50 protein-coding genes and 1 pseudogene (2 of these 51 only partly in view) are annotated in these 57215 nt (G+C 69.5%); 24 read left to right on the top strand and 27 right to left on the bottom strand.

Annotation, left to right across the window (positions count from 1 at the left end):
• The 4 genes from Prum_RS02720 to Prum_RS02705 all read right to left on the bottom strand — a co-directional run.
• Positions 1 to 1809 carry the 5' portion of a putative bifunctional diguanylate cyclase/phosphodiesterase gene (locus tag Prum_RS02720; protein ID WP_173073663.1) on the bottom strand. 102 nt of this gene lie to the left of the window's left edge, so only the first 1809 of its 1911 coding nucleotides appear in the window; it begins with the start codon at positions 1807 to 1809; the stop codon falls past the left edge of the window.
• Between the two features lie 251 nt (positions 1810 to 2060).
• Positions 2061 to 3938 carry a glycoside hydrolase family 15 protein gene (locus Prum_RS02715; RefSeq protein ID WP_173083325.1) on the bottom strand — a complete coding sequence of 626 codons (1878 nt, stop codon included), beginning with the start codon at positions 3936 to 3938 and terminating at the stop codon, positions 2061 to 2063.
• Between the two features lie 322 nt (positions 3939 to 4260).
• Positions 4261 to 5658: a right-handed parallel beta-helix repeat-containing protein gene (locus Prum_RS02710; protein ID WP_173073661.1), complete on the bottom strand. Its 1398-nt coding sequence runs from the start codon at positions 5656 to 5658 to the stop codon at positions 4261 to 4263.
• A gap of 48 nt (positions 5659 to 5706) precedes the next feature.
• Complete coding sequence (locus Prum_RS02705; protein ID WP_173073659.1) at positions 5707 to 6111, bottom strand: hypothetical protein; 405 nt, start codon at positions 6109 to 6111, stop codon at positions 5707 to 5709.
• A gap of 181 nt (positions 6112 to 6292) precedes the next feature.
• On the opposite strand from Prum_RS02705, the gene Prum_RS02700 reads away from it, so the two are divergent.
• The 3 genes from Prum_RS02700 (at position 6293) to Prum_RS02690 (ending at position 10516) form a co-directional block, all read left to right on the top strand.
• The gene (locus tag Prum_RS02700; RefSeq protein ID WP_173073657.1) at positions 6293 to 8374 is read left to right on the top strand and encodes a family 43 glycosylhydrolase; all 2082 of its coding nucleotides are present in this window, start codon (positions 6293 to 6295) and stop codon (positions 8372 to 8374) included.
• Between the two features lie 70 nt (positions 8375 to 8444).
• Positions 8445 to 9050: a hypothetical protein gene (locus tag Prum_RS02695; RefSeq protein ID WP_173073656.1), complete on the top strand. Its 606-nt coding sequence runs from the start codon at positions 8445 to 8447 to the stop codon at positions 9048 to 9050.
• 35 nt (positions 9051 to 9085) lie between these two features.
• Positions 9086 to 10516: a hypothetical protein gene (locus Prum_RS02690; RefSeq protein ID WP_173073654.1), complete on the top strand. Its 1431-nt coding sequence runs from the start codon at positions 9086 to 9088 to the stop codon at positions 10514 to 10516.
• 44 nt (positions 10517 to 10560) lie between these two features.
• Here the strand turns inward: Prum_RS02690 and Prum_RS54365 are convergent, their stop codons facing one another.
• Entirely contained in the window at positions 10561 to 11418 is an 858-nt protein-coding gene (locus Prum_RS54365; RefSeq protein WP_173073652.1) for an O-acetyl-ADP-ribose deacetylase, read from the bottom strand.
• A 334-nt stretch (positions 11419 to 11752) separates the two neighbouring features.
• Here Prum_RS54365 and Prum_RS02680 point away from each other — a divergent pair, with 334 nt between their 5' ends.
• Positions 11753 to 13162, top strand: coding sequence for an MFS transporter (locus Prum_RS02680; protein ID WP_173073650.1), 1410 nt, complete (start codon positions 11753 to 11755; stop codon positions 13160 to 13162).
• A 36-nt stretch (positions 13163 to 13198) separates the two neighbouring features.
• Positions 13199 to 15193 carry an ABC transporter ATP-binding protein gene (locus tag Prum_RS02675; RefSeq protein ID WP_218576966.1) on the top strand — a complete coding sequence of 665 codons (1995 nt, stop codon included), beginning with the start codon at positions 13199 to 13201 and terminating at the stop codon, positions 15191 to 15193.
• Positions 15194 to 15224: 31 nt separating this feature from the next.
• On the opposite strand, the gene Prum_RS02670 is transcribed toward Prum_RS02675, so the two are convergent.
• Positions 15225 to 16163 carry a sulfotransferase domain-containing protein gene (locus Prum_RS02670; RefSeq protein WP_246277602.1) on the bottom strand — a complete coding sequence of 313 codons (939 nt, stop codon included), beginning with the start codon at positions 16161 to 16163 and terminating at the stop codon, positions 15225 to 15227.
• 3 nt (positions 16164 to 16166) lie between these two features.
• On the opposite strand from Prum_RS02670, the gene Prum_RS02665 reads away from it, so the two are divergent.
• Both Prum_RS02665 and Prum_RS02660 read left to right on the top strand, forming a co-directional pair.
• A complete protein-coding gene (locus tag Prum_RS02665; RefSeq protein ID WP_281368831.1) occupies positions 16167 to 17423 on the top strand; it encodes a type III polyketide synthase in 1257 nt (418 codons plus the stop codon).
• A gap of 9 nt (positions 17424 to 17432) precedes the next feature.
• Complete coding sequence (locus tag Prum_RS02660) at positions 17433 to 19043, top strand: cytochrome b5-like heme/steroid binding domain-containing protein (RefSeq protein ID WP_173073647.1); 1611 nt, start codon at positions 17433 to 17435, stop codon at positions 19041 to 19043.
• Positions 19044 to 19132: 89 nt separating this feature from the next.
• On the opposite strand, the gene Prum_RS02655 is transcribed toward Prum_RS02660, so the two are convergent.
• The 5 genes from Prum_RS02655 to Prum_RS02635 form a co-directional block, all read right to left on the bottom strand.
• Positions 19133 to 20278, bottom strand: coding sequence for an FAD-dependent oxidoreductase (locus Prum_RS02655; protein ID WP_173073645.1), 1146 nt, complete (start codon positions 20276 to 20278; stop codon positions 19133 to 19135).
• Between the two features lie 96 nt (positions 20279 to 20374).
• Entirely contained in the window at positions 20375 to 20959 is a 585-nt protein-coding gene (locus Prum_RS02650; protein ID WP_173073643.1) for an RICIN domain-containing protein, read from the bottom strand.
• 120 nt (positions 20960 to 21079) lie between these two features.
• Positions 21080 to 21460: a VOC family protein gene (locus tag Prum_RS02645; RefSeq protein ID WP_173073641.1), complete on the bottom strand. Its 381-nt coding sequence runs from the start codon at positions 21458 to 21460 to the stop codon at positions 21080 to 21082.
• Between the two features lie 31 nt (positions 21461 to 21491).
• Positions 21492 to 22481 (bottom strand): ABC-2 membrane transporter-related protein, encoded by a 990-nt coding sequence (locus Prum_RS02640; protein WP_173073639.1) that lies wholly within the window; start codon positions 22479 to 22481, stop codon positions 21492 to 21494.
• Positions 22478 to 23314 carry an ABC transporter ATP-binding protein gene (locus Prum_RS02635; RefSeq protein WP_173073637.1) on the bottom strand — a complete coding sequence of 279 codons (837 nt, stop codon included), beginning with the start codon at positions 23312 to 23314 and terminating at the stop codon, positions 22478 to 22480. The genes Prum_RS02640 and Prum_RS02635 overlap by 4 nt, the downstream gene beginning before the upstream one ends.
• 116 nt (positions 23315 to 23430) lie before the next feature.
• Here Prum_RS02635 and Prum_RS02630 point away from each other — a divergent pair, with 116 nt between their 5' ends.
• From Prum_RS02630 to Prum_RS02615, 4 genes are all read left to right on the top strand, one after another.
• Positions 23431 to 24084: a response regulator transcription factor gene (locus tag Prum_RS02630; protein WP_173073635.1), complete on the top strand. Its 654-nt coding sequence runs from the start codon at positions 23431 to 23433 to the stop codon at positions 24082 to 24084.
• Position 24085: 1 nt separating this feature from the next.
• A complete protein-coding gene (locus Prum_RS02625; protein WP_173073633.1) occupies positions 24086 to 25183 on the top strand; it encodes a sensor histidine kinase in 1098 nt (365 codons plus the stop codon).
• A 10-nt stretch (positions 25184 to 25193) separates the two neighbouring features.
• Entirely contained in the window at positions 25194 to 25994 is an 801-nt protein-coding gene (locus tag Prum_RS02620; RefSeq protein ID WP_246277601.1) for a M15 family metallopeptidase, read from the top strand.
• Between the two features lie 74 nt (positions 25995 to 26068).
• A complete protein-coding gene (locus tag Prum_RS02615) occupies positions 26069 to 27190 on the top strand; it encodes a transposase (RefSeq protein ID WP_503826939.1) in 1122 nt (373 codons plus the stop codon).
• A 341-nt stretch (positions 27191 to 27531) separates the two neighbouring features.
• Here the strand turns inward: Prum_RS02615 and Prum_RS02610 are convergent, their stop codons facing one another.
• The 5 genes from Prum_RS02610 to Prum_RS02590 all read right to left on the bottom strand — a co-directional run bounded on the left by Prum_RS02610 (position 27532) and on the right by Prum_RS02590 (position 31735).
• On the bottom strand, positions 27532 to 28170 hold the full coding sequence (locus tag Prum_RS02610) for a hypothetical protein (RefSeq protein ID WP_173073629.1): 639 nt from the start codon (positions 28168 to 28170) through the stop codon (positions 27532 to 27534).
• Positions 28171 to 28178: 8 nt separating this feature from the next.
• Positions 28179 to 29960, bottom strand: a complete 1782-nt coding sequence (locus Prum_RS02605) for a glycoside hydrolase domain-containing protein (protein WP_246277600.1) — start codon at positions 29958 to 29960, stop codon at positions 28179 to 28181.
• Positions 29861 to 30250 carry a peptidoglycan recognition protein family protein gene (locus tag Prum_RS02600; RefSeq protein WP_173073628.1) on the bottom strand — a complete coding sequence of 130 codons (390 nt, stop codon included), beginning with the start codon at positions 30248 to 30250 and terminating at the stop codon, positions 29861 to 29863. The genes Prum_RS02605 and Prum_RS02600 overlap by 100 nt, the downstream gene beginning before the upstream one ends.
• Positions 30251 to 30683: 433 nt before the next feature.
• Positions 30684 to 30947 (bottom strand): hypothetical protein, encoded by a 264-nt coding sequence (locus Prum_RS02595; RefSeq protein ID WP_173073627.1) that lies wholly within the window; start codon positions 30945 to 30947, stop codon positions 30684 to 30686.
• 59 nt (positions 30948 to 31006) lie between these two features.
• Positions 31007 to 31735 carry an eCIS core domain-containing protein gene (locus Prum_RS02590; RefSeq protein ID WP_173073626.1) on the bottom strand — a complete coding sequence of 243 codons (729 nt, stop codon included), beginning with the start codon at positions 31733 to 31735 and terminating at the stop codon, positions 31007 to 31009.
• A gap of 188 nt (positions 31736 to 31923) precedes the next feature.
• Here Prum_RS02590 and Prum_RS02585 point away from each other — a divergent pair, with 188 nt between their 5' ends.
• From Prum_RS02585 to Prum_RS02575, 3 genes are read left to right on the top strand one after another with little or no spacing between them, the layout of a single operon-like run.
• Positions 31924 to 33714: a PLL family lectin gene (locus Prum_RS02585; protein WP_173073625.1), complete on the top strand. Its 1791-nt coding sequence runs from the start codon at positions 31924 to 31926 to the stop codon at positions 33712 to 33714.
• A 41-nt stretch (positions 33715 to 33755) separates the two neighbouring features.
• Complete coding sequence (locus Prum_RS02580; RefSeq protein WP_173073623.1) at positions 33756 to 34208, top strand: Rossmann-fold NAD(P)-binding domain-containing protein; 453 nt, start codon at positions 33756 to 33758, stop codon at positions 34206 to 34208.
• 19 nt (positions 34209 to 34227) lie between these two features.
• Positions 34228 to 35280: a Gfo/Idh/MocA family protein gene (locus Prum_RS02575; RefSeq protein WP_246277599.1), complete on the top strand. Its 1053-nt coding sequence runs from the start codon at positions 34228 to 34230 to the stop codon at positions 35278 to 35280.
• A 24-nt stretch (positions 35281 to 35304) separates the two neighbouring features.
• Here the strand turns inward: Prum_RS02575 and Prum_RS02570 are convergent, their stop codons facing one another.
• Together Prum_RS02570 and Prum_RS02565 are read right to left on the bottom strand one after the other, a co-directional pair.
• The gene (locus Prum_RS02570; RefSeq protein WP_173073619.1) at positions 35305 to 36618 is read right to left on the bottom strand and encodes a GNAT family N-acetyltransferase; all 1314 of its coding nucleotides are present in this window, start codon (positions 36616 to 36618) and stop codon (positions 35305 to 35307) included.
• The gene (locus tag Prum_RS02565; RefSeq protein WP_218576965.1) at positions 36615 to 37832 is read right to left on the bottom strand and encodes an MFS transporter; all 1218 of its coding nucleotides are present in this window, start codon (positions 37830 to 37832) and stop codon (positions 36615 to 36617) included. Before Prum_RS02565 ends, Prum_RS02570 begins: the two co-directional genes overlap by 4 nt.
• A 269-nt stretch (positions 37833 to 38101) precedes the next feature.
• Here Prum_RS02565 and Prum_RS02560 point away from each other — a divergent pair, with 269 nt between their 5' ends.
• From Prum_RS02560 to Prum_RS02550, 3 genes are read left to right on the top strand one after another with little or no spacing between them, the layout of a single operon-like run.
• On the top strand, positions 38102 to 38701 hold the full coding sequence (locus Prum_RS02560; protein ID WP_218576964.1) for a TetR/AcrR family transcriptional regulator: 600 nt from the start codon (positions 38102 to 38104) through the stop codon (positions 38699 to 38701).
• Between the two features lie 36 nt (positions 38702 to 38737).
• A complete protein-coding gene (locus tag Prum_RS02555) occupies positions 38738 to 39175 on the top strand; it encodes a MarR family winged helix-turn-helix transcriptional regulator (protein WP_173073617.1) in 438 nt (145 codons plus the stop codon).
• Entirely contained in the window at positions 39162 to 39674 is a 513-nt protein-coding gene (locus tag Prum_RS02550; protein WP_173073615.1) for an aspartate carbamoyltransferase, read from the top strand. The genes Prum_RS02555 and Prum_RS02550 overlap by 14 nt, the downstream gene beginning before the upstream one ends.
• On the opposite strand, the gene Prum_RS02545 is transcribed toward Prum_RS02550, so the two are convergent.
• Positions 39643 to 40509, bottom strand: a complete 867-nt coding sequence (locus Prum_RS02545; RefSeq protein WP_173073614.1) for an alpha/beta fold hydrolase — start codon at positions 40507 to 40509, stop codon at positions 39643 to 39645. The two genes, Prum_RS02550 and Prum_RS02545, sit on opposite strands and share 32 nt — an antisense overlap.
• A 107-nt stretch (positions 40510 to 40616) precedes the next feature.
• Here Prum_RS02545 and Prum_RS02540 point away from each other — a divergent pair, with 107 nt between their 5' ends.
• On the top strand, positions 40617 to 41567 hold the full coding sequence (locus Prum_RS02540) for an ankyrin repeat domain-containing protein (RefSeq protein WP_173073612.1): 951 nt from the start codon (positions 40617 to 40619) through the stop codon (positions 41565 to 41567).
• Positions 41568 to 41578: 11 nt separating this feature from the next.
• Here the strand turns inward: Prum_RS02540 and Prum_RS02535 are convergent, their stop codons facing one another.
• Positions 41579 to 42208 (bottom strand): MBL fold metallo-hydrolase, encoded by a 630-nt coding sequence (locus tag Prum_RS02535; RefSeq protein ID WP_173073610.1) that lies wholly within the window; start codon positions 42206 to 42208, stop codon positions 41579 to 41581.
• Entirely contained in the window at positions 42208 to 43290 is a 1083-nt protein-coding gene (locus Prum_RS02530) for an S-(hydroxymethyl)mycothiol dehydrogenase (protein ID WP_173073608.1), read from the bottom strand. Before Prum_RS02530 ends, Prum_RS02535 begins: the two co-directional genes overlap by 1 nt.
• 122 nt (positions 43291 to 43412) lie before the next feature.
• Here Prum_RS02530 and Prum_RS02525 point away from each other — a divergent pair, with 122 nt between their 5' ends.
• Positions 43413 to 44147, top strand: coding sequence for a winged helix-turn-helix transcriptional regulator (locus Prum_RS02525; RefSeq protein ID WP_173073606.1), 735 nt, complete (start codon positions 43413 to 43415; stop codon positions 44145 to 44147).
• Between the two features lie 65 nt (positions 44148 to 44212).
• The gene (locus tag Prum_RS02520; protein WP_173073604.1) at positions 44213 to 46078 is read left to right on the top strand and encodes an arabinofuranosyltransferase; all 1866 of its coding nucleotides are present in this window, start codon (positions 44213 to 44215) and stop codon (positions 46076 to 46078) included.
• 12 nt (positions 46079 to 46090) lie between these two features.
• On the opposite strand, the gene Prum_RS02515 is transcribed toward Prum_RS02520, so the two are convergent.
• Positions 46091 to 47029, bottom strand: coding sequence for a helix-turn-helix domain-containing protein (locus Prum_RS02515; RefSeq protein ID WP_173073602.1), 939 nt, complete (start codon positions 47027 to 47029; stop codon positions 46091 to 46093).
• Between the two features lie 94 nt (positions 47030 to 47123).
• Here Prum_RS02515 and Prum_RS02510 point away from each other — a divergent pair, with 94 nt between their 5' ends.
• Positions 47124 to 48158 carry a saccharopine dehydrogenase family protein gene (locus tag Prum_RS02510; RefSeq protein ID WP_173073600.1) on the top strand — a complete coding sequence of 345 codons (1035 nt, stop codon included), beginning with the start codon at positions 47124 to 47126 and terminating at the stop codon, positions 48156 to 48158.
• Between the two features lie 166 nt (positions 48159 to 48324).
• Here the strand turns inward: Prum_RS02510 and Prum_RS02505 are convergent, their stop codons facing one another.
• The 3 genes from Prum_RS02505 to Prum_RS02495 are packed head-to-tail and all read right to left on the bottom strand — an operon-like array spanning position 48325 to position 50115.
• Entirely contained in the window at positions 48325 to 49254 is a 930-nt protein-coding gene (locus Prum_RS02505) for an AraC family transcriptional regulator (RefSeq protein WP_173073598.1), read from the bottom strand.
• 40 nt (positions 49255 to 49294) lie between these two features.
• The gene (locus Prum_RS02500) at positions 49295 to 49711 is read right to left on the bottom strand and encodes a hypothetical protein (protein ID WP_173073596.1); all 417 of its coding nucleotides are present in this window, start codon (positions 49709 to 49711) and stop codon (positions 49295 to 49297) included.
• Complete coding sequence (locus tag Prum_RS02495; RefSeq protein ID WP_173073594.1) at positions 49708 to 50115, bottom strand: hypothetical protein; 408 nt, start codon at positions 50113 to 50115, stop codon at positions 49708 to 49710. The genes Prum_RS02500 and Prum_RS02495 overlap by 4 nt, the downstream gene beginning before the upstream one ends.
• Positions 50116 to 50313: 198 nt before the next feature.
• Between Prum_RS02495 and Prum_RS02490 the strand changes: the two genes are divergently transcribed.
• Together Prum_RS02490 and Prum_RS50735 are read left to right on the top strand one after the other, a co-directional pair.
• Positions 50314 to 50529, top strand: coding sequence for a 2TM domain-containing protein (locus Prum_RS02490; protein WP_173073592.1), 216 nt, complete (start codon positions 50314 to 50316; stop codon positions 50527 to 50529).
• 3 nt (positions 50530 to 50532) lie between these two features.
• Positions 50533 to 50934 (top strand): annotated as a pseudogene (locus Prum_RS50735) (class I SAM-dependent methyltransferase); the annotation flags it as partial.
• A 177-nt stretch (positions 50935 to 51111) separates the two neighbouring features.
• On the opposite strand, the gene Prum_RS02480 reads toward Prum_RS50735, so the two are convergent.
• Positions 51112 to 54264, bottom strand: a complete 3153-nt coding sequence (locus Prum_RS02480; RefSeq protein ID WP_173073590.1) for a BTAD domain-containing putative transcriptional regulator — start codon at positions 54262 to 54264, stop codon at positions 51112 to 51114.
• A 104-nt stretch (positions 54265 to 54368) separates the two neighbouring features.
• Between Prum_RS02480 and Prum_RS02475 the strand changes: the two genes are divergently transcribed.
• A complete protein-coding gene (locus Prum_RS02475) occupies positions 54369 to 55370 on the top strand; it encodes a winged helix-turn-helix domain-containing protein (protein ID WP_246277598.1) in 1002 nt (333 codons plus the stop codon).
• On the opposite strand, the gene Prum_RS02470 is transcribed toward Prum_RS02475, so the two are convergent.
• Positions 55364 to 57215: the 3' portion of an AfsR/SARP family transcriptional regulator gene (locus Prum_RS02470; RefSeq protein ID WP_173073589.1), read on the bottom strand. Its footprint extends 941 nt past the window's final position; 1852 of the gene's 2793 nt are visible here — the last part of the coding sequence; its start codon lies beyond the right edge, outside the window; its stop codon occupies positions 55364 to 55366. The genes Prum_RS02475 and Prum_RS02470 overlap by 7 nt on opposite strands.

Genomic DNA, 57215 nt, shown 5'->3' with positions numbered 1-57215 from the left:
GAGGTCGATCAGGCACCGCCATGCTTCGGACGTCTCGACACCCTGCGCGACAACCGTCAAACCCAGTTGGTGCGCGACCCGTACCCAGCCGCCGACCACCGCTCTGGCGAGCGGGAACTCCACGACGGTTCCGGTGAACCTTTGGTCGATCTTCACCCGCTGCACCGGAGCCTCCGCCATGACCGACACCGCGCCGTACTCGGCGCCGAACTTGTCCACGCAAAGGCCCACACCGGCGTCGCGTAGGCGAAGCATCGCCGGGATGGCCCGCGCCGACTCGCGTACCAGGATCGCCTCGGCCACCTCCAGTTCGAGCGCGGACGGCGGCAGGCCGCAGTCGGCCGCGACGGTACGGACCACGTCCGGCAGCGTGTCGTTGTACAGCGTGCGCGCCGAGATGTTGACCGACACGTTGACCTGCATCCCGTCCGCACGCCATTCGGCGCACTGCCGGGCGGCCTGGCGCAGCACCCACGTCGTCAACGCCGTCGCCAGTGAGGTGTGCGCGATGGCCGGGATGAACATGCCGGCCTCCAGGAGCCCCCGTTGTGGGTGGTGCCACCGGGGGAGGGCCTCGACCGATCTCACGACAGCGTCCGCACCGCGCACCGGTTGGTAGAACAGCTCCAGTTCATGGCCGGCCAGCGCCCGGCTCAGCTGCGGCAGTGTGGTGACCTTCGGATCCGGTGGTGTGGTCTCCGGCGTCTGCGCGTACTCGGCCACTCCGCCGCCGGAGTGCTTGGCGTAGTACATCGCCTTGTCGGCCCGGCGCAACAGGTCGCTCAGTTCCTCGCCGTCGTCCGGCGCCCACGCGATGCCGACGCTGGCACCGACCTCCAGTTCGCATCCCGCGATCATCAGCGGTTGGCGGATGCGGTTGCGGATCTCGATCGCCACGTCGCGCGCCACGCCGCGGTCGGTCAACGGCCCCAGGAGTACCGCGAACTCGTCCCCACCGAACCTGACCGCGACGCTCGCCGGCCCACCTGCCTGCTGTATGAGCTTCGCGGCGGCCACCAGCAACTCGTCACCGGCAGGATGCCCGAGGGCGTCGTTGACCGGTTTGAAGTTGTCCAGGTCGATGAGCAGGAGCGCGGTCGGCCGCTCCGGCGTGGAGCGAGCCAGCGTGGACGGCGCGACGCGGCGCAACAGCAGGCGGTTGCCGAGACCGGTCAGGGCGTCGTGCACGGCGGCGTGGTCCTGCCGTAGCTGATGCCGGCGGACCTGGAGGATGCCGGCCAGCGCGAGCAGGAGCACGATCGCGCCACCGGCGTAGACCAGGTTCATCGACCGGGTGACCGGCCCGTGGACCTCGTCCCCGGGCAACACCACCTGGGCGACGGCGTCCATGGTGCCGTCGCCGTTGGCGTCGTACGGGTGGTAGACGACCACGGTGTCGGCCTGTCCGGTGTCGGTCACCACGAAGGGCTCGCCCATCCGGGCCCGCGCCACGACGTGCGGTGGCGGTGCGGCGACCGCGCTCGGCTCGACGTCGCTGTACACGACTCGCAACGTCGCGAGCGACCAGATCGACAGGTTGACCACCTCGCCGCGCCGTTTGAGCATGATCACATCGGCGTTCAGGGCAGCGGCGTTGAGCGGGTTCGTGCCGTGCGTGATGTCGGTCAGCGTCAAGCTCTGGTCGATGACCAGCGAGCTGAGGATCGCCACCCCGTTCACCGCGTTCTGCAGCGCCCGGGACCGGATCTGCGCACGCACGGCAAGCGTGGCGACCGCCACCGTCAAGATCACCAGCGCGACCACCGCCACCAGCACGCGCCACGACGTCAGGGCCCGCTGTTCTGGCAAGCCGGCAGATCCCACAAGCAAACAGTACGACTTATCAGGATCCGATAAGAACTAACCTTTCAAGAAGTTTGTGCCCTTTAGGCGGCCTAGAGACCTTCCACGCCCGTTCTGTCTTTGATCCTGTCAAGCGGGGCCGGCTGGCCGCTTGCTGGCCAGCAAGCGGTGATCATGAAGTTAGCGTCGGGGAGAGCGCTTGCCCTGACGCCAACCTCATGATCACCGAACTACCCTGCCTGTCTCATAGACAGGTGTTATGCCAGGTCGGCTGGGCGGCGGTGGTCGGGGGTGTCGAGGTAGGCGTCGAGCGTCGTGGCGGCATTGATCAGCGCCAGGTGGGTGAACGCCTGCGGAAAGTTGCCGAGCTGCTCGCCGTGCAGGCCCAACTCCTCGGCGTAGAGCCCGAGATGGTTGCCATAGGTCAGCATCTTCTCGAACACGAACCGCGCCTCGGCGAGCCGTCCGGCCCGCGCCAGCGTCTCGACGTACCAGAAGGTGCACATGGAAAAGGTGCCCTCGTGACCGCGTAGGCCGTCGGGCGATGCGGTCGGGTCGTAGCGGTACACGAGGCTGTCGGAGACCAGTGCTTCCCCAAGTGCGTCCAAAGTGGACAGCCAGGCCGGCTCGGTGTCGGAGACGAAACCCACCAGCGGCATGACGAGAAGAGCGGCATCGAGCACCTCGCTGCCGTACGCCTGCACGAAGGACCGCTTTCCCGGATGCCAGCCCTTGGCCATGACCTGCTTGTGGATCAGGTCGCGGGCGGCGGCCCAGCCGGCCGATTGAGCCGGCCAGCCCAGCATCCCGGCGAGGCGGACCATCCGGTCGAGCGCGACCCACGACATGACCCGCCCGTAGACGAAGTCCTTCCGGCCGCCGCGGGTCTCCCAGATGCCCTCGTCGGGCTGATCCCAGTGGGCCGTCACCCAGTCCGCGAGCTGGCACAGCCGCGCCCAGCCACTCGTACCCAGCCGGCCCCCGCCGGACTGGTACGTCGTCCAGATCGCGTCGAGGAACTCGCCGTAGATGTCCAGCTGGAGTTGGTGCGCGGCGCCGTTGCCGATGCGTACGGGACGCGATCCCCGATAGCCGCCGAGATGGTCGAGGATGTGCTCGTCCAGGTCGGCCGAGCCGTCGACCCGGTACATCAGTTGCAGCGACCCGCCGTCGGCCCCGTCCATCCCATTGGGACGGGCGGCCATCCAGCGGAACAGCCGGCGGGCCTCGTCGACGTAGCCGAGCCGCAGGAGGGCGTGCACGGAGAACGACGCGTCCCGGATCCACGTGTACCGGTAGTCCCAGTTGCGTTCCCCGCCGATCTGCTCGGGCAGCGCCGCCGTGGGCGCGGCGACGACCGCCCCGGTCGGGTCGTACGTGAGCAGTTTGAGGGTGATCGCCGAGCGCATGACGGTCTCGCGCCACCGCCCCCGGTAGGTGCTCGCGCTCACCCAGCGATGCCACCAGTCTAATGTAGACCGATATCGTCCGTCGACCTCGCTGACGGCCACCCGGCGCGGGATGCCATCGCTGGTGCCGCCGCTCAGGGCGAACCACGCCCGCTCGCCGACGGCGAGGTCCAGGACCGCGGTGACGTCCTCGCCGTCCGGGGTCAGCTTGTGGTCGCTGTCGAGGCGTAATGTCCGCCCAGGCGCGCGGAACACCGCGGCGTCACCTTCGTGCTCCAACGTGTGCGTGGCTCTGCCGTAGTCGAACCGGGGGGCGCAGCGAACTTCGAGCCGCAACTCGCCGCGAACGACGCGAACGACCCGGACCAACAGGTCGGGTGTATCGCCGGCCCGGCCGGTGACCGGCATGAAGTCGACGACCTCGGCGACTCCGTCGTCGCCGAGAAACCGCGTCACCAGGACCGCCGAGTCGGGCAGGTACAGCTGCCGTGCTGTCCACCCGTGCCCGGCCGGGGCGATCCGGAACAGCCCACCGCGATCGGGGTCCAGGAGGCTGGCGAACACACTTGGCGCGTCGAAGCGTCCCGGGCAGTACCAGCTGACCGTCCCGCCGGTGTCGACCAGCGCCGCGGACCGCAGGTTACCGATGAGGCCATGCTCAGCTATCGGCGCGTACGAGCGGGCGCCGATCGTCTGACCCGGCTTAATGATCCGCAGCGCGCCCATCATCCCGCGTCACCGCCCTCTCCACTGACCATACGTCCGTATCCGCGCGAAGAGGCGAAAAGTAAGAGTTTGACTTCGACCAATCACCTGATCCAGGCTCGTCACTTTGTGGGGCACCCTGTCGTCGACTGTCCACTGCGTACCTTGGCCGTCTTTCTGTGTTGGACTCGACGAGTGCGGTGCCGACTGGCGGCGACGTACCGTGCGAGCCCTGGCCGGGCTCGTCGCCCTGCTGGTCACCGCGGCCGGCGTCCTGCTGATACCCCTGGTCGGGTCGGCCTCTGCCACCACACGAGGAGTGCGTCCGACGCCGCCGGGTGGGTCAGCTCATGCCGCACGACCAGCTTCTGGCGGTGACGGTCGTGTCCAGGCGACCGGTGGTGTCCCGGCCGTTGGATTGGAAGCCGGCGAAGGTCAGCTGGTTGTCGTTGGCCCAGGCGAAGTGCGCGCCACCCGGGTCGCCGACGTGGTACGTGTTGGCGCTGAAGGAGTTGGTGGCGAAGATCTGGTCGCGGCCCTGCGGAAAGTCTGACGCCGCGCCCTGCACGCCTGTCCCGCCCAGGAAGGTGACCTCGTTGTCGTGCACCCCCGAGCCGGTGCCGGCGTAGGGGTTGCCGTTGTCGTCGACCCGCGGCTGCCAGATGACCGTGATGGCGTTGCCGAAGGCGGCGTCGACCTCGACGTAGTTGTGGTGCACGTCGGCGTTGGTGGACGTGGAGATCAGGATGTTCGCGCCGTAGAGCCAGCCGGGGCTGATCCTGCCGTTGTGGCCGACCCGGTTGTCGCGGATGGTCGCGCCCTGGCTGATCTCGAAGAAGATACCCATCTCGTCGTTGCTGAACACCACGTTGTCCTCGATCAAGGCGTTGGTGTTGTCGATGTCGAGCCAGATGCCGGGCCCCGCGTTGTGGTGCACGCAGTTGCTGCGGACGACGGCGTTCTGAGTTCGTTGGATCTTCATCGCGCCGGCCTCCCAGCCCGGGTCGACGTGTGCGTAGTTGTTGCCCGCGATCTCGTTGCCCTCCAACACCACGCCCGCGCCGGTGGCGCCGAACCCTTGTTGCCCGTTGTCGTGAAGGTGGTTGCCCCGCGCGATGCCGCCGGCACCCAGCATCAAGCCGGTGCAGTGGTTGAGGCGGATCTCGTTGTTCTCCACCCGCCACCGAGCGCGCGGGAACTGGTCACCGATCGCGCCCATCTGCGCCGGGATCGCGTACTTCTCGATCACCAGGCCCTGTATCACGACGTCGTCGGCGGACGGTCCGAACGCGTGCCGGGCCGTGGCGATTTCCACCCGCTGACCGGCCGGGTCGTCACCAATGTAGACGGTGTCGGTGTCGTAGTTGAAGAAATACCGGCCCGGACCGACCTCGGACAGACTGGCCACGTGCCGCAGCGGCCGGTCGTTGACGAAGACGTCCTCCGGCCGGTCGCACCGCGTCCACCCGGACGAGCACTGGCCGTGCACCTGGCCCTGCTGGTCCTGACCGCTTACCGCCCAGGTGCTGCCGGAGTGGGTGAAGCCCGTCAGCAGCCGCGCGCCGCTCAGTGTGGTCAGCCGGGCGCAGTCCGACCCGAGCTCGCCGTAGAACCGGTTGCCCTGCTTGGGCTCCACTGTGGTCAGCCGGTGCACTCCGGCGGCCAGCAGGAACGACGTGCCCGCAGGCCGGGCGTCCACCTCCTGCTGGATGCTCTGGCCCGGCGCGATCCGCACATCCACCTGCGGGGTCTGGCATCCACCCGGCGGCGTCGGACTCGGTGGTCGGCCTTACAGCTCCCTGAGGTGGTACTCCAGTTCCGGGTTGACGACCTCGTAGAGCACGTCGAATCCCTCCGTCTTGCGTGGTCGCCGGTTCAGTTGGCTGTACTCCGGCTCGTAGTCGAGGATCCCGGGCATGCCCAGCTCCTCCGATGGCCGCGCCCAGTATCCGATCACCCGCGCGCCTTGGCCTGCTGCGGCGAGGATGACGGCGCGTCGAGTGCTGCGGGACGGGGCGTTGACGACCGCGTCTTGGCCGTCCGCGAGGATCCGCTTGACCTGCTCAGCGAGGTGCTGGTCGCGGTGCCGTTTGACGGTTGGATCGGGGACAACCCGCACCGATCCAGCCGGGAGTTCGCCTTCGAGGAATGCGCGCGCGAACGACAGCGCCATGACGATGACAACGGTCTGCACTCTTTCTCTGTACACGCCAACGTCAACTGATGCCGGTCGGAACGGCGAGCGCGAACCCCGAGGTGGCACCACCTCTCCGGTATCGGCCGCGCCGGGGTATCCTACCGCTTGCAGGACGACGATCGATGTCGATGTAATCGGCGTCGATGTGGCTGTCATCGGCGTCAAGGAGGACCATCTCGTGCAGCGGCGTTCGCAAAGAGGGATCCGGCGACGGGTCGCGCTCGTGGCGACCGGCATCGTGCTGGCCGCGGGGTTGGTCGCCACACCGGCCCCGGTCCAGGCGGACGGCGTGAATCTCATCGTGAACGGCGGGTTCGAGGACGGCCTCGCCAACTGGTTCTCCAACACGGCCGGCAGCGCCACGTTGTCGCCCACGCCGGACGCCTACGCAGGCGTCGGCGCCGCGCTCGTCACGGGTCGGACGAACACCAGCTCCGGTCCCATGCAGGATGTGTCCGGCAAGGTGCGGGCTGGAAAGATCTATTCGGTCACGGCGCGGGTGAAGTACGAGGACCCGAACAGCCCGGCGACGAAGGCGTTCGTCGTCACGATGCACTACGGAGGCTCGTCCTACACGAATCTCGGCTCGGTGACGGTGCCCCGTGGACAGTGGGGACTCATCAAGGGCACGTTCGCGGTTCCCGCGGCGCAGAACGTCACGACCGCGAGGATCTTCGTCGAGACACAGTGGACGGCGACGCCGACCCCTCCGGAGGCGCACCTCATGGACTTCAAGGTCGACGACGTGACGCTCGAGGAGTACACGAGGTCGAGGACCTTCGAGGTGCTCGGCAAGGTCCCCGGCGAGGGGAACCCGCTCATCTCGCACAAGTTCGGCGCCGACGCCAATGCCTTCGTCCACGGCGGTCGCGTGTATCTGTACATGACGAACGACACGCAGGTGTACTACCCGGGTCCGGACGGGATCTCCCCGACGAACACCTACGGCGGCATCAACACGATCACGGTCATCTCCTCGGGCGACCTCGTCAACTGGGTCGACCACGGTGAGATCCGCGTTGCCGGGCCGGACGGGATCGCCCGCTACGCGAGCCAGTCCTGGGCTCCGGCGGTCGCGCGCAAAGTCATCGACGGCAAGGAGCGGTTCTTCCTCTACTTCGCCAACAGCGGCGGCGCCACCGGCGTCCTGGTCGGCGACTCACCGCTCGGCCCGTGGCACGACGAGCGCGGCAGCCTCCTCATCACGAGTGCGACACCGGGTGCGTCGAACGGCCGGAACTGGCTCTTCGACCCGGGTGTGTTGATTGACAACGACGGGCAGGGCTACCTCTACTTCGGTGGCGGTGGGGACGACCGGTCGGGCAGCTACGAGAACACGAACCACCCGAAGTCCACGCGGGTGATCAGGCTTGGCGACGACATGATCAGCACGGTCGGCTCGGCGGAGGTCATCGACGCGCCGCTCATGTTCGAGGCCAGCCACGTGTTCAAGCGGCAGGGCAAGTACTACTACTCGTACTCGACGAACTTCGGTTTCTCGGGCCCGGTGGACCCGAACGGTCCACCGACCGGAGCGATCGCGTACCTCATGGCCGACAACCCGATGGGCCCGTGGACGCCCGACAAGTACGCCGGCGTGATCTTCCGCAACCCGGGCAACTTCTTCGGAGTCGGCGGCAACAACCACCAGTCGGTGTTCAAGTTCGAGGGCGGGTACTACCTCACGTATCACGCCCAGACGCTCAACGCCCGCGCCACGGGCGGCACGGGGCAAGGCTTCCGCAGCCCGCACATCGCCAAGCTGGCGTTCAACGAGGACGGGACGATCCAAGAGGTGATCGGTACCTACGACGGAGTCGACAACGTCCGAAACCTCAACCCGTACCGTGTGATCGAGGCCGAGACCATCGCGTGGCAGCAGGGCATCGCGACGAAGAAGATCGACGGCGCCTCGGCGGAGTTCGGCGCGCAAGCGCCGAACCTCGTGGTACACGACGTCGACAACGGCGACTGGACGTCGCTCGCGTCGGTCGACTTCCGAAAGGGCGCCGCCGGCGTCACCGCCAAGGTGCTCCCGCTCGTGGCAGGCGGAAGGATTCAGCTTCGCCTCGACGACCGCACCGCGCCGGTGGTCGCGACCATCCCCGTCGACGCGCCACTGGGGGAGTGGACGGAGGTGACCGCTCCGCTCGACTGCGTCACCGGCGTGCACGACGTGTACTTCACGTACGCGGGGCCCGATGGCGTGGACCTCTTCGAGATCGACTCCTGGACCTTGACGAAGCGGACCCGTACGTAGCCAGCGACGGCGAGGCCGAGCAGACAGTGTTGCGTGCGTTCGCCGAGGAACTCGCCGACCCGACGAACTGGTGGTCGTCTGGCTGGCCTTGGCGTTCACCCAGTCGAGGTTCGGGCGGCTGAGCGAAGCGACCCGCCACCAGGTGCTGGCCATCCTCGACGCCGGAGGTGACCTGGATCGGTGGCAGGCGGCCGGTCCCGGCGCTGTCCGTCGGCGCGCCGCGGTCCTGGAGAAGGTCCGTGCCCAGGTCGAGGGAGCGCAGCCTGCCCCGCGCAAGGTGCGCCTTCGCCGCCGACCCAGGTCCTCGCTCAGCGTCGGGCAGGTCCTGGCCTATCGCACCCGTAACGGCCGAATGCATTTGATGCGCGTCGCAGCGCTCATAGACATGCGCGACTGCGGCATGCAGCCGGCAATCCAGTTCATGGAGTACGCCGAGGCAGCGCTCCCCGACCCCCAACTCCTCGGGTCGATCCCGGATCGCCGGCGCCACCCCAAGTGGAAGAAGGTCGAGCTCTGGATCATCGACGACACTCCGCAACAGCGTGACCACGTCGGTATCCAGGCGGTCGGTTTCCGGTCGGAGGCGGATGCTCTGGAGGTCCGCGATCCGAAGAGCGCCTCGACCTGGGCGGAGCTCGCAGCCTACCTCGAAACCCGCGATCAACCTCCGACGTAGGCTGTCCAATTTGGACAGTATGTCCTATCGGTATTGTGTTCGAGATAGGTTTCCTGGATACTGTTCCCACGTTATTCACCCGGTCCCGGATGAGCGCTAAAGGCCGTCCAGCGCGCGAGGAGGACGTGTCGGTGGCAGGCTCCTCCCTCAAGCCCATGGTTACTTACACAGGGCTTGTCGACGACTTCGCCAAAAACCACGATGACGGGTGCATCCAGACTCTTCGTGAGCTGAACGAATACCTTGTCTCAGCCGTGCTCGTCGGGCACCCCTTGCTGATAAACGACGGTCACGTAATCATGCATCCGGCCATTAGGGAAGCGATTCTCAAGCCCGAGTCGAGTCCACTACGGAATCTTGTCGCGACCGGTTACGTCAAGATTCTCACCAGAAACGCCGGAGACCTGGAGACGCTCGCCGCCCAGATGGCGGACGAGGGGATAACCTCGGCGCAACGCTTTAGCGTCCAGCGCGACTACGCGAAGAGCTACCTTCCCGCGCTGCACGTCTGGATGTCGCAGCTTCGCCTGGGAGAGCCTCAATCTTTCCTGCACCCCTGGCCCGAGCTCAACACCACTTCCATATTCCATAAGATAACCGCTGCCGCATATCGATCAATTCGGGACGTCCTCGTGGCGGCCGAGTTGCGAGACGAACTGAAAGCCCTCCGGCGGTTCCGGGACCTCTACGAACTGGGCAGGCAGCATCGGCGAACGGACTGGGAGAATGTTGCCAACCGCATGCGGGGCAGCGGCAGGCTGTCGGAGACGCTCTACCGGGAGCTGATGTACGCCGGCAACGAGGTATATCAGTACTCATGGGGGTGCGCCTTGGCGCGCAAGGACAACCTCGTACGAGTCGAGACGCGAGCGCCGAAGTTCACCGACCTTGACATGTCGATCGGCGAAACGACCGGCTCGTATCAAGATTCGGTGGAAGTCTACAGCCCCAACTTCACGGTGGCTCATCGCAAGATAGGCGACAATTGGAGCAGACTCGCCGAGGTCGCCAGGCCGGGGACCGAAACCTACTACGCCAAGGTCGAGTTTCAGCGATGCATGGAGAGCTACTACCATGCCAACGGCACCGAGGTCGACAGGTCGGCGTTGGACGCCGCCGCGAGAAAATACTCGAAGGCCCTGTCGGATCACTTCAGAAGAGATGAACGCGCGCGACTCATCTACGGCTACGTTACCGCAGCGGCCGGAGCGGCCGTGGGAATCCCCGCCGCCCCATTAGGCCCCTGGCTAGGCACCGGAATTGGTCTTGCCGTGGGGGTTGCCACAGTGGTCGCAGACCAGGTTGGCGCACCGCGGGCGATGATGAAGATAATGAACAGGGACAACAAGAAATGGATCACGAGCAACGCGCTTGGGCGCAGGCCGACGATGGTGTCGAATTTCCAAATTGACCAGATGTCAGCCGATGAATACCGCCGCGGCGTTCGCGAATTCAAGCAGTCGTAGCGCGCCCCAGCGACCCGAATCCTTCGCGTCATGGAGGCCCCACCCTATTCGTTTCGGGCGGCGTAGCGGTCGAGCAGGATCGGTAGTCCGGTGTGCACCCACCACGGAACGTGCACGGCGCCGGCGGACATGCCGTGGCCTGGATCGAACGCGGGGACGTACACCGCTGCGGTGTTGTCGTGCCACGGTGCGGATTCGTGGCCGGTGAGGGGCTCGCCAACGACCTGCTCGATGGTGTCCGTGATGAGCCTCCGCAGGGTGGACCAGTCGGCTGGCAGCGGCGTGTCGGCGAACCGCGCGCGTAGCTCCCGCCAGAGGTAGGGATCGCCGCGCAGCCCGAACTGGGTCGGCGCGCGCTCGAACAACGAGCCGATCGTGTCTGCGCCGACGGGCGGCGGGCATCGAACCCACAGCGCCGCGCGCGTCTGCTTGTGCACGGCTTCGTCGACTGCGACGAGCCGTACCTCGTCGATGCGCGTCTCGGCGGCCGCGATGGTCTCGATCGCCGCCGCGATGGCGTCGGCGCGGGGCCAGCCGAAGACGCCCGCGCTGATCAGCGGGAACGCGACGCTGCGCGCGCCCAGTTCGTCGGCGACCTCCAACGCGCGCCGGTAACACGACACCAGCAGGGAGCGGTCGCGCTGCCCGGCGTTGTAGTTCGGGCCGACGGTGTGGATGACCCACCGGGCGGGCAGGTCGCCTGCCGTCGTCCAGCCGGCGTCGCCGGTGGCGAGGCCGTCGGGAAACCGGGTAACGCAGTCACGCAGGATCGCCGGGCCGCCGCGGCGATGGATCGCGCCGTCCACACCGCCGCCTCCGCGCATGGCGTTGCTCGCCGCGTTGACGATCGCGTCGACGGCCTGCGTCGTGATGTCACCGAGAACGGCGGCGATGGCTGGCACAGCATCAGTCTGCCCGTACGCGGGCCGGGCCGAGATGCGGGGCCAGGAACTCAGCTGCCGAGTTCTATGACGTCGAGGGTGGTGTCGGTAATGCGGTGGGCGGCGGCCGCGATCCCGATCCGGAGTCGGCTCATCCGACACATCCATCGAAGACTATCGCTGGATATGTTAGGAGAATTCGCGACGACCGTCAATGCGATGCACAACATTGCACATGTCCACCTCCGTCGTGCTGGAACAACGCACGGTCTGCGTTGCGGCGACGACGGTATTTCCGGCCATGGTGGACGTCTTGTACCTGCGCGCGCAGGTTCAGTCGGAGGTGTGATTCCCGATGCCCGCCGCCCCCGCGCCGATCCTGCTGCTCGCCGCGCTGGCCGTCGCGGTGTGCCAGACCGTCGTGGTCGCCGCCCTGCCCCTGTTCGGCCAGGACCTGGGCGTCAGCGCCACCACGGCGACGTGGTTGCTGACCGCGTTCATGCTCGCCTCCGCTGTCACCACCCCGATCGCGGGTCGTCTCGGTGACCTGTACGGGCACCGCCGCGTCCTGATCGCGGGCCTGGCCGCGCTCGCCGCCGGCAGCCTGCTGGCCGCGGCCAGCGACCACGCCGGCTGGTTCGCCGGCCTGCTGGCCGGCCGCGCCCTGCAAGGCGTCTCCGGCGGGGTACTCCCGGCCGCGTTCGGCCTCGCGCGCCGGCTCGCGCCAGCGGACCGGCTCGACGGGCTCGTCGCCGCGCTGAGCGCCATGTTCGGTGTCGGCGGGGCCCTCGGCATGGTCGTCGCCGGCCCGATCGTCGCCGTCACCGGCACCCCGGCGCTGTTCTGGCTCGGCCTGGCACTGGCCGTCATCCCCTTGTTTGGCGCCCTGCTCCTGCCCGCCGGCCCGCTTCCTTCCACTGTGGACCATAGGCGCCTCGACGTCCTCGGTGCCGCGCTGCTGTCGGCCGCGTTGGTCGCCCTGTTGCTGGGCATCAGCCAGGGCCGCGCCTGGGGCTGGGCGTCCGCCGCGACCCTGGGGACGTTCGTGGCCTGCCTCGTCGCCGTCGCGGCCTTCGTCGCGGTCGAGCGCCGCACGGCGGTGCCGGTCGTCGACCTGCGGCTGCTGCGCCTGCCGGCGCTAGCCGCCACCAACATCGCCACCGTGGTGATCAGCGTCGGCATGTTCGCCGCCGTGACGATCATTCCGCAGTACGCCCAGACACCGACCCGAGCCGGCTACGGTTTCGGCGACGGCCCGGCCGAGACCGGGCTGCTCATGGCCCCTACCGCTCTGCTGATGGTGGTGACCGCGCCGCTGGCGGCCCGCCTGTCTCGACGCACCAGCGGCCGGGCGACCTTCCAACTCGGCGCCGTACTCGCCGCCGTGGGACTGGGCATGCTGGGGTTCGTCCACAGTGCACCGTGGCAGTTCTACGTCGCCGGGGCGATTCTTGGCGCCGCGTACGGGTTCGCCTTCGCGTCCGTGGGAACGCTCGTCGTCGGCGCGGTCGAGCACCACCAGACCGGCGCCGCGTCGGGCATCAACACCATCCTGCGTACGATCGGCGGCGCGCTCGGCGCGCAACTGGCCGTTGTCGTACTGGCCAACTCCGCCACCGCACCCTCGCCCCTGCCAACGGAAGCCGGCTACACCACGGCGTTCCTCGCCTCGGCCGGCATCGCCGCCCTCGCGTTCCTCGCCGCGCTGGCGATACCCGGTACCATGTGGCGCGTGACCGTGCCGCGCAGAGTCACCACGAGCTGACGGGGAGAACGCCCGCCGCCAGGAGGTCCCGCCGTCATGCATCCCGGTCCCGGTCCTGGTCCCGGCCCGCACATGATGCGCGCGTTCGTGGCCGATCCGTCGGTGACCAAGCAGCGGGTGAGGCGGGGCACCATCGCCAGGATCGCCGGGTACGCGCGCCCCTACCGCTGGGATCTTGCGATCTTCCTGTTGGCCGCCGCGCTGTCCGCGGTGATCACGGTGGCGATCCCGGTGCTGCTCGGGGTGGTCATCGACCGCGGGGTGCTGCCGAAGCGGACCGATGTCGTGCTGGGGATCGCCGCCGTCGTCGCCGGGCTGGCGATCCTCGACGCGCTTCTCACCTTCGTCCAGCGCTGGTACACCGCTCGGGTCGGCGAGGGCCTCATCTATGACCTGCGCACGCAGGTGTTCGCCCACGTGCAGCGGCAGCCGATCGCGTTCTTCACCCGGGCGCACACCGGTTCGCTGGTCAGCAGGCTGAACGGAGACGTGATCGGCGCGCAGCAGGCGCTGACCTCGACACTGGTGTCCACGGTGTCCAGCACGCTCCAGGTGATTCTGGTGCTGGTCACGATGATCTACTTCTCCTGGTTGGTCACGGTCATCGCGCTGGTGCTGATTCCGATGTTCATCCTCCCGGCACGCCTGGTCGGGCGCAGGCTGCAGCGGCTGACCAGGGAGTCGATGCAGCTCGACGCGGCCATGGGATCGACGATGACGGAGCGGTTCAACGTCGCGGGCGCGATGCTGGCGAAGCTGTTCGGCCGGCCGCGGGAGGAGATCGGCGTGTTCGCCGAGCGGGCGGCGAAGGTCAGGGACGTCGGTGTGGTCCGGGCGCTGTACGGCAGCACGCTGTTCATCGCGCTGACCCTGCTCGCGTCGCTGTCCACGGCGGTGATCTACGGAGCGGGCGGCACCCTCGTCGTCAACGGCGCCTTCCAGGTCGGCACCATGGTTTCCCTGGCCCTGCTGCTGAACAGGCTGTATGGCCCCATCACGGCACTGTCCAACGTCCAGGTCAACGCGATGACCGCGCTGGTCAGTTTTGACCGGGTGTTCGAGGTGCTCGATTTGCAGCCGCTGATCGAGGACAGCCCGCAGGCCGTACCGCTCGCGCTCGGGCCGCGGAGCAACGGATCAGCCAACGCCTCCGGGCCGGCGGCAGACATCGTCTTCGACCATGTCTCGTTCCACTACCCGGCCGCGTCCGAAGTCTCGCTCGCATCGCTGGAGTCCATCGCCCTGCCCGTACCCGAGCGCACGGGCGTGCGGCTGGGCGTGCTGCACGACATCAGCTTCACCGCCCCGGCCCGGCAGCTGACCGCCCTGGTCGGCCCCTCCGGAGCGGGCAAGACGACGATCACTGCCCTGGTGGCGCGGCTGCACGACCCCAGCGAAGGGGCGGTGCGCATCGGCGGGTTCGACCTGCGGGACGTGACCCAGGAGTCGCTGCACGAAGCGGTCGGCGTGGTAACCCAGGACGCGCACCTGTACCACGACACGATCCGGGCCAACCTCGCGTACGCCCGTCCCGAGGCGACCGAGGCGGAACTGATCGAGGCATGCGAGGCGGCCCGGATCTGGCACCTGATCTCCGAGCTGCCCGACGGCCTGGACACGATCGTGGGTGACCGCGGCTACCGGATGTCCGGCGGCGAGAAACAGCGGATCGCCCTGGCCCGGCTGCTGCTGAAGGCACCGGCCGTGGTGGTGCTCGACGAGGCCACCGCGCACCTGGACTCCGAGTCGGAGGCCGCCGTCCAGCGCGCACTCAAGACCGCCCTGTCCGGCCGCACCTCGCTCGTCATCGCCCACCGGCTGTCCACCATCCGCGAGGCCGACCAGATCCTCGTCATCGACGACGGCCGGGTCCGTGAGCGCGGTGGGCACGACGAGCTGCTCGCGTCCGGCGGCCTGTACGCGGACCTGTACCGGACCCAGTTCGCCCGCCAGAGGCCCATCGGCGCCGGCCACCGGCCAGGCCCGCCGCGGGGGCACTTCCCGCCGCCCCCGCGGTTCGGACCGGGCTAGCCCGACGTGGCCCGGCGGTGCAGCCACTCGATCAATTCGGGCGGAGCGAGCCGGGCGGCACGCGCGTGGTAGTCGGCCAGCTCTTCGTCGCTGAGAATCTCGCGCCCGGCTCCGGAGGTGCCGCGGCGGAAGAATCGGGCGGTGTCGGCAACGACCCCCGGAGGGGCGGGACGAGGATGTCCTTGCGTTCCCTCATCCGCCCGAACGTCGCCGCCCCGGCGAGTACGGGCCAGGACTGCTCCGCGACGGCTATCCCGAGCCTCCCGGCGAGCCAGCGCATCTGGCCCTCGAGGTCCGCGAGCAGGTCGTCGTAGTGCACCAGCAGCACGTTCGGCTCGTCGCGCCTGGCCCACGCGTCGGACAGGTGCCGCATGGCGTCGGGCAGCGACTGCGCGGACGTGTGGGGATCGCCATCGCCGGCGATCCACCCGACCAGGGCCTCGTGCAGGCTCTCACGTGTGACAACGGGCGCCCGCACCCCAGCCGGCGGCCCGGGAGGCATGGGTGGCCCGGGAGGCCAAGGTGGTCCAGCGGGTCGCAGGGGCGGGTGCCCGGGAGGCCCATGCTGGCCGGGCGGCGGCGGTGGGCCGATCATTTGGTCCTGGTAGTACAGCGACACGAACGCGTCGAGCGGATGCCGGGCCGTCACGACATAGGTGACCTTGGGGTCGGAAGGAATCCTGTCGAGCGGCGTGTGCGTCTTGATGAAGCGCCGGTGCCGCTGCGCGGCAAGGTGGGCGAATACGAACTCCTGCGGCGCGGCCGGACTGTCCAGCCACGGCGAAAGGCGCCAGAGCGGATCCGGCAGGTCCGGCGTCTGGAAGATCAACAGTGCGCAGATCATCTGCATCCAGGTCGTCCCGGACTTGCGCGGAGTGCTGATCACGATGTCGCCGGCCCGGAAGCGGAAGCCGAGCCACCTCCCGGTGTCCTCGCCGGGCGGCTCAAAGCGGATCGGGGCGGGCGCCACGCGGTGAGCGTAGCGAGCGCCGGCCACTACCGTTGCGCGAGCGGAGCAGCGGCACGATTGGCGTACAGCGATGCCCAAGCGGGGCATGTTGTCTCGGTCGACACCGTCGTAACCTGTCACCGGGGTTCCGGGTCCCTGCGGCCCGGCCATCGAGCGGGGGCTTCGTTGGGGAACGGGACAGCAGTGATCGCTTCCGTCGGAAGCGCATTTCCCGACCGGTCCTATTCGCAGGAAGAGATCGGGGCGCTTCTCGGCCTGGAGAACAGGGTCGTGAAGAAGCTCCTCCACTCGCCCCACATCCAGCGCAGGCACCTCTACCTCCCGGAGATAGACCCGCGCACCGGGCGCGCGCGTTCCGAGTCCGCGGCGGAGCTGCACGCCAAGTTCCGGGAAGGGGCATTCGAGATCGGGTCGCGGGCCATACGCGACGCGCTCGACGCGGCGTCGCTGTCGCCGGCCGATGTCGACTACATGATGTGCGTCACCTCAAGCGGATTCATGGTGCCCGGCCTCAGCTCGCTCTTTTCCCGGGAGCTCGGATTCAAGCGCAATCTCCTCCGGGCGGACGTTGTCGGAATGGGTTGCAACGCCGGCCTGAATGGAATGAACCCTCTCGTGCAATGGGTGAGGAATCATCCGGGCAGGGCGGCACTCCTGGTCTGCTGTGAGATTAACTCCGCGATATACGTTCTCGATGAGACTCCGCGTACCGGCATTGTCAACAGCCTGTTCGGCGATGGAGCCGCCGCAGCCGTGTTGACCGGCTACCGTGGAAACGGCACCGGGCCGGCACCATCTTCGCAAGCCCCGGGCGTGCTCGATTTTGAAAGCTTTTGCATCCCCGACCAGTGGGCGGCCATGCGTTTCGACTGGAATGCCGGCGCCGGGAAGTGGAGCTTCTTTCTCGACCGAGACATCCCCTATGTCATAGGCTTCAATATCCGGGAGCCCGTGGAAACGCTGCTCAAGCGAAACGGACTTGATCTCTCCTCGGTTACGCACTGGGTACTGCACACGGGCGGCGGCGTGGTGATCGACTCCGTCAAGCTCAGCCTGGGCCTGGAGGAGCACGACGTCCGGCACACGCGCTCCGTGCTGCGCGACTACGGGAACATCTCCAGCGGCAGTTTCCTGGTCAGCTTGCAGCGCCTGCTCGCCGAAGGCTGTGCGTCCGTTGGTGACCGGGGCGTCATGGTCACGATGGGCCCGGGCGCCCAGATCGAAACCGCGCTCCTCGAATTCGGGCAGGCAAAGACATGAGGAGGGTAAATGTCCGAAACGATCAGCCCTAGTTCGGCCCGGAGTTCACCCTATACGGGCACCGTCCTGCCTCAAGGCCGGCCATTCTGGATCGTGGACGGGCGCGCCTATGACTTCACCGAATGGATGAGCCTTCATCCCGGCGGCGCGATGTGGTTCAGGCAGACCGAGGGGCGTGACATCAGCGCTCTCCTGCACACATACCACCGGGATCCGGCTCGGGCGCAGAAGTTTCTCGCGAAATACGAGATCAAAGAGCTCGCCGGGATGGACATAAGTCCCAAGGTCATCGTGCCACCCCGGGCCAGCGATAGCGTACCCCGGCCGGCCGATGGACCCCGGCCGATTTCCGAGAATGACCTGCTCCCCAAGCTTGGCATACCACCTTTCCTGCTGGCGCCGGATTTCGACGCGCGGAAAGACCTGCCCAAACTCGACTACCGCGACCAGGGAAGCCTGCTCGCGGAGATCCGCACCAAGCTGAATGCCAAGTTCTCCAAGCGGGACCTGAAGAAGTACGACCGTGCGTTTGACACGGTGACCTGGATTATCGGTGCCGCGCACGTCGCGGCGCTGGCGCTCCTGATCACGCGTTTCATACCTGCCTGGTTGTTTGTCGTCATCATGGTCGTCACCCGAACGTCGCTGGCGGGTGCGGGCCATTACCATCTGCACCGCAAGTGGAAGGACCAGCGCCGCCGCCTCACCATGCCTATCGGAAAGGCGCTCTTCGATATCAACTACGTCGGCACGAGCCTCATCGGGTCCGATGGGCATGTGCTCCTGCACCATCCCTATCTGGGCTCTGGCGCCGACGTGAAGAAGACCTTCTTCGACAGCATGCTCCAGTTGCACCCGGTACTCCGGATCCCGGGTTACACGCTCCATAAACTCGGCATCTGCCTGACCGGGCTGTCTTTCCGGGCACGGGAGATCGCCAAGTTCGAGCGTCCCAGGCGGAACAGGCCGGACGGCGCCACGCTCACTCCCGACGCGATCCGGACGGACTTCTGGCTCATTCGCGCATGGATCGTGGTCGAGTTCGTCGCGTGCCTGGCGACCGGTCACATCGTGGCCTGGTTGGTGCAGTTCGTCATCACCTTGTGGTTCAACACCTTCCTCGTCGTCGCGAGCCATGACTTCGAGGAGTCGGCCACCGAGCAGGAGCTCGCCGCGATCCCCGAGCCGCTACGCGACGACTGGGCGGCGCAGCAGATCTGCTTGAGCTACGACCTGACCGTGGTCGGCAACCGCTGGATCGATCTTTTCCTCAGCGCCGGCCTCAGCCCGCACCGCGTCCACCACGTGCTGCCGTGGCAGGGCTCCGGGTTCGCCAACCTCGCCAGCGAGGACACGGTCAGGCAGGTGTGCGCGCAGGTCGGCATCGCCTGGGAACGTCCCCGGAATCTGATCTTCGGGCGTTTTCCGGCCGTGATGAAGCACTACCTTCTCTGCCCCGTGAAGCCGGCGCCGCCCCCGCCGCCCCCCTTCCTCCCGGGTCAGCCACCGCCACCGCCGCCACCGGCCTCGCTCCCGGCGCGGCCCCCGTCATCGGTCAGGCATCAGGTGGGCACGCTCGTCCGCTACTCCGTCGACGGCTGGCGGGGTGTCGGCGTCTGACATGGCTGCTTTGAGCGCGATGAGGTTCAGGTTCAGATCGAGTTCCGAGCTGACGCGCATCGCGGCAGCTCAACATCTTTGATTCGAGATTAGGTTGTCGGATCCGGTGCCGCCGTTGCCGGCTGAACGTGCGGCGGGTTGACAGTGGGAAACGAGCCGTCGCCGAACAGGATCCGCGCCGCCACGGCGCGACCGGCACGCCCGCGCAGCAGGGCCACCGCCGCCTCTGCCGCGGCGGGGGATCGGATGCCGGCGAACGTGCGGCGCAACAGCAGCCGGCCGCGGAACCGGGTCCGCAACGCGTGCCCTGAATACTCGTCCAAAGTGCGGTGGTCACCGGTACGCAGGTACGCGGTGGCCACCGCCGCGGCCAGTTCCGACATGCGGAGGCATGGGTCCAGGCCGCCGGCCGTCAGCGGCGACACCGCACCCGCCGCGTCCCCGACGAGCAGCCCGGCGGGGCAGGCCAACCGTCGCAGCACACCGCCGATCGGGATCGGACCACCCCGGCGCTCGATCGGGCCGGTCGGCATCGCGCGGCCGGGGGCGTCCGCGGCGAACGCGTCCAGCAGGTGGCGGATGCCGGTGCGCATCGCGTGCGGATATCCGGCGACGCCGACATGCGCATGCCGGCCGTCGTCGATCACCCAGCCCAGGTATCCCGGGGCGATTCGGGGGTCCAGCACGCAATGGAACGCTGGGAGGGTGGTGCCCGACGCGATCGGGTGGACGATCTCGGCACCGATGAGAAACCGCCGGTTGACGTCAAGGCCGAGATCGCGGGCCACCCGGGAGCGGGCGCCGTCCGCGCCGACGATGAACCGAGCCGTCACCGGCTCCGCGCCGGCGAACCGCACCAGGCCCGCCGACGCGCCGGCGTACCGCACACCGAGCAGCACCCGCGCCCCGGCCGACTCCGCCGCGCGGTGTGCCTGCTGGTAGATGGCTGGCATGTCGGCCACCCGGTACTCGTCCCGATCACTGGTGAGTCGGATCGGTGCCCGCCGCGACGGCGGATACAACAACACGTCCCGAACGCCTGGCCCGAGCAGGTGGTCCGGCAGATCGAAATCCTCGAGGGTGCGACGCACGAAGATCCCCGTCGTACGGATGCCGGTCGACAGCGACCTGCGACGGTCGACCACCATCACATTCAGGTCCCGTCGCGCCAGCAGACGGGCGGTGTGCAGGCCGGCCAGCCCAGCACCCACGACCAATACATCCACTGTCTGCACAACCCGAAACGGTAGGGGCAATGGCCCACCCACGCGACCATCCGCACAAAACCCGCCCCATACCTTCACAGCGTCGCCACACCCGAAACCGTGGACCTACCAAGGGAACCATTCCTGGTCTCTATAGTTGCCGCACGGCGTTTGAATCGCCGGGTGGTCGTAGCGCGCTGCGAGGCAGAGGTCGGAATTGAAGTTGTGGTACGTCACGTAGTCCACGTGGGCCGTGCCGTCCGCCGACCAGAGCTGGTCCCAATAGTCCTTGTTGCATATGTCGACGGTCGCCCAGGACTCCGTATCACCGCGGGCAAGGAGACAGAGCCCGCTGTGCACGTTACGGAACTGGAACAGCGATGAGGCGGTCGAATAAGGACGGATCTCCCAGTCCTGGTCTGGGAAGTCAGCGCACTCGGTCTGCTCGACGTAGCTGCCGCGGCCGCCGCGGGCGACAAGGCACAGCCAAGAGTTGCGGTTTCTGATCTTCTGCACCACCCAGTCAGCCGCGGACGCGCCATCGGCTGCTTGGGCATGCGTCGGCTCCGCGTAGGCGTACGCGGCGGCGGCCGCCGCATCATGTGCCACCCCGGCGGTCAGCACACCACCGGACAGCGCGGTGGCGATCGCCAGTGCGCCGGTGAACCGTCGCGCGACGTGGCACGACCGGGATCCTTCTCGAACCGTCACGACATTCCTCCTGTGTGGCAAGCGACGTTCGTCGTCGTGCCTCACGGTTTCTTCCGCCGCTGCAGCGGTCCTGTAGTGCGTCTGCATCGGCGCCGGAGACGGCCCGAAACTCGATGATCACTACACCTTTGGTACCCGACGTCTCAGTAGGCAGAACTCGTTGCCTTCAGGGTCAGCGAGCACATGCCATGACTCGGTGCCGGTCTGCCCAATATCGGCTGGGCGGGCGCCGGCCGCGAGCAACCGCTCCAGCTCATCGTCCTGTTCCCGGTCGGTGGCGTTCACGTCGATGTGTAGAGGTAGCTTGCCGGCCTTGGGCTCGTCAGTCTGGCTGAGCACGATCGTGGGCTGCGGGCCGCCGAAGCCGACGTCCGGCGGCCCGATCTCTATGCTTGTTTCGTCGCGTTCCAGTTCGACGTAGCCGAGTACCTCGCACCAGAACCGCGCCAGCAGTTCCGGATCACGCGCGTCCAGGACCAGTTCGGTTATGCGACATGCCATTTGATCACCATAGTCGGCGCCGATCCCGCGGTTAGCTGGAGCGGTACCGGATCCACCAGAAACCGAAGGCGGCCAGCAGCAGGGTGACCACGAGATACACCGAGAGCTCGATCCATTGGAACGGCCAGTAGCGGTCGGCCGGCTGGTAGGTGTAACTGAAGTGCAGGTTCTGGCCGGCCATGCAGGCCATGCTCTCGAGCGGCAGGCCCTTCTGGCACGCCTGCGCCTGCTGGAGGGTGTACGGGGTGCCGTCGGCGTTGAGGACTTTGGCCTCGCCCGTCAGTGACCAGGCGCCCGGCATCGTGTAGCCGACGATCGTGGCGCCGCGTTCGTTCATACCGAAGGCGTCCGACCGGCTCATCGCGTCCTCGTCGAACGCCACGGTGCTCGTCACCGGCGTCATGAGGTGCTGACGGACCACATTGGGCACGATGAGCTGGACGACGGCGAACACCGCCAAGGCCAGCGCCATGGCCAGCAGTGTGCGGCGCACGATGAGCCCGATGACGGTGCCGAGCACGAACGCGAAGGCCGCGTAGCCGAGGGGGACGACGTTGCGGGAGGCGAAGCTCACCGCGCCGAAGCGGTTCCCGATGAACTGGTCGTAGCGGCTGGCGTTCCAGGTGAGCAGGAGGCTGAACAGCCCGGTGACCGCGACGCCGGCGAGTGTGAGGAACACCAGCTTGGTCGCCAGCCAGCGGGTGCGGGTGACGCTCTGGTTCCAGACCAGGCGGTCGGTCTTCTCCTCCAGCTCCCGGGTGATCAGGGGCGCGCCCCAGAAGACGCCGATGAGGGCGGGCGTGGCGACGAGCAGCAGGCCGACCATCGACAACTGGCCGGTGTACGCGTCGTCGAAGGCGTGCCGCGCGGTGATGCAGTCGCTGGGCTGGCAGCCCAGGACGCCGGCGTAGTCGTCGCGGATGCGGGAGCCGAGGTACCCCAGATAGATCGCGACCGCGGCCAGCGCGGCGGCGGCGACCAGGGCCTGGGCGCGGAACTGCCGCCAGGTCAGCCAGATCATGCCGCACCGCCGATCGACGCGACCGCGGCGCGGGTCATGTATGCCATGCCCAGGTCCTCGAGATCGACCGGCTGCGCGCCCGGCACCGCGGCGTCGGAGCGTATGACGTCCTCGTGAATGCGCTCGGCGCTGGGCGGCACGGCACCGGCCACCCGGTGGTGCACGGCCAGCAGGTCGGCGACGTCACCGGCCAGCTGGACCCGGCCCGCGGCCAGCACGATGAGGTGGTCGCAGACCTGTTCCAGGTCGCCGAGCAGATGCGAGGACAGCACGACGCTGACCCCGAGCTCGGCGACGAAGTCGAGCAGGTCGCGCAGGAACGCGCGGCGGGCCAACGGATCCAGCGACGCGACCGGCTCGTCGAGGATCAGCAACTCGGCGCGCTTGGCGGCCGCGATGGTGAGGGCGAGCTGGGCGCGCTGCCCGCCGGAGAGCCGGCCCGCCTTCTGAACGGGGTCGAGGCCGAGCCGCTTGACCCGGCGCTCGGCGAGCGGCCGGTCCCAGCGGGGGTTGAGCCGGGCGCCGAGCCGCAGATGGTCGGCGACCGACAGGCCGCGGTAGACCGGGGCGTCCTGCGCGACGAACCCGACCTTGGCCAACTGCGCCGCGCCGGCCCCCGGGCGGCTGCCGAGCACCTCGATGCTGCCCGTCGTGGGCGCGACGATCCCGCACGTCAGTCCGAGCAGTGTGGACTTGCCGGCGCCGTTGGGGCCGACCAGGCCGACGATCCGCCCGGCCGGTACGCGCAGGGTGCAGTCGGCCAGGGCGGTCGTGCGGCCGTACCGTTTGCCGAGCCCTCCGGTCTCGATGACCGGTGTCGTTGCTGTCGCCACGGTGCGATCCCCTTATCTCGAGTAGATGTGGGGCCCAGTTCTAGCCAGCCGGCGGTCACAGCACGGTCAGCGTGGCTGTGACCGCACTGTGACGGCGGTGCGGATAACCTCGGCCGATGAGGGTGCTCGTGGTCGAGGATCAGGCGGCGCTCGCCGACTCGGTGGCCCGGGTGCTGCGCCGGGAGGGGATGGCGGTCGACGTCGCCTATGACGGCGAAGCCGCGCTGCAGCGCACCGCCGTGCTCGACTACGACGTCGTCGTGCTCGACCGCGACCTGCCCGGCGTGCACGGCGACCAGGTGTGCCGCGCGCTGGTGGCCCGGGAGTCGCCCAGCCGGGTGCTGATGCTGACCGCCTCGGGCACCGTCGCCGAGCGGGTCGAGGGACTCGGGCTGGGCGCCGACGACTACCTGCCCAAGCCGTTCGCGTACGCCGAGCTGGTGGCCCGGATCCGCGCGGTCGGCCGGCGCTCCCGCCCGGCCGCGCCGCCCGTCCTCGTGAACGGCGACCTGCGGCTCGACCCGGCGCAGCGGATCGCCACCCGGGCCGGGGCGCGGCTGGCGCTGAGCCCGAAGGAGTTCGCCGTGCTCGAGCACCTGCTCACCGCTCAGGGCCGGGTGGTCTCCGCGGAGGAACTGCTCGACCGGGTGTGGGACGAGGCCGCCGACCCGTTCACCACGACGGTCAAGGCGACGATCAACCGGCTGCGGGCGAAGCTCGGCGACCCGCCGCTGATCGTGACGGTCGCCCGCGCCGGCTACCGGATCTGACATGCGGGTCAACCGGCTCCGGTGGCGGCTTACGCTGCTGTACTGCGCGGCGTCGGTCGCCTCCGGCGTCGTACTGCTCCTCATCATCGTGGCGCTGTCCCGCAGCCTGCCGCCGTACGACGCGCCCGCGATGCAGAGCGTCCCCGTCGAGCAGGGGCGCCTGCCCGCCTCCGTGCCGGCCGAGCTCCGGGGCTACCGGTCGAACATCCTGGCCCTGCCGGGCATCGCGCTGGCCATCATGGCCGTGCTCTCGCTGGCGGTGGGCTGGGTGATCGCCGGCCGGATGCTGCGCCCCGTGCGCACGATGACCGAGCGCCTGCAGCAGATCTCCGGCCGTAACGTGCACGAGCGGCTCGCGGTGGCCGGTCCCCGCGACGAGTTCAAGGACCTCGCGGACACCGTCGACGGGCTGCTCGGCCGGCTGGAGACCGCGCTGGACGGGCACAAGCGGTTCGTCGCCAACGCCGCCCACGAGCTGCGTACGCCGTTGACCGTCGAGCACGCCCTGCTCGAGGAACCGCTCATCGACCCGGACGCGACCGTCGAGGCGTACCAGGCCAACTTCGAGCGCCTGATCGCGGTCAGCCGGGAGCGGGGCCGGCTGCTGGAGTCGCTGCTGACACTGGCCGGCAGCGAGCACGGCCGGGACCGGGCGGAGCCGGTGGATCTCGCCGGGCTGGCCGAGCAGGCGGTGCGCGACCGGGCGGCCGAGCTCGACCGGCGCGGGCTACGGGTCAAGACGATGATCCGGCCGGCCAGGCTGCTCGGCGATCCGGCGCTGATCGGGCGGCTGGTGGCCAACCTGTGCGACAACGCCGTGCACTACAACGTTCCCGGCGGGGTGGTCGAGGTGGCCACCCGCCTCGCGGCCGGTCAGGCGCTCCTGGTCGTGGCGAACACGGGTCCGGTGGTGCCACCCGAGGAGGTGGACCGGCTGTTCGAGCCCTTCCAACGCATGCGGCGGGTGGCCGACGACACCCACCACGGGCTGGGCCTGTCGATCGTGCGGGCGATCGCCGTCGCCCACGGCGCTGTGCTCACGGCCCACGCGCATCCCGGGGGCGGGCTCACCGTCGAGATCAGCTTCCCGGCCATGTAACGTCGAAATGGTGCTGCGCGGTACCGCCCGGGTGGCGGGCCTGCTGGTCGTGGCCGTGTGCCTCGGCTACGTCTTGGGCGGCTGTTCCGGCGACCCGGCGGGCCCGGCCGGCCCGAAAGCGAGCGAACCGGCAGGAACGCCGCCGGCCCCGACCGCCCCGCCGCCGTCGCCGACCGCGCGTGCCGAGTCCCCGAGCCCGACCACCACCCGCATCACCGTCGACGACCTGCCACCGCCGCCCGATGGCCGCTTCCACGCAACCGTGCAGGCGGTGCCCGCCGGCGTGCTCGCCCGGTCCAGTTGGACCAAGGGCTGCCCGGTGGCGGCAGCGGACCTGCGCTACCTCACCGTCGGCTTCCGCGGCTTCGACGGGCGCGCCCACACCGGCGAGCTGCTGGTGAACAGGCGGGCAGCCGACGACCTCGTCACCGTGTTCAGGCAACTGTTCGCCGCCGACTTCCCGATCGAGCGAATGCGGATCTCCAGCCTCGCCGAGCTGAACGCGCCGCCGACCGGCGACGGCAACACCACCGAGGCGTTCGCCTGCCGGCCGGTACGAGGCAGCACGGTGTGGTCCCAGCACGCCTACGGGCTCGCCGTGGACCTCAACCCGTTCCAGAACCCGTACCACAAGGGCCGGGTGGTGCTGCCGGAGCTGGCCACCGCGTACCTCGACCGGGCCGATGTGCGGCCCGGGATGGTGCGGCCCGGCGGGCCGGCCGTGCGTGCCTTCGCCGCGATCGGCTGGCCCTGGGGCGGCAACTACCGATCACTGAAGGACTACATGCACTTCTCCGCCACCGGCGGCTAGTGCGGTGTCCAGTATCGTTTGCCGGGTTGGCCGCTGCGCGGAAAGTGTCGTAGGGGTGGTGTTGGCTGTCGGGTATGCCACGCCGTCGTGATCCCGCCGTCCCGGCTGTGGTGTATCGGACGGCTCGGGTTGGGTTGCGGTTGACGGTCGGGCAGCGACGTCGGTGTTTCGGGTTGTTGCGGTCGGCCGGTGATGTGTGGGCGTGCGTGTTGGAGCTCAACGCCTGGCGAAGGCAGCGGCGGGACACGCCGTTGGCGTCGTATCAGGAGTTGTGCCGCGAGTTGGCCGCTTCTGGTCCGGGGGTGTTCGGTGAGCTGGACAGTACGGGTGCCCGGTCGGTGTTGCGCCGGTTCTCCGATGCCTGGTTCGCCGCTGCCAAACGCCGCCGTGGCGGTGACGCCGCGGCCCGGTTTCCGCGACGAAGGCGTGGTCTGGTGCCGGTGCGTTGGTATCACGGCACCTTCACCCTGGACCCCGGGGGCCGGCGGGTGCGGATCCCGGCCGCCCGGGGCGGCCAGCCGTTGTGGCTGCGCCTGGCCCGGTCGTTGCCGTACCCGGTCGACCAGGTCCGCAGCGTGACTTTGCTGGCCGAGGGTGGGCGGTTGTTCCTGGACGTCACTGCCGAGGTTCCGGTCACCGTGTACGAGCCCGGTTGCGGACCGGATCCAGCACGGACAGCCGGCGTGGACCTGGGCATCATCCACCCCTACGCGGTCGCCGGCCCGGACGGGCAAGCCTTGCTGGTGTCGGGGCGGGCGATCCGCGGCGAGCACCGTATGCATCTGGCCGATACCAAACAACGCCGTCGCGCGGTCGCCGGCCGGGCACCCACGCGCGGGCAGCGCGGCTCCCGGCGGTGGCGTAAGTACCGACGCCGGGCCCGGGCAGTGGACGGCCGGCATGCGCGGCGGGTCCGTCAGGCTCAGCACGAGGCCGCCAAAACCGTGGTCTCGTGGGCGGTCGGACAGCGGGTCGGCACCCTGCACATGGGCGACCCCCGCGGCGTCCTGCAGGTAGCTGCCGGACGCCGGCACAACCTGCGACTTCGGCAATGGCAGATCGGGCAGCTGATCCGGATCCTGGCCGACAAGGCCACCGTGGCCGGCATCACCTTCACCTCGTCGACGAACGCGGCACCTCGTCCACCTGCCCGGGCTGCCGGCGGCGGATCCCGAAACCATCCGGGCGGGTCCTGACCTGCCCGCACTGTGCTTTGACCGGGCACCGTGACCTTGTCGCGGCTGCCAGCATCGCCACCCGCACCCCGGGCGGCGGACCCACCACCCCCACAACAGCAGCCGCGGCAGCGGCTGTCGTGTTGCCTGGGGTGGTTACGCACCGTCGAGCCGGCCGACACCTCCCCGGTGCCGGCCAGTCCCGGCGTGACCCCCCACCGCCCACCCGCACCACAGGCGGCGCGAGGATCAGTTGGCCAGCGGTGGCCCGCCCCACCACACAGTGGTGGGGAGTCGCTCGCCCACCCGGCGAGGATCCACAACACCCACCGGAAACCCGGCGAACGTTAGTGGACACCGCACTAGCGCGGTCGGGGCAGGCGGCGGGCCCGCTCGCGGCGATCGGGCGTCGCCGGGTCGGCGACCGTCCCTGCCGTCTGGGCCGCCAACACGGCATGCTCGCCGGGGTCCAGCAGGTCGGCGACCCGGGCCAGGGCGCGGTCGCGAGGAGCGGCCGCGACGTGGAAGTGCGAGGCCGTCGCCGGGCTCAGGTCACCGCCCCAGACGACCGTGCCGGCGCAGTCGACCAGGATGTCGCGCACGATCGCCTCGTGGTGGGGCCACAGTCGCTCACTGCCACCCACGGGATAGGCGGTGGGGTGCAGGGCGATCGCCGTACCGGAAAGGTAGTTGGTCTCGAAGGCGGCGCGCACCGCGCGGCGGGCGGTGTGGCCGGCGATGCCGCCGCCCTCACCGGTGTCGACCGGGGCGATCTCGTAGTGCCAGCGGCGCGCGATGTGCAGCAGCACCGCGGCGGCGGGGCCGCGCCGCAGCGCCACCGAAGCCGCGGATCCTTCGACCCGATAGGTGGCGATGGCAGTGGGGTCGATGGGCCAGCCGTTGGCGGACACCTTGGCCGCGGCCGCGGCCGCGGCGGTCGGCGTGAGGGCGAGCGCGCCGGCGCCGGCGGCGGCGCCGAGCAGGATGCGTCGGGTGATCATCGGTTGCCTCATTCCCCGGGCTCGAGGGCGGACACGCCGGGGTCGGCATTGTCGCGCCAGACATCGTGGTCCAGGCCCCAGCCCGGCTGGAACTCGTACTCCCTGATCTGGTTGAACGCCCAGTTCGTCGGCAGCGGGAAGCCGAGGTTTCCGGAGTAGCCCCAGGACATGCCGCCGACCATCGACCACCGGGCGCCGACGTCTGCCGAGACGCGCGTGCACACGTTGCGGGAGCCGTAGACGCCGAATTGGTAGCGGTTGCCCAGCTCGGCCAGGCCCACTTTGACGCCCTCGAAGTACGGCTTGATGCTGCTGTCGATATCGATGTCCAGGGCGTCGTAGTCGACGGCGAAATAGATGCAGGCGCCGGCGGGTATCCGGTGCTCGACCGCCTTCTGGTGGGCGATCTTGCCCTGGTCGTACCCCTTCTGGTAGGTGAAATTGAATAGCTGCGTGCCGTTGTACTGGAACAGCGGCAGCAGCCGCAGCCCGGCGTTCAGGATGGCCTGCGGCTCGCCCGGCTTGAGCGCCTTGTTGCGGAAGTAGGGATCGGTCGGCGGAAGGTGCTCGTCCAGGTATCGGCCGACGATCCGGTAGCCGGCGGCGAACAGCGCCTGCCCGCGGGCGGCGGTGATCTCGGTGATGCAGTCACATCCGCCGGCGGGCCGGCCGGTGTCGCCGGAGGACACCAGCAGTTGGGCCCACGTCGTGTAGTCGTTGGTGCGGGTCTGCGGGATCTGCGAGAACTGCTGGAAGGCGCGCAGCCACTCCAGATGGGTACTGGTGGCGGTGTCGGTGCCGATGTCGTCGGGCCGGTACAGCAGCGGTCCATGCGGCACCTGCGGGGTGCCCAGCATGACGGGGGAGTTGAAGTAGCACGCGGCGCGGAACAGGTAGCGCAGGTTGCCGGTGAGCGTGCCGGAGCCGACGGTTCGCAGCCCGTTCTGGGTGCCGGGGCCGAAGTAGCCGTTGATCGAGCTCGGCGCGATCCCGATCTCGTACTGGATGGCCATCATGAAGCCCTGCTGGACGTCGCGGCCGTAGACCCCGTCGCACGGCACCAGGCCCATCGCGGGGATGCCGACGCTGGCGACGTAGCGCTGGTTCAGCCGCTTCTGGATGGTCTGGATCGTGGTGTCCCCATTGGGCACCAGCCGGAACTGGTCCATCCGCATCAGTGCCTTGACGACGTGCGGCCACATCGCGTTCCGCTGGGCCGTGTCGCTGTAGGACAGACCGGCGTGGCCGTAGAGCGCTTCCAGGGACGCCTGCGAGTCGCCGTTCCACAGTGCCAGGTTGAGCGAGGCCCAGTAGCCCTTGCACCACAGGGCGCTGTTGTAGAGCCGGATGAAGTTGGGCTGGGACTCCTGGATCGGCAGCACGCCGCGCGCCTTGACGGCGTTGAATGTGCCGGGGCCGAAGTTCTGCACGGTCGGGGAGATGCCCAACTCGTGCTGGAGCCCCTGGGTGAGCGCCAGCATCGTGGACCAGCCGGTGCGCCCGTTCTCGGGGCACCGGACGTAGCCGGGCGCGGTCGCGTAGGTGGCGTTCACCCAGCGCTGGACGGCGAAGACGTAGATGTCGGACAGACCGATCCAGTCGACGGCCGGGTCGATCGTGGAGCCCTGCTGGGCGTACATCGTGAGGTTGCCGGGGCACTCGGTGTCGTAGTTGTACGAGTGCGGCAGGATCATGACGCCGGCCCGCTTCGGGGCCTCCTCGCGCAGGTGCTGGATGAGGCTCCGGATCGCCCGCAGCATCGTCTCGTCGGCGGTGTGATTGAGGCGCATGAGGCCGAGGATGGAGTAGAACCCGCGTTGCGGCCCAGGCCGAAGACGTCGCCGGCCTCGCCGGCGTTCGCCTCGCCGCGCTGGTACCCCCGTCCTATGTAGATGTTGCCGTGCCGGCAGACGATGAAGTTGTAGGCGATGTCGCCCTCGAACTCGTCAACGTGCTCTTCATAGATGGCGGCGATGTCGCGCCGGCAGTCCTCGTCGGTCTCGTAGCCGTCGCCGTCGGGACCCCGGTGGTGGATGAACACTCCGCCCTCGGGATCCCAACTGGGATTCGCGCTCGCCACCGGGGGAGCGGAGGCATGATCCCGCCGATCCTCGGACACATACTGCCCCCAGGTCGCCCTGCTTTGAAGCGTGATCGGCATGAGTCCCCCACTCCCCGTATGGAACCGGACAGCGTGACCACTGTGGACGCAGATGGTCGCTGCGCGATCCGGTACCGCGAGAGTACGGCGTCACCGTCGTCAATCGCGATTGTTCGATCTTGTGAAATCGCTGAAGCAGGAATGAAGCAGGGTTGAAAGCGGCGTGTGATTGAGTGCCCGCAGTCATGCACTCTTCTACGGGGCAGAGAGTGGGAGCTTCATGTCGAAACTGCTTTCCGCGGCAGCACTGATCACCGCGATCGTCGTACTCGGCAGGCTACGCCGCGGGCTACTACCTCGGCACGGGCCCCGACCCGCATCCGGCGGTCACCGGTGTTTCGGGGTTGACCGGCTAGGGGGCCACGCCCCCGGACTCGCCTGGGTAGGACCATCCCCTGAACTTTCCGCCGGCCAGATGCGTCCTGACGGGCGGCCCGTAGAAGAAGTACTTTCGCTGGCCGTTCTCTTCGGTCCGGATGATGCCGGGGACGCCGTTGCCTTTTCCGGTTTCGGTGTCCTCGGGGCTGGGCGGGCGCTGGAAGTCAGGGCCGAGCTGTGGGTGGGTATGAAAATCCCCGACGACGATCGAATCCTCGACGGCGGGCGGCAGGCGCAACGAAGTCGAGTCGGGGCCGCCCTCTTTGGTCTGAAAAACGAGCTCATTCGTGATGAGGTTCAGATATATCCATCCCCCTCCTCGTGAATGTACTTCTGGACCGGCACAACTCGCACGCCAGGATTCGACTTCAACCACGCGGTCTCAAGGACGCGTTCCACCTCGCTGTTCGCAATCAGGGCGGTAACGTCCGGAGCGGTCCGCCCGAGTAATTCCATGCACTTGGCGAAGTCGTCCCACCACCACAGCCCATCCCTCAACGAGGCGAGAAGAACGCGATCGCCGAGAACCGCGCCGCGCTCTACCGCTGGCGCTGCTTGTATGCGCGGCTTCACCAGGTCGTAGGACGTCCCCTCCGCCGCCATCCAGGCTAGTTTGACCGCGAGTGTGGCGCCCAGAGCGTCAACCGCGTCGGCCATTTCACTGTTGGCCAGGGCCGCCACCATTCTGTCCCGGTAGCTCACATCGGAAAGTACGGTCTGTTTCTCGGTGGACGTGAGCTCCCCGAGAAGTCGAATCACCTCCCCTTCCGGGACGTCCAGGCGATCGAGCATCTCGTTCAACCGCGACAGATTGCCGTCACCGCTGCGCTGCACTCGCGGTTTGGTCTGACTATCCGCGTGCACCTTGATACGGCTGAAATCCCAGCCGAAGCGCCCTTCCGTGGGCGAGCGCGTCGCCGGATCGAGTGACTGGCCACCTCCGGCGAGGGCCGGTGGACTCTGCGCCGCGACCTGCGCCCCCCGGGAGGACCGACCCGGCTGCTGCAGCCGCGACCAGATGTGCACGGGTGCCCTCCTCCCCGAGGCAGGCGCTACATCCACCAGGCTACATCTGCGGCAAGGAGAACCCCAGATCGACTGCGAGACGCCGGGGCTGTGTGTTTGCATGTGTCTTGGGTCAGCGTGGGCCGCGACAAGGTGCCTGTCTACGTCTGGAATCAATGTCCTGCAGTAGATTGAGGTGGTGGAGAACCATGGGAGCCGTGCGTAGTATTGCTGTGACAAGCAGAAATGCTGGCAACCTTGATGTGTTCAATGTCGGTGACAACGGCCGTGTCTTTACCTCGTGGTGGTATCAGGGTTCGGATTGGGCGGGCGGGCGCGCCATCGGCGGGTTCTTCCCTCCGGACGCGCCGGTCGCGGCCATCAGCAAGTCGCCCAACAGTATTGACCTGTTCGTCACAGGCAACGATGGGCGTGTCTACACCTCGTGGTGGTACGAGGGTCAGGACTGGTCCGGTGTCAATGACAACTGGCGGCCCATCGGCGGGTTCTTTCCGCCCGGTGCGCCGATCACGGTTGCGTCGCGCCATGCCGGCAATCTGGACCTGTTCGTCACGGGCAACGATGGGCGTGTCTACACCTCGTGGTGGTACGAGGGTCAGGACTGGTCCGGTGTCAATGACAACTGGCGTTCCATTGGTGGGTTCTTTCCCGCCGGTGCGCCGATCAGTGTGACGTCCCGCCATGCCGGCAATCTGGACCTGTTCATCACGGGCAACGATGGGCGTGTCTACACCTCGTGGTGGTACGAGGGCCAGGACTGGTCCGGTGTCAACGACAACTGGCGTTCCATTGGTGGGTTCTTTCCGGCCGGTGCGCCGGTCGAGGCCATCAGCAAGTCGCCCAACAGCATCGACCTGTTCATCACGGGCAACGACGGGCGTGTCTACACCTCGTGGTGGTACGAGGGCCAAGAGTGGTCTGGCCTCAACGACAACTGGCGTTCCATCGGTGGGTTCTTTCCCGCTGGCGCGCCGATCAGTGTGACGTCCCGCCATGCCGGCAATCTGGACCTGTTCATCACGGGCCATGACGGGCGTGTCTACACCTCGTGGTGGTACGAGGGTCAGGACTGGTCCGGTGTCAACGACAACTGGCGTTCCATCGGTGGGTTCTTCCCCGCCGGCGCGCCGGTCGAGGCCATCAGCAAGTCGCCCAACAGCATCGACCTGTTCATCACGGGCAACGACGGGCGTGTCTACACCTCGTGGTGGTACGAGGGCCAGGACTGGTCCGGTGTCAACGACAACTGGCGATCCATTCCGCCGCAGCCCTCGGGGCGGGCCATCAACGTCGCCTTGGAGAGCTTCCGCTGCCACACGGAGACAGATGAGGCCGGCGCGGATGAGCCGTACATCATTGTGGCTGCGATCGATCTGCGCTCCACTGTCAACGTGGGCGGCTTCGGGCTACCCATTCCGGCGTCCCGGGCATTCGTCTACGGTGCGTTCGAGGACGTTGACGAGCAGGAGACGCACCAAGTCCCGTTCCAGCCGGTTTGGGGCTTGAACGGGGAAGCGCGTTCGCTGCAGAATCCCGATGACACCATCTTCCTGGTCGGCCTCATGGAGTGGGACGACGGTAACGCGCAGGCGTTGAGAAATCTGGTTGCCGCATCGGTCAACAGTGCTCTGTTCGCCAGCCTCAACGTGACCGATCGGTCCACCCGCGTGAACCTCCTCATGCAGGCGTTCAACGGCGCCCTGCAGACCCCGACCGGTGGCCCCAGCACGGATGAGTGGGTTGGTCTGGGCCAGGAACTGCGGCTCGTAACCGCCGACGTCATTCTGGCGGAGACCGGCGGGACGGCGCGTCGGTCGCTGCGGTTCCAGGGGACGGCGGCGACTACACGCTTACCTTCGCCGTTCGCTCAACGCCCAACTAGCCCTGTCTGGACTCCAGCGTCGGGCCGGCAGCATGGCTGCCGGCCCGATGTGGCGCTTGCTCGGCGGCGGTCATGCTCTGGAGGCCGACGACGTTGAGTACCGCGCGTTTGTCAGCGTCGGGTGTGCTCGGGGCGGCGGTGAACATCACGAGGCGCAGTTCGGCGTGGCGGGACTCGATCGAGCAGACCGGCACGGTCTGCGACCCCTGCGGAGAAGGCCGGATGCCCTGCGTCGACAGCGACGACATCGCCGCGGTCGCCGCGGTCACCCTGACCCAACCCGGTCATGAGGGGAACGGCTACATCCTCAGCGGCCCGGAAGCGCTGACCACCCGCGAGCAGGTCGAGATCCTCGCCGACGTACTCCAAAAGCCCATCTCGCTGGTCGAGATCACCCCGCACGAGCACGCCGAAGCCAGCCTCGCCCATGGCCTTCCCCGGCAGATGGGGCCGGTGATCGAGAACCTGTACACCATGTTCCGCACCGGACGAGCCGGCGTGCTCACCCACGACGTCCGCAACGTCACCGGCCGGCCACCCGGCACGTTCCGCGCCTGGTGTGAACGTAACGCCGCGGCTTTGCGAAAGTAGGACCATGACTGGCACATCTGTGCGCACTGGCTTGATCGGCTACGGCCTCGCCGGCTCCGTCTTCCACGCGCCCCTGATCGCCGCCACCGAGGGCCTCACCCTCGACACGGTGGTCACCGCCAACCCGGAACGGCAGGACCAGGCACGCGCCGAATACCCGGACGTCCGCATCGCCGCGACCCCCGACGAGCTCTTCGACCGGGCCGACGACCTCGACCTGATCGTCATCGCCTCCCCGAACAAGACGCACGTCCCGCTCGCCACGACCGCGCTCAGGGTTGGCCTCCCGGTCGTCATCGACAAGCCGATCGCGGGCACGGCCGCCGAGGCCCGCGACCTCGCCGCCCTCGCCGACAAACGCGGCCTGCTCCTGTCCGTGTTCCAGAACCGCCGGTGGGACAACGACTTCCTCACCGTCCGCAAGCTCATCGACGAGGGCGCGTTGGGCGACGTGTGGCGGTTCGAGTCGCGGTACGAGCGGTGGCGGCCGCGGCCGAAGGGCGGCTGGCGCGAATCCGGCGACGCGGCGGAGATCGGAGGTCTGCTGTACGACCTGGGCAGCCACGTCGTCGATCAGGCCCTCGTCCTGTTCGGCCCCGCCACGCAGGTCTACGCCGAGTCGGACATCCGCCGCCCCGGCGCCGAGACCGACGACGACACCTTCATCGCGCTCACGCACGCCAGCGGCGTCCGCTCCCACCTGTACCTTTCGGCGACGGCCGCCCAACTCGGCCCGCGCTTCAGGGTCCTGGGCTCACGGGCGGGTTACGTCAAGTACGGCCTCGATCCCCAGGAGCAGGCCCTGCGCGATGGCCAGCGCCCGGGGCGGAACTGGGGACGGGAAGCCGAGTCGGCGTGGGGTCGCCTCGGCTCCGGCGAGTCCCCGCTGACCGGCGGCGGCAGCCCCGTACCGACCCTCCCGGGCGACTACCCCGCGTACTATGCGGCCCTGACCAGGGCCCTCAACGACGACGGTCCCAACCCGGTGACCGCGCTGGAGGCGGCCGCCGCCCTCGACGTGCTCGAGGCGGCCCGCCGTTCGGCCCGCGACGCAGTGGCGGTGACGCTATGACGCACGAGGCGCTGGAGCGGTTCTTCAGTTGAGGGGCCAGACCCGGACCGGTACGTGTGGGAACGCCGCCGTGAGGAAGTGTTCGGTGCGGCGGTCGCGGAGGAGGCAGTCCGGCCAGCTGTCGAGCACTTCGGGCAGGGCGCGGTGGCCGAGGGTCAGGTGGAGCAGCGCGCCGGGCGGGACGGCGGCGTGGGTATGGGGGTCGGTGGATGGGCTGACGGTGCCGCGTACGGCAGTCACTGCCGTCAGCTCGCCGTCGGTGAACTCCAGTCGGGCGGCGCGGCCGTAGGTGTCGATGGTCAGCGTTGGCTCGGGCCATCGCAGGTCGGCTGCTTGCCAGCGGGCCCGCAGTAGCGGTTGTAGCCGGGCGAGCAGGTCGACGGGGTCGCCGGTACGGACGTACCAGCCTCTGGGGCGCCTTGGTACGCCGGGCGGGCCGAGCCTGGCCAGTGGGTGGTTCGGGTCGAGGAGGAGGCGTACGGCGGCGAATGGCTGGCCCGCCGATGTCTCGCAACCGCGGCCGGTATGGCCGAGGTATGCGTGCATGGCGGCGGCGGCCTGCGACCAGTCGGCCGGTCGCGTGCAGGCCGCCGCGACCACGGTCAGCTCTCCGGCGGGGGAGGGCCGGGGCGTGTGGACCAGGTATCCCTGTAGTTCGGTGTCGTGTACCAGGACGGCGACCGCGCGTCGGGCGATGTCCGCCGGACGGCGCCCGGCTATCTCGTACCGCCACACGTCGGCGTCTCTCGGGCAGACCAGGGCGTCCCCGTCGGCGAGCCGCCGGTCGATGCCGGCGAGGGCGTCCGCGTCGGCGACGGTGGCGGGGCGCACCGTGAGGCTGCCGCCGGAGCTGGTCGGCAGGGCGGTGGCGGGCACCGTCGGAGCGCCATCGTTCGCCAGGGCGTAGTCGTAGCCGAGCCGCCGGTAGAAGTAGGGGATCCCCTCGATGATCTGGACCGGCACACCGCTGGCTGCGTACCGCTGGTGCAGTGCGGCAAACAGCCGTTCGGTGAGTTGGTTCCCGCGGTGCTCCGGCGCCGTGCCGACCAGTTCGATCTGGGCTACCGGCAGCCGGACCCCGCCCAGGTGCCAGTCCTGCCGCAGCCCCACGAGGCTGGCCACCGGGCGGCCGGTGGCCGCCTCCTCGGCGACGAGGAAGTCCTCGGGTACGACTGAGGGGTGACCGGCCAGCAGGTCTTCGACCCAGGCGGCGATGCCGGGGTGCGGTTGCCCGCCGGTCGCCGCCTGAAGCTGGACCGATGCGTGCAGGCGAGCGAGCTCGGTGGCGTCACAGGCTCGGCCCGGCCGGACGGCGTAACGGTCGTTTTCCCTTGTCATACCTTGTCTCCTCGGGAACCCGGTGTGCCGACCAGCGCGGCCAGGGCAGCGACAACAGCAACGATCGCACCGGTGGTGAAGCCGCGCGAGAAGCCGCCCGTGCCGGTGCCGGCGATGCTGGCGGCGGCGACGCTGGATGCGACGGCTGCGCCGAGTGAGGCGCCGAACTCGTGGAAGGTGCTGACGATTCCGGAGGCCAGGCCGGCCTCGTGCGCCGCTACCTGCCCGAGCGCGGTGGCGGACGCCACCACGAACAGCGACCCGGTGCCGGCAGCCGCGACCGTCATGCCGGCCACCATGGCGGCGGCGCCGTTCCAGATCGCGGGGACGGCCAGGCCGGCGGCGGCGACGGTGAGCCCGGTCACCGCGAGGGTGCGGGGGCCGGTGCGGCCGATGACGCGCCCGGCCAGGTTGGCGCCGAGCATGGTCGACAGCGCGACGGGCAGGAAGAGGAGACCGGTGGTCAGCGCGCCGTAGCCGTGGTGCTCCTGCAGGGCGAAGGTGCCGAGGAAGAACATCATGATCATGAGTGCGGTGGCGACGAGGATCAGCAGGATGCCGACCACCACGGGCCTGCGGGTCAGCAGCCGCAGGTTCATCAGTGGGCTCGCGGCCAGGCGCTGACGCGCCGCGAAGGCGGCGTAGAGGAGCGCCGATGCCAGGAGCAGCGCGGCGGTTGTCCAGGTTGCCCAGCCGTGGTCGCCGGCCCTGATCAGGGCGTAGATCAGGGCCGCGGTGGCAGCGGTCACCAGGGCCGCGCCGGGAAAGTCGAGGGTGGCCCTACCCGCGGGCGCCGCTCCCGCCGGCAGGTATGACCGGAGTGTGAAGAGCAGCGCGAGCCCGACTGGGACGTTGATGTAGAAGATCCATGCCCAGCCCGGCCCGGCGGTGAGCAGCCCGCCGAGGAGGACGCCGAGTGCGGCGCCGCTGCCGCCCAGAGCGGACCAGATGCCGAGTGCGCGGTTGCGCTCGTCGCCGTCGAAGATCGTGACGATGAGCGACAGCGCCGCCGGGGAGAGCAGGGCGGCGGCCATACCTTGCGCGACCCGGCCGGTCAGGAGCATCGGTCCGGTGGTGGCCAGGCCGGCGGTCAAGGATGCCGCCGCGAACAGCAGCAGACCGGCCAGGACGAGCCGGCGGGCGCCGAACAGGTCGGCGGCGCGGCCGCCGAGCAGCAGTAGGCCGCCGAACGCGAGCGTGTAGCCGCTGACCACCCAGGTGAGGGTTTCGCGGGGCAGGTCGAGGTCCGCCCCATGTGCGGCAGGGCGATCGCGACGACGGTGACGTCGAGGATGAGCATGAGCTGTGCGATGCCGACCAACCCGAGGATTCGCCAGCGTCGCGGATCTGGGCTGCGGGTCGAGGTGGTCGTGGTCATGGACTCGGACACGGGCTCGCCTCCGAACTAAGTCGTACAGGGTGTGTTCAAGTTATGCTCGGGTACTGTAACTCGTACAACCGCTGTTTGACTTAAGGACGTTGCGTGGCTCACTCCGCTACCAGGCCGGCCCGTCGGGCGGACGCGCGGCAGAACGCCGAAAAGATCGTGCGAGCGGCCGTGACCTGCCTGGGGCGAAGCGCCGACGCGAGCATGAACGACATCGCGCGGGAGGCGGGGGTCGGCAGGGTGACCCTGTACGGACACTTCCCGTCCCGGGAGGCCCTGGTCGAAGCCGCGTTGATCCGGCTGCTGGCCCAGGGCGACGAGGTGTTGGAGGCCGTCGACCTCACCGGCGATCCCCGCGACGGGCTGCGGGCGCTCATGGAATCCGGCTGGCTGCTGATCGCCCAAGCCGCCTCGGTCCTGCAAGCGGCGCAGGCCAGCCTGCCGCCCGGCCGCGTGCACGAACTGCACGCCAAGCCCGAGCAGCGGGTTCATGACCTGATCCGCCGCGGCCAGACCGAAGGCGTCTTCCGGGCCGACGTTCCGGCCGAGCTGCTGGCCAGCGTCCTGCACCACGTCTTGCACGGCGCGGCAACCGATGTCGCGACCGGGCGACTCGACGCGGCCGACGCCGCGCGTTTCGTCGCCGAGATGGCCTTGGCCGTCTGTGTGGTCCCGCCGGCCCGCACTGGGAATTAGTTGTATCGTCGAACCATCTGGTTGTATGATCGAACTATGCGGGATGGAGAGACGGACGCGGCGCAGGAGGCCCTGATGCGGTTCGTCCGTAACTTCGGCCTCCATCAGCCCGACCGCACTCCGTGCGGGCAGCCGCTTCCAGTCTCGGAGGCACACGCCATGGTGGAGATCGCTCGGGAGGGGCGGATCCGTCAAGTGGAGTTGGCTCGCCGGTTGCGGTTGGAGAAGAGCACCGTCAGCCGTCTGGTCGGCAACCTGGTCGGTCGGGGTTGGGTGCACCGGCAGGCCGCCGACGGTGACGGACGCGGCGTCCTGCTGGTGCTCACCGAGTCCGGGGCCACCGCTTCGGCTCGACAGGCCGACGCGCGCCGCGACCGGCTGACCGCGCTACTCGACCGCATTCCTGACGACCAGCGCGCTGCCGTGGTGCGTGCGCTGCAGACCCTTGCAGAGGCCGCTGATGAACCGTCTTGACCGCCCCCGTGCCCGCTGGGCGCTGCTCTTGGTGGCCGCCGCGGTCGCCGCGCTCAGCGGCGGTTGCGGCGACGACTCGTCGACATCGGGCGCCGCCAGCCGGCAGGACGAGGTCGCCGAGCGGGGCGCGTCGGTCATGCCGTTCGACCTGGACCGCACCACACATCAGTTCACCAAGACGGACAGCGGCGGCGTGCAGACCGTGGTCGCCGACGACCCGCGGGACACCGCTCAGATCACTCTCATCCGGCAGCACCTGGCAGAAGAGGTGGACCACTTCCGGCGCGGCGACTTCACCGATCCCGCCGCTATTCACGGCAACCAGATGCCTGGCCTACAGGCACTGCGCGGACATGCTGGGCGAATCACCATCGGCCAGGAGAGCACGCCGGACGGGGGACGTGTCACGTACACCACCACGGTGCCGGAACTGGTTGACGCGCTGCACGCCTGGTTCGACGCCCAGGTCAGCGACCACGGCGCGCACGCCACCCGTTAAGAGCCAGGAATTCGCTGACCGTCGTGCGGAACGTGTCGGCGTCCTCGACCCAGGGCAGGTGCCCGGCGTGCGCGATGGTCCGTCGTTGGCATCGCGGCAGGGCGTGGTGCAGGGAGTCCACGGCCCAGGGTGGACGGATGTCTTCGGCGCCGTGGATGACCAGCGTGGGGATGTCCAGCGTCCGGCATTGGGCAGCGACGTCGTTTTCGGCCAGGTACTGCTTGGCCTCCGCGTTGAGCTTGGCGTTGCAGTCGACGTTGATGTCGAACCACGGTGTGGCGATCCGCTTGGCGAGTTCGAGCGCCCGGCGGTCGTCGGCGAAGTCGGCCGTCCATTGCAGTACGGCCATCTCCCTGTCCTCGGCGGGTGTGCGAGCACGGCCGTCGAGCTCGTCCCACCGGTGCAGGTGCTTGCCGAGCCGGTCCCGCAGCTTCTGCTTGTAGACCGGGTTCCAGGTTGGTACGGGGTCGATGCCGGTGCCGGACACGTAGATCAGTTTGCTGACCCGGTCGGGGTGTCGCAGCGCGTAACGCAGCGCGAGTGTGGCGCCCCAGGAGTGGCCGAGCAGGACCGTCTGAGGCCCGGCGAGGTGCTGGCGGACGGCGTCCAGGTCCGCGATCGACTGGGAGACGGTGTAGGGGCCGCGGTGTTCGGAGCGGCCGCAGCCTCGTTGATCCCAGCGGATGACCCGGGCCGTGCCGGCCAGCATCTGGGCCAGGTCGCCGAATATGTCCCACAGGCCCGGACCGCCGTGACACAGCAGCACGGGTGGCCCCTGTCCTGTCTGCTGGGCCCACAGGCGGCAGTTGTCGTCGGTCACCACCACGTCGTTCATGGTGGACAGTCTCGCGGCCCGGGGAGCGGTCTGTCGTAGGCGGCAGGACACAATCGGACCGTTCCCCTACGCTGGTCCGGTTCCGGACGGCACGGGGAGGAGCGGGCATGGCGGACGTCGACTGGTCACGGATGGGCTGGCAGTCCTGGTCGGAGGTCACGGCGGTGCGGGCCAGGCTCGCGGCCGGCGCCGATCCGAACACGCTGGGGCGCGGCGGTGGCAGGCCGCTGCACGCGGCGGCGGAGCAGGGCTCGGCCGAGGTGGTGACGGAGCTGGCCCGGCTCGTCGACGATGTGGACGCCGAGCAGGACGGGCGCACCGCGCTGTGGGTCGCCGTCAACGCCAACCGGCCGGACAACGCCCGCGCGCTGGTCGCCGCGGGCGCGGACCCTTGGCGGCCGATGATGGCCGGCTGGTCCCCGGCACGGTTGAGCCTGGCCGGCCCGGTCCCTGACCTCTTCCCGGCAGGGGCCGAGCTTTCGCCGCCGGAGGCCGCCGCCGTCGGTGAAGCCCGCCGTCTCATCGACGCCCTGCGCGACCTCGACGACGACGGCCATAGCCTCGCGTGCGTGTCGGGTGTGGACGCGAACGAGGCGGTGCGGCGCCTCGACGCCAGCGCCGTCGAGGGCGTTGACGTCGAGGACATGTGGGACAGCGACGACGACGACTCCATACGGACGCTCGGCGTCACCGACGTGCCCGGCGGCTGCGTGGTGAGCCAGCCGTGGGCCTACGGCGCCTCCATGCCGCTCGTCGGGCTGCTGCTGTCGGCCGGCACGGTCTGCTACGCGATGTACGCCAACCCGAAAAGCGGCAACCAGATCAGCAGCACCGTGGACGGTGTCATCACCGGCTGGGACCTGAACCCGGGCGGCGGCTGGTGCGCCGCCGACGCACCCGCCGACGAGGTCCTGCGCACGTACCTGTACCAGGACGCCGTCGCGTACTGCTGCGCCTATGCCGACGTGCGGCCCGCCGACGCCCGTCCGTTCACCGGACCTCCGGACCGGTGGGTGCGACTGCCGGCTCGCGACTGGTGGTCAGTCACCGCCCCATAGCCACGCCTGCCCTACGCACCGCGCGCGATCCATTCATCGAGGTGTGGCGCCTCGTCGCCGATGGTGGTGGCGTCGCCGTGACCCGTGTACACGACCGTGTCCGCGGGCAGGACGAGCAGCCGGTCGCGGATCGAATCGATGATCGTGCCGAAGTCGCTGTGCGACCTGCCGGTGGCGCCGGGCCCGCCGGCGAAGAGGGTGTCCCCGGAGAACAGCGCACCGAGATCGGGGGCGTACAGGCAGATCGCGCCGGGCGCGTGGCCGGGTGTGTGCAGCACACGCAACCGGGTGCCGGCGACGGTGAAGGTGTCTCCGTCGGCCAGTGGCCGGTCCGGCACATGGTCGGGGTGGGCCAGCTTCCACAGCACCTCGTCGTGCGGGTGCAGGTGAATCTCGGCGCCCGTGGCCCGGGCCAGCTCTATCGCGGCGTTGACGTGGTCGTTGTGCGCGTGCGTGCAGACGATGGCGACGACCCGGCGGTCACCGACGGCCGCGGCGATCGCGGTGGCGTCGTGCGCGGCGTCGACGACCAGGACCTCCCGGTCGTCACCGACCAGCCAGACGTTGTTGTCCACCTCCCACTCGCCGCCGTCGAGGGCGAACATGCCCGAGGTCACGACCCGCTCGATGCTGGCGCCCATCAGAACACCACCACCGAACGCAGCACGTCGCCGGCGTGCATCCGCTCGAACGACTTTTCCACGTCGTCCAGCGGGATCGTCTCGGAGACGAAGGCGTCCAGGTCGAGCCGCCCCTGCTGGTACAGGTCGACGAGCATGGGGAAGTCCCGGGAGGGCAGGCAGTCGCCGTACCAGGAGGACTTCAGCGAGCCGCCGCGGCCGAACACGTCGAGCAGGGGCAGCTCCAGCGTCATCTCCGGCGTGGGTACGCCGACCAGCACGACGGTGCCGGCCAGATCGCGGGCGTAGAACGCCTGCTTCCAGGTCTCCGGCCGGCCGACCGCGTCGATCACCACGTCGGCGCCGAACCCGCCGGTCAATTCGCGGATCGCCTCCACCGGGTCCGTCTGCTTGGCGTTCACGGTGTCGGTGGCGCCGAACTGCGCGGCCCACTGGAGCTTGCGATCGTCCACGTCGACGGCGATGATCTTCGACGCGCCAGCCAGCCGGGAGCCCGCGATGGCGGCGTCGCCGACGCCGCCGCAGCCGATCACCGCGACCGAGTCGCCCCGGCTCACCCCGCCGGTGTTCATCGCCGCGCCGAGTCCGGCCATCACGCCGCAGCCGAGCAGCCCGACCGCTGCCGCCCGCACCGGCGGCACCTTGGTGCACTGGCCGGCCGCGACCAGGGTCTTCTCGGCGAACGCGCCGATCCCCAGCGCCGGTGACAGCGCGGTGCCGTCGGCGAGGGTCATCTTCTGCGTCGCGTTGAAGGTGGCGAAGCAGTACCACGGCCGCCCGCGCAGGCAGGCCCGGCACTGCCCGCACACCGCGCGCCAGTTCAGGATGACGAAGTCGCCGGGTTGGACCCCGGTGACGCCGGCACCCACCGCCTCCACGACGCCGGCCGCCTCGTGACCGAGCAGGAAGGGGAAGTCGTCGTTGATCCCACCCTCCCGGTAGTGCAGGTCGGTGTGGCAGACCCCGCACGCCTGGACCTGCACCAGCGCCTCACCAGGTCCGGGGTCGGGGACCAGGATCGTCTCGACCGAGACCGGCGCGCCCTTCGCGCGGGCCACGACCCCGCGGACCTCATGTGCCATCCCAGTTCTCCTTAGTCCGTCACTGCGTGCGGGCAGAAACATGCGATTACCGAAGACGAAACATTACCGCTGGACGCTGGCGGGTAGCTGGACTCTCCCAGCTGGCTGAAAGGTGGGAGCGCGTGGAGATCCTGGTACTGACCGCCGAGTCCGCTGCTGAGTCCGCACGCCGGGTGCTTCCCGCACTCGACCTGCTGCCGCATGCTGTGCGCGTCGCCAACCATGACGTGTCCGCCCTGATATCCGGTCCTGAACCCGATGTCGTGCTGGTGGACGCCCGGCGCATGCTGGTCGAGGCGCGGGGCGTCTGCCGGTTGCTGCGGACCACGGGTCTGCGGGTGCCGCTGCTGGCCGTGGTGGAGGAGGTTGGCCTGGTCGGGGTCTCCGTGGACTGGGGACTCGATGACGTGGTGCTGGCGACCGCCGGCCCGGCCGAGGTGGAAGCGCGGCTGCGGCTGACGGTGAGTCGGCTGGCGGGCCAGGCCGGCGGCGCCGGCGGTGCGCTGGTCGCCTGCGGCGACCTTTCCATCGATCCCGGTACGTACGCTGCGCGGCTCAAGGGTCAGCCGCTCGATCTGACGTACAAGGAGTTCGAGCTGCTGAAGTTCCTCGCGCAGCATCCGGGTCGGGTGTTCACCCGCGATCAGTTGCTGCGGGAGGTGTGGGGATACGACTACTTCGGCGGCCACCGCACCGTCGACGTGCACGTACGGCGGCTGCGCGCGAAGCTGGGCAGCGAGTACGAGTCGATGATCGGCACGGTTCGGCAGGTCGGGTACAAACTCGTGCTGCACCCCCGCGCTCAAGCTCAGGCACTGGTCGACGAACCGGTGCCGGAACTCATGACGTCACTCTAGGAATTCTGGGTCGTTCCTGTGGCAGGTGACCGATTCGGGTCACTTGCGACGGCGGGAGGCCCGGGTTGGCGTTGGCGGCGGAGGTCGTTGAGCCGGCGGCCCGCGGCCGCTGGGACTGGCTGCGCCGCGTGGCGGTCTCGGCCCGGCCGGCGGCCTTTGCCGGGGTCGTGTTCTGCGTCGTAGTCGGGGCGGTCGCGGCGTTGCCGTCCGGCGATCCGCTGGACGGGTTCTTCCGGTACAGCCTGGAGTTGGTCGTCCTCATCACGGTGCTGGTCGGCGCCGGGCTCGTGTGGTGGGCGCATCGGCGGGGCTGGACCTGGGACGCCGATGTGATCCCGGCACTGTTCGGCGGCGTCGCCTCGTTCTCGCTGCTCGGCATGCTCAAGGGAACGCCGTGGGGGCCGAACGGCCTGCAAGGCGACGCCACGTTCCGTACCGAGTCGGTGACCCGGTTCGCCGACGGATGGCAGCTGGCCGATTTCACCTACCACGGGCTGCCCGCCTTTTACGCGCCCGCGTACTTCTGGCTGCTGGGACGCACCGCGGACCTCGGGGGCATCGAGCCCTGGCACATGATCAAATACGGCAACGTCGCGGCCGCGATGGCCGTGCCGCTGGTGGCCTACCTGCTGTGGCGGTGGATCGTCCCACCCCGGGTTGCCGCCCTGCTGGCGGGCGTGCCGCTGGTCGTCGAGAACTTCTACGAGCCGTACGCCTGGATCACCCTCGCGGCCTTCATACCCTGGTGGCTTGCCGCGGTACACGGCCTGACCAGGCCGCAGCTACGGCCGCCGCGCCCGGTCGTGCTCGGGCTCATCGGTGCGGTGCTGTTCATGACCTATTACTACTTCTTCTTCATCGCGGCCATCGCGCTGGTCTGCTACCTGGTGGTGGGGCGCCGGACGGGGTGCGTGGACCGGCGCCGCCTGGGCCGGATCGCGCTCGTACTCGGCGTCGCGGCGACCGGTTCGGCGGTCTTCTGGCTGCCGCTGGGCGTGTCGATCCTCCGCGCGCGGGAGTCGGAGTCGCTCGCGAACCGGTGGTTCTGGGACCAGGCGGGCATCCCGGAGTTGCCGTTCATCGAACCGACCGTCAAGGGCGGTCTTTGCCTGCTGGGCCTGGCCTTCCTCGCGCTGACCGCGCGCATCGAGCCGCTGTCCCGCGCGCTGCTGGTGTTCCTCGCCGCGGCCTACGCGTGGTACGTGATCGGCCTACCCGCCGCCTTGTTGGGCATGCCGCTGCTGACGTTCCGTGGGCTTCCGCTCATCCCGCTCATCCTGGTGACCGCCGGCGTACTGGCGCTGGGGCGGCTGGTTACCCTGGCCCCGAAGCTCCTCTCCCCGGCGCACGTGCGGCCGCTGACCGCTCTGCTGGCGGTGCTGCTGGGGCTGTTCGCCGCGCGTGGCTTCACGGTCGCGGTGGCGACCAGCCCGTACATCCCGCAGGCCCACAGCCAGCCGCTGCCGGACGGGCAGCTGCCGCCGTACCACAGCGCCAAGAGCAAACCGGCCGACGTGCCTACCGCGTCGATCCGCGATGCCATCGAGGCCCGGTACACCGGCTCCGGAAACCCGGTAGTCGTCTCCGAACGCTTCGACGTGCTCTCGCTGTACCCGTATCACGGGTTCGTCCAACCGAACGCGCACTACTCGCACCCCGCCGGCGAATTCCACGCCCGCATCGCCTTCCTCGACCGCCTGGCTGCCGCCTCCCCGCGGGAGTTCGCGCGGCTCTCGGCGCAGAACCGATTCGACCGCATCGACGCGTTCGTGCTGACCGACAACGGGGACACCCTCCACTTCACGTACCGCGACGACGCGTTCCCGTCCGGTCTCAAGTACCGGTCGGTCCGGTTCCCGCGGACGGCGTTCGATCCGTCGAGCTTCGACCTGACGGACCTGGGCAGCGTGGTCGTCGTCGTCCGCCGCTGATCCGCCGCCCGCTCAGGCGCTGCGGAAGGTGCGACGGTAGGCGTCCGGGGGCACGCCGACGGCGCGGTTGAAGTGCCGGCGCAGCGTCGTGGCGGTGCCCATGCCGGCCGCCTGCGCGATGGCGTCGATGCTGTTGTCGGTGTTCTCCAGCAGTTCCTGGGCCCGGCGGATCCGCTGCGTCGACAGCCACTGCAACGGGGTGGTGCCGGCTACCGACTTGAAGTGGCGGGCCAGGTTGCGCGAGCTCATGTTCGCCTGGCGAGCCAGGTCCTCCACGGTCAGCGGACGGTTCAGCCGCTCCATCGCCCAGGGGAACAGGTCGGCGAGGGGATGGTCGTCGCGGGCGGGCACCGGAGTGGTGACGAACTGGGCCTGGCCGCCGGCGCGATGCGGCGGCACGACCAGGCGGCGGGCGACGGCGTTGGCGACCGTCGAGCCGTGGTCGCGGCGGATCAGATGCAGGCACAGGTCGATCGCGGCGGCTTTGCCGGCCGAGGCGAGCACGTTGCCGTTGTCGACGTAGAGCACGTCCGGGTCGACCTGCACCCGGGGATACCGGGCGGCCAGCGCCTCGGTGTGTGCCCAGTGCGTGGTCGCGCGCAGCCCGTCCAGCACCCCGGCGGCGGCCAGCACGAACGCGCCGGTGCACAGCGAGACCATCCGAGCGCCCGCCTCGTGGGCCGCGCGGACGGCGTCGAGCAGGTCGGGCGGCACGTCCGCGTCGGCGTCGTCCACGGCCGGGACGATCACAGTGTCGGCGTGGGCGAGTCGGTCCAGCCCGTCGTCGGGCTCCATGAGGAACCTGCCGACCCGCACCGGGCCCGGGCCGCAGACCACCAGGTCGTACCAGGGGTCGGCCAGGCCGGAGGGGTCGCGGACGAAGACCTCGCAGGCCATCGCGAGCTCGAAGTGCAGCATCCCGTCGGTGGCGGCGAGCGCGATCGTGGCCATGTCCGAAATTGTATGGGGCATGGCGTTCCAGACACTGGCCGGGTCCGGTCGCTGCGGAGAGGATTTCCTCAGACGATCTTTGGAGGAGCAAGAAATGGGCTCAGGGCAGAGCGTGGCGGTGTTCGGTGCGTACGGGCACACCGGGCGGTTCGTGGTGACGGAGTTGCGTGATCGCGGGTTCGTCCCGATCCTTCTCGGCCGCGACGCGGGCAAGCTCCAGGCGCTGGCGGCGTCGCATCCGGGGCTCGAATACCGGGTGGCGTCGGTCGACGATCCGGCCTCGCTCGACCTGGCGTTGAAGGGCGCGGCCGCGGTCATCAACACCGCCGGCCCGTTCGCCTCGACCGCGGCCCCCGTGATCGAGGCCGCCCTGCGCGCCGGCGTCCCGTACGTCGATGTGGCGGCCGAGATCGAGGCCAACCTCGACACGTTCACGCACTTCACCGACCGCGCCCGGACCGCGGGCGTCGCGGTGGTCCCGGCGATGGCCTTCTACGGCGGACTCGGCGATCTGCTGGTCACCGCGGCGATGGGGGATTGGACGGCGGCCGACGAGGCGCACGTCGCGTACGGACTGAGCAGCTGGCACCCCACGGCCGGGACCGTCGCCTCCGGCACCGTCTCCCGGGAACGGCGCGACGGCCAACGGGTCCGCTACACCGGTGGCCGGCTGGAGTACTACGTCGACGAGAGCGACCTGCCGACCCTGGAATGGGACTTTCCCGCTCCGCTGGGCCCCCGGACCGTCCTCGGCGGGTTCACGATGGCCGACGTCGTCACCGTCCCCAGCCACCTGTCCATCCCCGAGGTGCGCACCTACATGACCACCGACGCGGCCACGGACCTGGCCGCTCCGGACGCATCCGCACCGGCGGCGGTCGACGAGCTTGGCCGGTCCGCGCAGACGTTCACCGTCGACGTCATCGTGCGCTCCGGCGACACCCAACGCCGCGTCGTCGCCAGCGGCCGGGACATCTACGCCATCAGCGCACCGCTGGCGGTCGAAGCGGTCGATCGCATTCTCGGCGGCCGCACGATGACGAGCGGCGTCGCCTCCGCCGGCGAGATCTTCGACGCGCCCGACTTCCTCCGCGCGCTGTCCGCGCACATCACGCTCGAATACGCGTGACTCCACTCCCCCTAGACGATCGCATGCGCCCGCGGGCGTGCGTCGATCAAGGGCTCCCCCGTCGATCAAGGGCGAACGGCCGTGCTTTGATCTCCAAACCACGACCATATGCCCTTGATCGACGCGAAAGTCCTTGATCTTTACTCGCCCGCACCGCGAGACGTCGCTAGTTCTGCTGCCGGAAGCGGCCCGGCGACATGCCGGTCCAGGCCCGGAACGCCCGGTAGAACGACGCCGGATCGCCGAACCCCAGGAGGAACGCGACCTCGGCGTCGCTGAACGAGGTGGCACGCAGGTACCCCCGGGCGTGCTCTTGTCGCACCTCGTCCAGCAGCTCGCGGAAGGCGGTGCCGTGCTCGCGCAGCAGCCGCTGCAACGATCGGCCGCTCATCGCCACGTCGCGGGCCACCGCATCGACCGTCGGCCGCGCCCCGGGCAGTCGCCGGGCGATCGCCGAACGCACCTGCTCGACCTCTCCGCCCGGCGCCGCCGGGGTGTTGGCCCGCAGGTAGGGCACCAGCGCCCGCAACAACGCCGGATTGTGCGTACCGAGCGGAAGGTCGAGGTCGGCGGCGGCGAGCACCAGCGCGTTGCGTGGCGCGCCGATCCGGATCGGGCAACCGTAGTACGCCGCGTGGCCGCTCGGCGCGTCCAGCATCGGCGCCGCCAGCTCCACCCGCAGTGGCGAGTCGACCGCTACCCGTCGGGCCAGTTCGGTCAGGAAGGCCAACTCCGCGTCGACCAGTGCCTGCGGCGGGGGTCCCACGCCGGCCGGCCAGCGGTACGTCACCGTTGCCTCCCCGCCCACCCGGTCGACGTCCAGGTCGACGTCCTCGGGGCTGAGGATGCGCTTGTACCGGGCGACGACCTGTACCGCCGCGCCGAGCGTGGCGCAGCTGAACACGGCCAGGAAGTACGGCTCGGTGAAGTCGGCCCGGATCGCGCGGGCCAGCGCGAGCCCGATGTCCGGGTCGTCGCTGACCTTCCGGATGGCGCGCCACAGCTCGAAGTACGCGGGGACCGGCAGCGCGGCGCCCGGTACGGAGAACAGGCCGGTGGGCAGCCCGGCGAGGGCCAGCACATCGCCGGGAGCCACGCCACACGCCCGGAGTGCGGGCTCCAGCCCGACCGGGACCTTACATCTGGTGGGTGGTGTCATGGCCTCGGCTTACGCGGATTCCCAGGATGAGCAGCAGCCCGATCAGGTAGTGGGTCGGGATCGCCACGAGCACCCCGACCTTCGCCTGGGTGGTGGCGAAGACGCCTGGAATCGTAAGCCAGACCAGCCAGTCCACGGTCGCGCTCGCCAGTTGGTAGAACGCGAGGCACCCGGCGACGCCCCGGTGCGGGCGGTGCCGCAGCACCCAGGCCACGAGCGCCTGACTGGCCAGCGCCACCGCGAGCAGCCTGGCCACCCACTGCCCGTCCGGGCTGAGGTCCCAGCCGGTGACCTTGCCGAGCAGGCTCGGCGGGAGCAGGCCGATCAGGGCATACGCCGCCTCGACCACGGCCACCAGGACCAAGCCGAACCGCAGGTCGACCAGCCGGCTCATGCGACGGATCCGATCGGGTACAGCCGGTTGCGCAGCAGGTCGCCGTGGCCGCACCCGAGGACGTACGGAAGGCCGAAGATCGTGATCAGGGCGAGCGGCAGGTCACCGATTGCCAGCACCGTCACGAACGCCCCGGCCTGCTCGGGCAGGTCCACTGTGAACACCACCACCACGAAGACCAGCCGGACGATCCCGTTCCAGTAGGGGAACGCGCCGAACCGGCGCAGGTCGACCGCCGACAGCACCAGCACGACACCGGCGAACAACCCGACCAGCGCGGGCAGCCAGACCCAGAACTCGATGTCGGGCATCCGCAGGCCGACCGCCTCGGGCGCGCCGGGCGTCAGGAAAACCACGATCGCACTGGCGTTGTACACGCCCGCGACTCGTACGAACCACGTCATGAAGCGCATGGGGTGAATGCTCGGCCCGGCGGGGAGGGCCGGGCAACGACGTTCTCCGCCAGACCGGTTGCAAAGCGCGCCAAATCCGGTACGCGTAACCGGGTACTTGACGAGCGCTGAACGAAGACGGCCGCGCACCCGCGGGCGGATCCACGAACGGTTCCGTCTTCGTCAAGTGCGTCGATTTAGCCTGCGAGCATGAAGTCGAAGAAAAGCGAAGCCGCCATAAAGTGGGGCCTGCGGGTCCACCTACTCTGCTATGTGCTGGCCAATCTGGTCCAGGTCTTGGTGTGGTGGCTTTTCACCCCGGAGCAACACTTCTGGCCCGTGTGGTCGATTCTGGCTTGGGGCACCGGTCTCGCGTTCCACATTTGGGCGGTCTACTCGCCGTCCAAAGTGAACACCGGTCCCTGAGCTGTGTCGTTCTTGCTTGAGTTCGTGCGCGATCCGTTGGCGGTCGGCGCGATCGTGCCGAGCGGCCCGGCGTTGGCCAGGGTGGCGACGGCGGCGGTGCCCCGAACCGGTTCCCCGGTCGTCGTGGAGCTCGGACCGGGCAGCGGCGCCTTCACCGAAGCCATCCAGCGGCGCCTCGCCGGACGCGGCCGGCACATCGCTGTCGAGGTCAATCCGCGGTTCGCGCAGCGGTTGGCCGCGCTCCAACCGGCGGTCGACGTCGTGAACGCGGACGCGACCGACCTCGCCGCGGTGCTGGCGCGGCGCGGGCTCAGCCGGGCCGATGTCGTGGTCAGTGGCCTTCCGTGGGCGGCGTTCGCCGAGAACCGTCAGCGCGACCTGCTGTCCGCGGTGGTCGCCGCCCTGCCGCCGCACGGCGTGTTCACCACGTTCGCGTACGTGCACGCCCGGTGGGCCCCACCCGCCCGGCGTCTGCTCCGATCCCTGCGGTCGCGGTTCGACGAGGTCGTCATCAGCCGGACGGAGTGGGCCAACCTCCCGCCCGCCCAGGTGTACTACTGCCGCCGGCCGTACGCGAGGCCATCAGCCGAGCCCGGCGAGCAGTTCCTCGGCGCGGCGGGCGAACAGGTGGGCCTCGTGCTCAGTGGACAGCGCCCGGGCCCGCTCGGCGGCGGCCCGGACGGTCGCGACCGGCTCGCCGCGGGCCCGCATCAGCCGCGCCCGTAGCAGGAGCAGCAGACCCTCGGCGTAGCGCTCGCCGTACCTGTCGAGGAGCGAGTCTGCCCGGTCGAGGGCCGCGGCCGCCTCGTCCAACCTCCCGGCCGCCAGCCACATCTCGCCCAGCAGCCCGTACCAGGTGGCAAGGCCCGAGCGCGGCGGGTCGCCCAGCGCCAAGGCGATGATCCCTTGCGCCTCCGCCGCGGCGCCGGCCGGGTCCTCGCCGGTTACGGCGCGCGCCCAGCACCGCGCCAGCCGCTGGTAGCCGCCGAAGTAGACGAAGGAGAACTCGGGGTCCACGGCTATCCCTTTCTCCGCGACGAGCAGCGCCCGCGCCGGGTCGCCGGCAAGCGCCGCGACCGTGACGGCGAAGGCGGCCCAGACCGTGATCACATATGGCTCGTCGCCGGTGGCCGCCTCGATCGTGTCGAGCAGTGCCCGTGCCGCGTCGAGGTCACCGTGCAGCGCGGTCATCAGCGCGAGCATGACGGGCCCGAGCAGTCGCAGATCGCGCCGGAGTGGGTCCTCGCCACCGTGTGCCAGCTCGTCGAGCACGGTCGAGTGGGTCTGGCTCAGGTACCGGAACGCCTCGCCGATATTGCCGATTTCCCACTGGTGGATGCCCCAGGCGTACCGGCCGTACGCCTGGACGATCGGGTCGGTGGACGCCTCGCCCTGCTCCAGCAGACGACGCGCCAGCGGGCCTGCGCGGTCGAGCCGGATGCCTTGGGCGTAAGCCACCCAGCGGGAGAAGAGGAAGTCGGCGGCCTGCCGTTCCCGGCCGAGGTTTCGGGCCAGGTGCTCGGCCCGCTCCAGCAGTTGGAGCGCCGAGCCGTAGTACCCCTCCCGCATCCCGTCCACGGCGGTGAACAGCGACAGGGCGGACAGCTCCAGCTCGGCCAGGCCCGCTGTCCGCGCCACCTGCGCGGCCGAGTGCAGGTGGCGCACAGCGGCCCCGAGCGCTGACTTTGCCGCCGCGCAACGGCCCGCGCGTACCAGCGTGGCCGCGGTCCGGGCCGGGTCCGCGAGTGGGCCGGCGGCCCACAGGTGATGGGCGAGGCGCTCGGCCACCGGCTCGTCGTCCGTGGCCGTGCGCTCCAGCGCGTCCGCGACCCGCAGATGCAGCCGGGTCGCGCGCAGCGGCGGGGTGGTGCCGGCCACCGACTCGCGGACCAGGTCGTGTGCGAAGCGGAACGAGTACGGGTCGCCGGGCGAGGGCTCGAGCAGGCCGAGCCCTTCCAAGGGCTCGAGGCGGTCCAGACAGGTCTGCGCGTCGAGACTGGCGGTGCGCGCGAGTAGCGCGAGATCGACGTCCCGGCCGATCAGCGCGGCGATCTGCACCAGGTATCTGGCGTCGTCGTCCAGTCCGGCCATCCGGTCGCGGACGACGTCCCGGACGGTGGACGGCACTCCGGTCCGTGCCGCGGCGTCCTGGGTGAGTTCGCCGTCGTCGGCGAGGAGCCGGGACAGCTCCCGGACGAAGAAGGGGTTGCCGGCGGTGCGGGCGTGGATGCTGCGGGCGACACCGGGGTCGGGGTCCTGGCCGGTCTCCCGGCGGACCAGTTCGGCCACCTCGGCCGGGCCGAGCGGGCCGAGCCGGATCCGGCGGTGACGGGGCAGCCGGCTGGCCGCGGCGAGCATCCGCGCCAGTTCTGAGCTGGGTGTGGGTGCCCGGTCGCGGAGCGCGCCGATGACCGCAGTGCCGGCCGGTAGCCGGGCCGCCAGGTGACTGAACAGATCCAGCGAGGCGGCGTCCGCCCATTGCAGGTCGTCGACGACGAGCACCACCGGCCGCCGCGCCGATACCCGGCCGATGAGCGCGACAGCCTGCTCGAACAGGCGGAACCGGGCGCCGTTTTCCGGCAGCACCGGCGTTGCGGGAACGCCGCTGTGCGGTCCCACGAGGCGGCCGAGCTCGCCGGCGTGCCACTCCTGCCGCGCCGCCGCCGGCAGGCCGTCGAGGACCGCGCCGACCGCCTGCACCCACGGCCACATCGACGGTGTCCCGTCCCCCTCCAGGCAGCGACCCCAGACCACGAGCGCACCGCGCCGGTCCGCCAGGGCGCCGGCCTCCTCAAGCAGGCGGGTCTTGCCCACTCCGGGCTCTCCCTCGACGACGACGAGCCGCGTGCCTCCGGCAAGCGCCGACTCCACCGCCTGCCGCAGCACCGCGAGCTCCTCGGCCCGGCCGACCAGGCGGCCGGCGGGCGGCGTAGGCAACCGCTCGGCGGGCGTTTTCTCGGCCGGTGTCTGTTGCAGCACCCGCCGGTGTGCGGCCACCAGCGCCGGGCCGGGATCGATGCCCAGGTCCTCGGCGAGCCGGGCGCGAACCGTCCGGAACACCGACAGCGCTTCTGCCTGTTGCCCGGCGGCGGCCAGGGCGGAGACGAGACCGGCCAGCACGGTTTCGTGCAACGGCGCCGTCCGAGCGGCCAGGTGCAACGCCTGGAGTACGCGCTCGGGCTGCCCTCGCGATATCGCGAGCTCGGCCGCTTCCACGCAGGCGTCGAGAAACTCGCCATCGAGCGAGGCGAAGATTGGCATCGCGGTCGATCCGTGGGCCAGCCCTTCACCGGCGCAGCCGTGCCAGAGCCCCAGCGCCCGCACGTACGAGTCGAGCGCCGCATCGGGCCGCTGCTCCGCGACGCCGGTCCTGGCCGCCTCGACCAGCTCCCGGAACGCGACGACGTCCAGCATGCCGGGGCCGGCGGCGAAGAGATAACCGTTGCCGCGGCGCTGCAGGTACAAGCCGCTTTCACGCGCGGGCAGCGCTGGCTCCAGCAACCGACGCAGCGCGCCGACGTACTTCTGGAGAATGTTGAGCGCCGAGGCCGGGACGTCGTCGTCCCAGATCAGATCGATCAACTCGCTCATGCTGATCGGCTTGCCCGCGCGGGCGAGCAGCACCGCGAGCAGGTACGCCTGCTGCCGAGGCCCGGCGTCCAGCTCGACGCCGTCCCGCCAGATCCGCAACGGACCGAGAATCTGCAGACGCGGGTGTCCGCCGGAGGAAGCCATGCCGTCAATGGTGAGCGAATGCCCTCGCCCGGGGAATTGGCGGATGCGACAACCCCTCGCGGTCGCAGTAGGTTTGTTGTGCCGACGCTTGGCATTTTCGGGGGATGGCCATGCTCAGGATCTACTTCACCGGCGAGGATCTCGCGCGTACCCGTATCGCGTCCGGCCCGGATCCACTGTGGGAGCTGGTGCTGGCGCTACAGATGCTCAAACCCCAGCGTGGCGACCTGTTGTTCACCGGCTGGCGCCGGGGGGCCACCGCGGTGCTCCGCCGTGCCGATCTTGGCCCGCCGCTGAGGCTGTTGACGGCCCTGAACCCGAACGTCGGGTACTTCCCGGACTTTCTCAACCCGATCGAGGCGATGCGCGGGCTTGAGTACGGTTTGGAGGCGATCCGTCGTACACCCAAAGATCTGCTTCGCCGGGATGTGCTCCAGCTGGCCCGCTCTCGGCCGCTTCCGGCCCGCGTTCGCGAGGTCGCGGAGGGGAATCCGCGGATGCTCACGGAGCTCACCGACACAATGCGGGCGTGTCATGACCTGATAATCGCCCCGTACCGGCACGGCATCGAGACCGCGATCGACCGGGACCGGTCAGCCAGAGTGAGCGCGTTGGCCGGCGGGGGAGTGGAGGGCTTGCTGGGCAGCCTCCGCCCGCTCGCCACCTGGTCGGCCGGAGAGCTGCGCGTGCCGACCCACCGCGACCAGGAGCTTCACCTGGACGGCCGGGGGCTGTTGCTGGTCCCGTCGTACTTCTGCGTCAGCGGACCACTGACCATGTTGGACCCGGCGCTCCCGCCGGTGCTGATCTATCCGATCGAGCGCCGGCCCGACGTCCTGCCGTTGCGTGAGCAGGCGAAGCCCGATCCGCTCAAGGCGCTGATCGGTGCGACCCGGGCGGCGGTCCTGCAGGCGATCAGCACGAATCCGGGTACCACCGAGGAACTGGCCCGCCGCGTCGGGATCTCGGCCGCGTCCGCCAGCGAACACGCGGGCGTCCTGCGCCGGTCCGGACTGGTCTTCAGCTACCGCGACGGCAACCGGATGCGACATCAGCTCACCCCGCTCGGCCTCGCGCTGCTCGAGCACAACTACTCGGCCTACTGAGTCGCCGGTGGGGCGCTGGTCTGCGCGAGCTTGTGCCGCACCTGGTCGGCGTCGGCGTGCGCGATGTCTTCGAGGATGGCCAGGGCGCGTCGCCATGCGTCAGTGGCCGCGTCGGCGTCGCCGGTGGCGAGGTGGCTGTCGCCGAGCCGTTGGAGCACCGTGGCCTCGGTGTGCCGATCGCCGAGCTCCTGCCAGAGATCCACCGAGTGCTGATAGCTGAGCAGCGCGGCGTCGTAGTCACCGATGAGGTGTTGCACGTAGCCGACGCTGTCCCAGGTCAGGCCCTGGCCGTACCGGTCGCCCATCTCGTGCAGCAGGTCGAGGGCCTGCTGGCAGTTGACCAGGGCGGGTGCGAGCTGCCCGAGTGCGGCCTGGTACCAGCCGACCGCGTTGAGGGCCTTGGCCTGTCCGGATCGGTGGCCGGCCGCGCGGAACAGGTCAAGAGACTGCTGGGCGTGCTCCAGCGCCGGCTCGAGTTGTTGATCGTGTTCGAACACCAGCGCGCGGTTGAGGTGGCTGTGTGCCCGGCCGACCTGGTTACCGGCCCGGTCGAACATGCCGATCGCCCGCTCGTACTGCCGGTGCGCCTCGTCGTACCGCTCCAGGAAGGTATAGGCGCTGCCCAGGCAGTGATGGGAGTGAGCCTGTGCGACCGGGTCGTCCAGGCGCTGTGCGGCGTGCAGCCCCAGATGCTGCACCGTGACGTGCTGGTTCCAGTGCCCACGCCGGTCCGCGTACGTGTAAAGGGCCCACGCCAGCTGCCAGGTGTGCGCGTCGTGACCGGTGCCGCCGGCCAGTTGGATCGCGGCGAGCAGCACGGCGTACTCCTGGCTGAACCAGGCCAGTGCCTGCGCGTGGTCGGCGAGCTCGACCCGGGTGACGCCCGGGGTGAGCGCGGGCTCGGCGATGGCGTAGCGATGTGGGTAGAGCAGCACCGAGCCGGTGTGCGCCCCGTGCAGGTAGTGATCCAGCATCCGGTTGACGGTGGCGCGCCGGTCGGGTTCGCCGTCACTCGCGTGCACGAGTTCGGCCGCGTAGGCGCGGAGCAGGTCGTGCTGGGCGTATCGTCCTGGCGCGCGTTCGATGATCAGGTGCGCCTCGGTCAGCTCGTCCAGCCACGGACGGATCTGGCCGGTCGGCACGCCGGCGAGGCTGGCCACCGCGGGTACGGCGACGTCCGGACCAGGATGCAGGCCCAGCAGCCGGAACAGCCTCGCGGCACCGGCGGTCAACCGGTGATACGACCAGGAGAAGACCGTCGGCACATCGGTGGCGAGGTCCTCGCCGGTGAAGGCTTCCAGCCTGCCCCGGGCCCGGCCCAGCTCGTCGGCCAACGCGCGCAACGAGAACCTCGGCTTCGTGGCAGCCCGCGCCGCCACGATGGCCAAGGCGAGCGGCAGGTGCGCGCACCGGCCGACAATGTCGTCCACCGCCTCCGGTTCGGCGTCGATGCGCTGTGCTCCGACGCGCCGGGCAAGGAGGTGGCTCGCCTCCGCGGTGGTGAGCAGGTCGAGCGGGAGCGGCGTGGCGCCGTGCGTCGCGAGCAGCGCCGTCAGCTGGTTGCGGCTGGTGATCAGGGCCAGGCACCGCGGCGAGCTGGGCAGCAGCGGCCGCACCTGCTCGGCGTCGCGCGCGTTGTCGAGGACCACGAGGACCCGTCGGTCCGCGAGCACACTGCGGTAGAGGCCGGCCTGCGCCTGCGGGCCGGCGGGGACGTGGTCGGGTGGCACGCCGAACGCGTCGAGGAAGTCCCGTATCGCCTCGACCGGGTCCATCGCCTGCTGGTCGGGGTCGAACCCGCGCAGGTTGACGTAGAGCTGCCCGTCCGGGAAGCGGTCGGCGACC

The sequence above is a fragment of the Phytohabitans rumicis genome (assembly GCF_011764445.1).
In the GTDB taxonomy this organism is placed as follows: domain Bacteria; phylum Actinomycetota; class Actinomycetes; order Mycobacteriales; family Micromonosporaceae; genus Phytohabitans; species Phytohabitans rumicis.
This window is presented reverse-complemented; position numbering and strand designations above follow the sequence as displayed.

Bases quoted from the DNA above. Each gene is read 5' to 3' on its own strand.
- Prum_RS02500 (WP_173073596.1), bottom strand. From the start codon at position 49,711: ATGAGCCGGCTGGTCGACCTGCGGTTCGGCTTGGTCCTGGTGGCCGTG.
- Prum_RS02535 (WP_173073610.1), bottom strand. From the start codon at position 42,208: ATGGGCGCCAGCATCGAGCGGGTCGTGACCTCGGGCATGTTCGCCCTC.
- Prum_RS02495 (WP_173073594.1), bottom strand. From the start codon at position 50,115: ATGACGTGGTTCGTACGAGTCGCGGGCGTGTACAACGCCAGTGCGATC.
- Prum_RS02545 (WP_173073614.1), bottom strand. From the start codon at position 40,509: ATGAACGACGTGGTGGTGACCGACGACAACTGCCGCCTGTGGGCCCAG.
- Prum_RS02615 (WP_503826939.1), top strand. From the start codon at position 26,069: ATGCCACGCCGTCGTGATCCCGCCGTCCCGGCTGTGGTGTATCGGACG.
- Prum_RS02510 (WP_173073600.1), top strand. From the start codon at position 47,124: ATGGGCTCAGGGCAGAGCGTGGCGGTGTTCGGTGCGTACGGGCACACC.
- Prum_RS02640 (WP_173073639.1), bottom strand. From the start codon at position 22,481: ATGATCTGGCTGACCTGGCGGCAGTTCCGCGCCCAGGCCCTGGTCGCC.
- Prum_RS02715 (WP_173083325.1), bottom strand. From the start codon at position 3,938: ATGGGCGCGCTGCGGATCATTAAGCCGGGTCAGACGATCGGCGCCCGC.
- Prum_RS02660 (WP_173073647.1), top strand. From the start codon at position 17,433: ATGTCCGAAACGATCAGCCCTAGTTCGGCCCGGAGTTCACCCTATACG.
- Prum_RS02490 (WP_173073592.1), top strand. From the start codon at position 50,314: ATGAAGTCGAAGAAAAGCGAAGCCGCCATAAAGTGGGGCCTGCGGGTC.
- Prum_RS02475 (WP_246277598.1), top strand. From the start codon at position 54,369: ATGGCCATGCTCAGGATCTACTTCACCGGCGAGGATCTCGCGCGTACC.
- Prum_RS02585 (WP_173073625.1), top strand. From the start codon at position 31,924: ATGGGAGCCGTGCGTAGTATTGCTGTGACAAGCAGAAATGCTGGCAAC.
- Prum_RS02680 (WP_173073650.1), top strand. From the start codon at position 11,753: ATGCCCGCCGCCCCCGCGCCGATCCTGCTGCTCGCCGCGCTGGCCGTC.
- Prum_RS02570 (WP_173073619.1), bottom strand. From the start codon at position 36,618: ATGACAAGGGAAAACGACCGTTACGCCGTCCGGCCGGGCCGAGCCTGT.
- Prum_RS02530 (WP_173073608.1), bottom strand. From the start codon at position 43,290: ATGGCACATGAGGTCCGCGGGGTCGTGGCCCGCGCGAAGGGCGCGCCG.
- Prum_RS02555 (WP_173073617.1), top strand. From the start codon at position 38,738: ATGCGGGATGGAGAGACGGACGCGGCGCAGGAGGCCCTGATGCGGTTC.
- Prum_RS02610 (WP_173073629.1), bottom strand. From the start codon at position 28,170: ATGATCACCCGACGCATCCTGCTCGGCGCCGCCGCCGGCGCCGGCGCG.
- Prum_RS02675 (WP_218576966.1), top strand. From the start codon at position 13,199: ATGCATCCCGGTCCCGGTCCTGGTCCCGGCCCGCACATGATGCGCGCG.
- Prum_RS02605 (WP_246277600.1), bottom strand. From the start codon at position 29,960: ATGCGCCTCAATCACACCGCCGACGAGACGATGCTGCGGGCGATCCGG.
- Prum_RS02645 (WP_173073641.1), bottom strand. From the start codon at position 21,460: ATGGCATGTCGCATAACCGAACTGGTCCTGGACGCGCGTGATCCGGAA.
- Prum_RS02540 (WP_173073612.1), top strand. From the start codon at position 40,617: ATGGCGGACGTCGACTGGTCACGGATGGGCTGGCAGTCCTGGTCGGAG.
- Prum_RS02625 (WP_173073633.1), top strand. From the start codon at position 24,086: ATGCGGGTCAACCGGCTCCGGTGGCGGCTTACGCTGCTGTACTGCGCG.
- Prum_RS02480 (WP_173073590.1), bottom strand. From the start codon at position 54,264: ATGGCTTCCTCCGGCGGACACCCGCGTCTGCAGATTCTCGGTCCGTTG.
- Prum_RS02550 (WP_173073615.1), top strand. From the start codon at position 39,162: ATGAACCGTCTTGACCGCCCCCGTGCCCGCTGGGCGCTGCTCTTGGTG.
- Prum_RS02515 (WP_173073602.1), bottom strand. From the start codon at position 47,029: ATGGCCACGATCGCGCTCGCCGCCACCGACGGGATGCTGCACTTCGAG.
- Prum_RS02630 (WP_173073635.1), top strand. From the start codon at position 23,431: ATGAGGGTGCTCGTGGTCGAGGATCAGGCGGCGCTCGCCGACTCGGTG.